Below are 57,671 nucleotides of genomic sequence, written 5' to 3'. Positions count from 1 at the left end.
ATAAAAGCACCATGACGACCGATGACTTCACTGCTACAGTAGCCAAAAATTGCTTCGGCAGCTTTGTCCCATTGGACAACTTCAAAATTTAGGTTCCACTCAATTACAGCTAAGGGATTTTGTTGTATAGAGTTGAGATATTGGATTTGGGGCAGTGGTTGGGTCTGATTAAAGTTTTGGGGAGTACAACTTACTATCCAGTTATCAGTGTTGTCAGTTTTTTTTACAGGGATAGCTTGTTCCAAAAACGAATTGTAACTACCATCGACTGCTTGGAGACGATAGATAATTTGATAGAACTGATTTTGAGTAAGAGCTTGTCGCCTAGTTGCTAAGAGGCGATCGCGATCTTCTGGGTGTATGCTGCGTTCAACCCCCCAACTTAATAACTCTAATTCACTAAGCTCGTTGAAGTCCATAAGAAAAATGTATTATGCCGAGTAAATTTGAACAACTTTTGTGCCATCTGTTTGCTGCTATTTTGGCGCAGTGACGAGATCCCCTAAACTTGATAATCTAGTAGACGTGATATCCTCGTAAAAGCTATAGGAAATTATAATTTTTTGTATTATTAAAATACTAATAAGATTAATGCCAATAGGTTGGATCGCTGCTACAGAAGATAGATTTCCTCTAGCCCTTCTATAAATTCAATTGTTTTAAAGTAAAGCACAGTAAACGGCGGACGTTGACAATGACTAAGATTCGCGTTGCATTAATTGAAGACCACGATCTCACCCGTGTAGGGATTAGAACCGCGCTGCAACAGCGTCAAGAGATTGAAGTGGTAGGCGAAGCAGCTAATGCTAGTGACGGGCTAAAACTGCTAGAAGCAGAACATCCAGATATTGCCATTGTTGACATTGGCTTACCCGATAAAGATGGAATTGAGCTAACACGGCAATTAAAAGCCAGCCAAGATCCCGCAGACGAATCAAGAACTAAGGTTTTGATTTTGACACTCCGAGACAACAAAGAAGCCGTACTAGCAGCTTTTGCTGCCGGAGCAGACTCTTACTGCATGAAGGACATTAGTTTTGATAATTTGCTAGAAGCCTTGCGCGTCACCCATGGCGGCAATGCGTGGATAGATCCGGCGATCGCCCGGATTGTTCTGCAACAAGCCCAGCAAACCCCAGAAGGAAGTACGGAAAACGTGGTAGTTGACAGCAAAACTGTATCTATTAATGCCGCCGATGCGGAATATGACCAAATGATTGCTGCTTACCCGCTAACAGAACGGGAATTAGAGGTTTTGCAGTTAATTGTTGAAGGTTGTAGCAATGCCATAATTGCTGAAAAATTGTATATTACCGTCGGTACAGTCAAAACTCATGTTAGGAACATCCTAAATAAATTGTGTGCTGATGACCGCACCCAGGCGGCGGTAAGGGCTTTGCGTTCGGGCTTGGTAGGTTAATTTAAGTAGAGACGTTCTGCCGCAACGTCTCTACCTATCGTCGGAGACTAAGAAGTTCTTGGGGAGACGCGAGTAGCTTTACTGTGACAGAAACAATTTTTTGCTGAGCATTGAGGTTAAATAGCCAAGATACATTTACGCCAAATAAAGGCATTTGAACTTTGCCATTGACGCGGATTTGAACTAAGTCATTTTCTTGGCTTTCGACAATTCCTTGAGCAGGTTCGGCTGTTAGTCCTAGGGCTTCTTGCTGGAGGTAAGATGAAATCGCCTCAGCGCCGACAATACCCGACTCGAAAGGTGCGTACATCACGCCATCGGCGGCAAATAAAGCAGCCGTAGAAGTAAAATCACCAGCATTTAACGAGCTAAAGTAGGTTGAGATTGTCGCATTGTCGATACCAGTAATAGATTGTGTAACTGTATTCTTTTGCATAAAATTTTCTCTAGGAACACAAAAACGGATAGATAGGCTTTAGGTTATCTATAAATAAGGTTAAGACCTAGTTCCTAAAGAGAGATCCTTAGACTACCTATGACTTCAAACCCTCACCCTCTTACCAGTACGCAAATAAAGCTCAAAGCCTTAGAAATCGGCTTCCACAAAGTAGGAATTGCCAAGGTAGACGATACTGATTTAGAGGTACAGCACTTAAAATCGTGGCTCAATCTAGGTTATCAAGCTGATATGGTATGGATGGATAACCCCAAGCGCCAAGATGTTCGTTTAGTCATGCCCCAAGTGCGGAGTATTATTTGCGTAGCATTGAACTACTACACTCCCCACCAACGCCCAGATAGCCCTGATTATGCCAAGATTTCTCGCTATGGGTGGGGACGAGACTATCATAAAGTAATGGATAAAAAGCTAAAAGCTTTAAATAACTGGTTGCAAACCTACCCCGATGTGCGATCACATTATGCCGCAGATACTGCACCCATTCAAGATAAAGTTTGGGCGCAAAAAGCTGGAATTGGCTGGATTGCCAAAAATGGCAATGTAATCTCTAGAGACTATGGATCTTGGATATTTTTGGGAGAAATTCTCACAAACCTAGACTTAACTACCGATATCCCCCATACTGAACACTGTGGTAGTTGTACTCGTTGCCTTGATGCTTGTCCCACTGGTGCGATCGCGCAGCCTTTTGTTGTTGATGCCAATCGCTGCATTGCCTATCATACAATTGAAAACCGCGAGGAAAATTTGCCAGAGGCAATCTCTACTCATCTTCAAGGTTGGGTTGCGGGCTGCGATATCTGCCAAGATGTTTGTCCGTGGAATCAGCGTTTTGCGAAGGAGACAGATATAGCCGAGTTTCAACCTTATCCAGAAAATACTGCCCCAAAGTTGAGTCAGTTAGCAGAAATTTCTAACGAGGAATGGAGCAAGCGTTTTACGGCTTCAGCGTTGCGACGAATTAAACCAGAAATGTTACGACGAAATGCTAAAGCAAACTTATCCACCGCGACTCAAAAGAATGACTAACACCTTTTTCAACAACCATGAATCCAAAAGTAATTATTTTTGATTTTGATGGTACTATTGCCGACTCACTAAAGGTGCTAGTTGATATTAGCAATCGTTTAGCTGTGCAATTTGGCTACAAACAAACAAGTCTTGCCGAACTTACTCAAATTCAGAACTTAACTTCGAGAGAAATTATTAAGCAGTCAGGGATTTCTATTTTTAAAGTCCCGTTTTTAGTTAAAAAGGTTAAAGCTGAATTGAGCTTAGAAATTAAAACTTTAAACTTCTTCCCTGGGATGAGAGAAGCTTTAATTGAACTCTATCAGTCAGGTAATAAGTTAGTAATTATTAGTTCTAATTCAAAAAGTAATATTTTAGCATTTTTAGAACACAATAACTTTGCAGATAAGTTTTATTATATTTATTCTGGTTCTACTATTTTCGGGAAAGATAAAGTAATTAATAGATTTATCCGGCAAGAAAATATTGATATTAACGATGTTATTTACGTAGGCGACGAGACTAGAGATATAGAGTCGGCAAAAAAAAGTAAAGTAATTGCGATCGCAGTTAGTTGGGGTTTTAATACTAAAGAAGTATTAATGAAACAAAATCCAGATTTTTTGATCGAGCAACCAAGCGAACTAATAGATATTCTTAAAAAGCAAGAATTGACTATCAAGTAATAATTGCGCTTATTTAATCCAATTTCAAGCGCAATTATTTACTAGCAAGTTTACTTACCAGGTTGACCTTTTTCTAAAGCTTTTTGCATCAGATCGTCATCAACATTACTCGCCGCACCAGTCGAAGCGTCAACATCTTTTGCCATACCCATATAATCGCTAGGATCGCCAGTGGACACAGCTTCTGATTTATCTTCCGATTGGGTTGTAGTCGCAAACTGATTGGCGGTTGCCTTATCCGCAGCTTCAGCACCTTCGGAAGTGCGATCGATATCACTAACGCTAAATTGTTGAGCGGCGGCGTAGTCGGCATCAACATCGACGGAAGGCTTTTTTTCTGTACCTTCAGTCATACTTTCGGCGGCAAGTTGAGCATCTTGAGTTGAAGCTTGCTTAGGATCGGGTTTTACTGAGTCTGCCATAGTATCAAATCCTAGAACGATTTTTTATTTGTGAAGTCATCCTATCAAAGCGATCCCCTATTCCGATAACCCCATTAAGATAGATTTTTCGATTAGTTGCAAAGTAAGTAGCTAATTAGCAAAAATCTCTCTCTTGGAGGGCGATTTAAAGTATTAATCTCTGTTAAGCCTAAGCAACGGTCAATTTAATTCAAAGTAGAGATAAATTATGGCTTCAAGTCATGCAGCAAATCAGCCTCAAGCACTTACAAGCGAAACCCAAGATGCGGTTAAAGCTTTTCAAAGCTTGGATACCGATCCTAAATTAGCTGTGTTTTATTACATTTATGAAAAGATGGGCGATTCGATAACCCCGGCAGCACCAGCAGCAACGGAACCTGAATTAGCGCCGAGATTGTTGGGTGATTATTACAACTTATCAAAAGACGAGCAGTTGGCAATTATGCGGCAAATTGTCAACTGTGAAGATACAGATTATTCTCGTGCTTATGGAGCTTTAAAAGAAAACAATCAATTAATGGTTTGGTATGCTTGGGCGCAAGGGATGGGGGATTCGGTAGTAGGGATGCCGCAAAATTACGAGAAAACGCAAGCTATTACTGGTGTGTTGTCTCAAATAGAAACACTAAGTTTTGATGACCAAATTTCCATATTGCGAACAATTGCGGGCAACATGGGTTGTAGCGATGTTAAGCCAATTGAAACTCAAGCGCAGACCGGGAAAACTTCGAGTCTTTAGGTAAGGAGAATGGGAAATTAGTCAGTGAAACTATTACCCATTACTCATATTTTAGGATGCGGCAACTTGTCCAATCTCTGCGGGGGTAAGGTGGGAGTGGACAACTTGCCCATCACGAAACCAAACTATGCGCCTTGTTTGACGGGCGACATCAGATTCGTGCGTAACCATAACGATAGTAATTCCGGTAGCATTGAGTTCGCTAAAAATGTCCATGACTTCTTGAGTAGTACGAGAATCGAGAGCGCCCGTAGGTTCATCAGCAAGAAGTAGCACTGGACGATTGACGATCGCTCTTGCAATGGCAACTCGTTGTTGTTGTCCGCCAGACAATTGATTGGGGCGATTATTGAGGCGATTATCTAAGCCGACACGCTGGAGAGCTATTGTAGCGCGATCGCGTCTTTCCTTAGCACTAATACCCGCATAAACCATAGGCAGCATGACATTTTCCAGAGCGCTAAGTTGGGATAACAGGTGAAATTGCTGAAAAACGAAGCCAATTTTAAGATTGCGAATACTTGCCAAATCGCCATCATCTAAAGCAGCGACATCCACCGTATCGAGGTAGTAGTGTCCGCTAGTCGGGCGATCGAGACAGCCAATCACATTCATAGCGGTAGACTTACCCGAACCCGAAGCGCCCATAATGGCGCAATATTCGCCAGATTCCACAACCAAATTAACATCAACTAGCGCCCGTACTTCCGTTTCGCCAGCACCATAAATTTTAGAAATATTTTCAAGGCGAATAATCGCCGAAGTAGAAGTAATTGGTATTGTTTGAGATATAAGTTTGTTGTCTAACATTTCATAGAATTTATTGAATCAATATCTTTATTTTGCAAATTAAAGATACTTTTGACACACGGGATGGAGAAGTCATGGCGTTGGTTGAATGTTAAAGTGCGAAGTTATTGGCGATCAAATTACCCTAACCAAGATTCCAAATCTGCAACAGTTGTAAAATCCAACAAAGCCTCGCCCAAAGCCTCCAATTCCTCAAGACTTAGAGCGCTCACTTTTGCCGTTGCTTCCGATGATAGACTACCCAACTTCCGGGTAAGTTGCTTGAGAACTAATGCTCTACCTTCAACGGTACGACCTTGGATTAAACCCTGTTCCAGTCCTTCAGCCCGACCTTCGCGTAAAATAAATTGATACATTGTAGACTCGCGCATCACTGGACTCCTCATTAATTGTCGGATCGTCTGTTCCTCTAATTCTAACCCCGCTAAAATACTGGTCGCGGCTACTAAATTACTCTGTTCTCTAGGGTCAGCGATCTGCTCTAACTCCCTCGCTACTTGCGCTAACACGCTTTCCTTATCTGCTGCCTGGCTTAATACGGCGTAAGGTACCAGTCCCGATGTACTCAAAAATACCTCTACTGGTTCTTCCCATAAGCGAATGACGCGAAACTGGTGAGTCATTACGGGAGTTTGATATCGTTCTTGTCTAACTAAGTTCGAATTCGTTTTTTTCAGGTAGATGACTACTTGTTGAATATTTCTTTGTGGAAACTTGCGTTTTAAACGCAGATAATAGTCCGCCATCCGAAAGGGTATTGTGTCATCACCAACGGTTTGAAACTCTGTGTGGAGAATCATATCGGTTGATTGTAGCAACATCACGCTGTCGGCTCTAATTGGTTCTACATTCAGTTCGGTAGGATTAACGGTAGTCAGAGGGAGGGATTGACCTAGTAACCACGCTGCAAAATCAGCAGAATACTGTTCGATGAGAAATTTGGAGATGTTGTCAATCACTGTCGGAGCATTATTGAGGAGACAACCATTACTACTCTGTATACACCGAAAGGCATTGCTAGGGTCTGGTTAAACAAAATAATTGAAGATATAAGCCCCAACGTTAAGCACTTCGTAAAGCCACAATCGGGTCTAGTTGTGCCGCACGACGAGCAGGAATAACACCAAAAAACAAGCCAATTCCACCAGAAACACCCACAGCAAGAGCGATCGCTACTGAGGAAATTCCGGCTTCCAAGGGAGATAGCGCCCCAACTAATAATATGCCGCCAACACCCAAAGCCGTACCCAGCAGACCCCCAGCAGCAGAAAGAATTACAGCTTCAATAATAAACTGCACCAAAATATCTTGCTGAGTAGCGCCAATAGCCTTACGCAGCCCAATTTCTTGAGTGCGCTCCGTTACAGAAACCAGCATAATGTTCATGATGCCAATCCCGCCTACAAACAGCGAAATAGATGCGATCGCACCAAGCATAATTGTTAAAGCGCCAGTGACTTTACCGACTGTTTCTAGCGCATCTTTTTGGGAACGAATTGTAAAATCATCTTCGCCATTCAGCTTGTGGCGCAGACGGAGTAAATTGCGTAGTTGAAATTCCGCCGCTTCCACGCTTTCGGTATTTTTAGCTGAAGCAACTAGATATGTTAACGGAATACCATAGGGAGAAGTTCGCCCCACAATGCGATTTGCCATCGTCGTAATTGGCACAAAAGCCGCATCATCGTAGTCTGTACCAAAGCCCGATCCTTTAGATTCTAGTACCCCTACTACTTGATAAGTAGCATTTTTAATTCGTACCTGTTGACCAATAGGCGACGTATTTGCAAACAGTCTAGTTGCCAAGTCCGAACCTAATACAGCGACTTGATTGCTGCGCTTGGTGTCGATTGGAGTTAAAAATCGCCCCAACCGAGTTTCAAAATCGCGCACGGTGAGAAAACTGGGCGTAGTACCAATTACGCTAATATCGGTATTTTTATTGCGATAGGTAACTACGGCTCTACTATTAACTTCTGGGGCTACTCCTGCAATCGTAGGGACTTGACTTGCGATCGCTTCCGCGTCAGCTAGTACCAAAGTTTTTGGTAAGTCGAAAGTAATACGCTGAGTTTCGCGATTGCCAGGAATAACAAATAAAACATTGGGACCTAACGATTCTAATTCCCCAGCAATATACTTTTGCGCTCCTTCGCCAATCCCAATCATGGCAATTACCGAAGCATTGCCGATAATAATACCTAGCATAGTCAGAGTGCTACGCAGCTTGTTGGCGAGGAGAGTAGTCACCGCCATTTTGACGCTTTCTACAGGATTCATTTATTTTTCCGTACTGTCTAGTTTGTAGTTAGGAGGAGGAGAGAGAAAAATACGATCGCCATTTTCGACTCCCGACACAATTTGTGTTTTGTCTTGAATCGCCGAACCAATTTCTACTGGGCGAAACTGAGCTTGTTTTTTTTCATCGGGAATTAGTACCCCAGTTTGTCCTTGCTTATTAGTAACAATTGCGGCGGTGGGGACGACCAAAGCATCTTGTACGGCTGCGCCCACAATAGTTAGATCGACATTCATGCCCGATTTTAGTTGTTCTTGTCCAGTAGTTAGAGCAATCCGCACTTGAAAGGAAGTTACATTTTGCTCTACTACCGCCTCTGGAGAAATTAGCCGGACTTGACCTTTAAATACTTGATTTGGGTAGGCATCGGCAACAATTTCCACCATTCTTCCTTGCTTAACTTGCCCGATATCGACTTCAGGGACTTGAGCGAGAACTTCTAAGCCGCGAGACACTGCCACAATGGAGGTAGAAGTTGCCGAAGCTGTACTAGAGGCGGAAGTTGTTGGGGTCACAAACGCGCCTTCAGTTGCGTATTTTTGCGTGACTATGCCAGAAAATGGAGCGCGGATAATGGTGTCATTTAGCTGGACTTGCACGGCTTTGAGTTCGCTTTGGGCAGCGGCGACCGATGCCTCAAATTGGTCGATTTGTTCGGGACGAGAACCATTTTGAAGTTGCTGCAAAGCTTGCTCTGCTTCGGTTACGGCAGCTTGCCTTTGGTCGATTTCTTCGGTGCGGCTGCCGCTTTTTAAGTCTGCAAGCCGTCTTTGGGCTTCAAGCAAGTTGGCTCTAGCAGTGCGATCGTCAGCAATTACTTCATCTAGAGCATCTTGGGCGATCGCACCAGAGGCGGCTAAATTGCGGTTGCGTTGGACGCGGCTAGAAGTTAAATTTACTCGCGCTCTAGCAGCTTCTACCTGGGCTTGTGCCTGGGCAATTTCTTCTGGGCGATTGCCTGTACGAGCTTGGTTTAGTTGCGCGCGAACTTGATTTAGACGCGCTCTAGATTGGGCAATTTCTTCCGGGCGACTTCCGGCGCGAGCTTCGGCTAGTTGGGCTTGGGCTTGGGCGAGGTTGGCGCGAGCTTTGCTTAGTTGCGCTTGCAAGTTGGAGTCGTCCATACGAGCAATAATTTGCCCTTGCTCTACGCTGTCTCCTTGCTCTACAAGCAATTGTGCCAAAAGCCCGGAGTTTTTGGGGCTGAGGTTAACGGTTTGTACGGGTACGACTTTGCCACTAGCGTTGATGCGGAGGGTGACATCGGCGGAAACTACAGGGACGGTTAAAGCTGCAATATCTATTTTGGGCGAGGCTTGCCTATTTATTACCCAGTAGGTTGACGAGCTAACTATAATACCAGCACTTAATAGCCCTATAAACCACCTGGAAGGATGTTTGACTTTGCCAATTAGAGGAATTTGGATCGGGGTGGTCATGCAATAACTCACTAAAAAATGAGCAAGCAGTAAGGAAATGGATAATTATTTATGGCTCTTAAGAGCAAAACTTAAGTTGTATTCTAATTTTAGCAATTTGTGAAGCCCTGCGTGCGCGATTGCGCTATCGCCCCATGCAGGTAGAGATCGCTCTACCTTAAAATCTCTAGAGTTAGAATAGAAAAAATAGTAGTGCAAACAAAACGTGACTATTTCCGAGCATTGGCAACAACGAGTTGGTTCGCAAAGAGATTGGGTATGGCGCGGTTGGCAAACTCGTTATACTTATGTCCGTTCTCCCCAAAAGGCAAGTACGCCGATAATTTTGTTGCACGGGTTTGGAACTTCCATTGGACACTGGCGCAAAAATTTAACAGTGTTGGGCGAGTCTCATACTGTTTATGCTTTAGATATGCTGGGTTTTGGCGCTTCCGAAAAACCCGTAATTAATTATAATGTTGAGCTTTGGGTAGAGCAAGTTTACGATTTTTGGCAGACTTTTATCGGCACTCCGGTCGTATTAGTTGGTAATTCTACAGGTTCGCTAGTGACTTTGGCACTGGCACAGGCTCATCCAGAGATGGTAGAAGGTATAGCGATGTTGAGTTTGCCGGATTTGTCCGTGCGGGAGGAGACTATACCTAAATTACTGCGCCCGACGATCGCCTCTATTGAAAGTTTGGTTGCTTCAAAGCTATTACTTAAAACTATATTTCGTGCGGTAAACCGACCGGGAATAGTGAAGAAATGGGCAGCTATGGCTTATTCCAACCCGGAAGCGGTGACGGATGAATTAGTAGATATTTTATTAGGTCCAGCACAAGATCGAGGTAGTGCAAATGCTTTTGCTGGAATTTTAAAAGCGATGATTGGTTCGGGTTTTGCTCCGAGGGTAAAAAATGTATTGCCGAACTTAAAAGTACCAATATTGTTAATTTGGGGACAGCAAGATCGCATGGTTCCTTATAGCTTTGCGCGACAATTTGCCGATTACAATCCCCAATACGCGCAGCTAGTTAGTCTAGAAAATGTCGGGCATTGTCCCCATGATGAATGTCCAGAGGTAGTTAATCAAGCGCTTTTAGACTGGATTAGTGGTTTTGGCGCTAAAAGTTACGTTCGCATTTTAGCGGAACGCTAAGAAAGTTTTTAGACGAAGCTGGGCGCAGATCTTTGGGCTTCGGCGACCTTTGCAGCCAGTAGAAGGCTGAGGCTATCGATAATATGGTTGCTTTCAGCTACAGCTTGGTTTGCTCCTTGGGCGAAGGTACTGCGAGTGGTTTCAAAGGCGCACTTTAAGGAGGTCCCGTCTTTGTTTTCTACTAATTGAGCGAGGCGGCTGTAAGTGTTTGCTAATCTAGAAATCGCTTGACGGCGTTCAACGTCAGTTAGCATGATATCGACATATAAAGCCGGATCTTGGGCAAATAAGCGGCTAACTATGTCAATTTCTAAGCGGTAAAGCGGGCTAGAAAAGTCTAGGCTGCGACTGATATCGATACCTTCTTCAGCTAAAAATACGCCCAAGCTAAAGGTTGTAAAGTGTCGGATTGCCTGAATTGCTACCATCATGCGATCGTGTTCTTCGGGCGTGCAAGCAATTAGTTTGCCGCCACTGCTTTCAATTAAGTCTAAAAGCCACTGAAAAACCTGCGCTTGGCGACCTGGGCAGACTACAACATTTTGCGATAGAAATGATTGTACCCCAGATCCAAACATTGGATGCAGGCTTAAAACTGGTCCCTGATGTTGTTTGAGTAGTTCTTGAACTATGGGGGTTTTAACGCTAGTAATATCTGCTAAGGCTGTATCTGCTTTGAGGTAGGGCGCGGCTTGTTGAATTACGGTTAAAGTGTGTTCGATAGGGACGCAAACTAATACTAACTGGGCTTCTCCTAATAGTCGTGGCGCTTCGTCCCAGTCATTATGTTCGAGGATGCTAACGTCATGCCCAGCATTAGATAGTTGTTGGCTAAAAAAGCACCCTAGTTTACCGTGACCACCAATTATAGTAACTTTTCGGGGTTTGACTGGGGCAGGAGGAGTAGAAAATGCGATTGCCGCAGCGCAGCTAATTGTAATACTTTTCCACACAAATTCTGGTACGCCAGCTTGGGCTAGGAGTTTAGTAATATCGCCCGATTCTGCTTGTACAGGTAGATTTGAATCGTTTAAAATCGCAATTCTTTTGCTAAGTAAGCTAATTATTTCCCGATCGATTTCTTTGAGAATCAAAGGCAACATGACTAAACTCCGGGAATACGATTGACCCAAAAGGGGAAATAAATCCCCTGACTATGCTATTTTTCGATGAAGCTACGGTTGTACAGCCAGATTTTTACTGCATAAACTTTACTAATTGCTCTAGTTTTGACCAGGCTGCACCACTGCGGAGGATGTCTTTGGCGATCGCAATACCTTTGATGTATTCTTCTGAGGAGATTGCCTTACCTACACAAAGCGCTAAGGCGGCGTTCAAAGCAACAACATTTTGTTGTACTTCTGTGCCTTTACCTTGCAGGACATTTTTGAGAATATGGGCGTTTTCAGCGACATCTCCGCCTTTAATTTCGGCGGTTGCGGCTTTTCTTAGACCAAGTTCTTCAGCGTTTAATGTCCTTAAGCGGACTTGATTGTTTTCTAATACCGCTAAGTCGTTAATGTCTGCTAACCCAGCTTCGTCTAGCTTCTCTCTACCATGAACGACGATCGCTCTTTCTGTTCCTAGTTGCGATAATGCACAGGCAATTGTCTCTACTAAGCTAGGATCGCAAACCCCAATGATTTGCCCGGTCGGTTGCATAGGGTTGACTAAGGGTCCTAGTAGATTAAAAACTGTACGCACTTTTAAGGTTTTGCGTAATGTTCCTACAGCCTTTAGTGCGGGATGCCACCCTGGTGCAAATAAAAAGGTGATGCCAATCTCCTCTACTGCGGCGGTTACTTTCTCAGGTTCTGAGTTGAGATTGATTCCTAGAGCTTCTAATACATCGGCGGAACCCGTTTTACTAGAAGCTGAACGATTGCCGTGCTTGGCAACTTTCACCCCGGCTGCTGCCGCAACAAACGCTACCGCCGTTGAAATATTAAATGTTGATGCTCCGTCTCCTCCGGTTCCGCAGGTATCAATCAATGGTGTGGAACTGGGGAGACTTTTAGGCATTGCTGACTGGGCGTGCAAAACTTGAGCCATACCTACCAATTCTTGGGCAGTTACGCCTTTGGCTTGGATGGCGGCGAGAATTGCTCCCGATAATACGGGCGGTATTGCCTCGGTTAACCATCCTTGCATCAAATCGGCGGCTGTGGGGATGCTAAGACTTTGCCTGTCTAGCAATTGTTGCAATAACAATGACCAGTCAATTTCGCTAGGTTTTGCCGTTATATTGTCAACGGTCGCTTGAGTTACAGCTATCATGGCGATTTTTTTAGTTATTTAGTTAACTGTCTTTGTGCAAAACTTTTGCTACTGTTTGTACGTCTTTGTCGCCACGTCCCGAACAATTGATCACAATTCTGGGGCTGCCTTTAAGCTGGGGGCAAAGGGTGTCTAAGTAAGCGATCGCATGGGCTGTTTCTAAGGCAGGAATAATTCCTTCTTGTTGCGATAGTAGTTGCAACGCATCTAGTGCCTGCTGGTCGGTGACGCTGTAGTATTCGGCGCGCCCTAGTTCTTTGAGGTAACTATGCTCTGGTCCTACTCCGGGATAGTCTAATCCGGCGCTAATTGAATGTGCTTCAACTACTTGCCCGTCGTCGTCTTGCAATAAGTAACTCATTGCCCCGTGCAGTACACCAACTCGCCCTTTTGTTAAGGTAGCGGCGTGTTTTTCTGTTTCTACGCCTTCTCCGGCGGCTTCTACACCAATCATTCTGACATTGGGTTCGCGGACAAATTCGTGAAATAGTCCCATGGCATTAGAACCGCCACCTACGCAAGCAAGCAGAATATCCGGCAATCCGCCCCATTTTTCCTCAGCTTGCCAGCGAGTTTCTTGTCCGATTACAGCATGGAAGTCTCGCACTAGCATCGGGTAGGGATGAGGACCTGCTACAGAACCTAAGATGTAGTGAGTATTTTCTACATTTGTTACCCAGTCGCGAATCGCCTCGGAAGTCGCGTCTTTAAGCGTTCCCGTTCCGGCGGATACGGGGCGGACTTCGGCTCCCATTAAGCGCATCCGAAAAACGTTGAGGGCTTGGCGTTCCATGTCTTGAACGCCCATATAGATTACGCAATCAAAGCCAAACCGAGCGCATACGGTGGCAGTAGCAACTCCATGTTGTCCGGCTCCAGTTTCAGCGATAATCCGCTTTTTACCCATCCGCTTTGCTAGTAATACTTGCGCTAAAGCGTTATTAATTTTGTGCGCGCCTGTATGGTTTAAGTCTTCGCGTTTGAGGTAAATTAGCGGGCTGCTATTTGCTGTTGCGTAGTGGGCGGTGAGGCGTTCGGCAAAATACAAAGGTGTAGGACGACCAACATAATCTTTGAGCAGTCCTTGCAATTCTTCTTGAAACCCCAACTCGTTGCAATACTTGTCAAAAGATGCTTCTAGTTCCTCCAAAGCAGGCATGAGGGTTTCCGGCACGTACTTACCACCAAACTTACCAAACCGACCGAGGGCATCGGGTCTTTTGGGGTCGGAGGCTGTGATGTCATAGATTTCTTGAATGCTGACCATTATGAAAATCCTTTATATTTAGCTAAATTATTTGACTTAAGCTGAGACTACTGGTTGTTTGACAGTTGCGATCGCATTTTTTAATTCTTGACACAGTTTTTCCACCGCTTGCAATCCTTCGGTTGGCGTTCCGGTTTCTAAGGCTCTGACAAAGGCGCTACCGACAATTACCGCGTCTGCACCCCATTCCATTACTTGCTTGGCTTGTTCGGGCTTGGCGATCCCAAAACCAACGCCAATCGGCTTATCGGTGAGTTGGCGCATTTCCACAAGTAAATCTTTGACTCTACTTTGAATTTGACTCCGCATTCCCGTTACACCCGTAACACTAACTAAATAAATAAATCCTTGCGACTTAGCAGAGATTGCTTTTATTCTAGTTTCAGAACTTGTAGGCGCAACTAATAAAATTAGCTCAATTCCCAAACTAGCCGCCGTTTCCAGCAACTCGTCTGCTTCTTCTAAAGGTAAATCTGGTACTACTAAGCCTTTGACACCAACACGAGCTATTTGCTCTAAAAATGGTCTAATTCCCCGATTTAAAATTGGGTTGTAGTAAGTAAATAAAATTATTGGTGCTTGAATTTCGGGGCTAACTTTTTCGACTATTTCTAGCACTTGCTCTAATTTTGTACCTTTTTGCAAAGCGCGAGTAGCCGCCGCTTGAATTACCGGACCATCAGCTAAGGGATCGGAATAGGGAACGCCAAGTTCAATTAAGTCTGCGCCATTACGATCTAGCACCTTTATCGCTTCGGCGGTAGTTTCTAAATCTGGATCTCCCGCAGTAATAAAGGGAATTAAAGCGCATTGTTTGGCTTGGCGTAAAGAGTTGAGGCGTTGAGAAATAGCATTCATTGTCATAATTTACCTAAAAAGTAAGCACCAATTGGCAATTAGTAGTTAGCTTGTTTTATTGTCCAACAAACTCCGCACCGCTTGTTCAACATCGGGTTGTTTAACTAAAGATTCGCCTACTAATACACTGCGAACCCCGGCTCCAGCAACAATAGACAAATCTGTAGACGAGTACAAACCAGATTCGCTGACAACAGTTATGCCCAAACTTGTCAAATGTTGCGATTTTGCTTGCATTAGTTGGCTAGTTGTTGCCAAATCAACGTTGAAAGTTTCCAAATTCCGGTTATTGATTCCGACTAAACGTAAGTCACAAAGGGTTAAAACGCGATCAAGTTCAGCTAGAGCGTGTACTTCTATTAAAGCGTTCATACCCAAAGAATGAATTAAGTACAAAAATTCTTGCAGCTTTTGATCGGGTAAAATAGCCGCAATCAAAAGTACCGCATCCGCACCCGCCACTCGTGCCTTATAAATTTGGTAAGTATCGATAACAAATTCTTTGCATAATAAGGGAACTTCTACCATAGGGCGGATTTTTTGCAAATTTTCAAAGCTACCTTGAAAAAATTTGCTGTCCGTCAATACAGACAAACAAGATGCGCCACCACGAACGTAAGCAGTGGCAATTTCTACCGGATCGAAGTCTTGGCGAATTATTCCCTTACTTGGAGATGCTTTTTTGACTTCAGCAATTAGGCTGGGGTAGTGCAGGCTATTTTGCAAAGCGTTGAGAAAGTCTCGCACCGCCGGAGCAGATTGTAACTGACGCTGCAAATCTCCTAACGGTAACTGCTGGCGCATTTGGGCTATTTCTTGCTCTTTGTGCTGGACAATTTGGGCGAGAATAGGTTGCGGACTTATCTGCGTAGCAGTCACTTTATAACTCCTGTTTGATTATCGAATAAATAAAAATAGGCAACTAGGCGCAGTCGGAGTACCGCTACGAATTGGAAAACACTACACCATTTAATACTTGGCTTGGCTGAGGTCTGTCTTTGGCAAAGGTACAAACAACGTTGGCAATTATTGCTAACCCAACTTCTCCAGCTAAACTCATAATTGATTCTGGATGAAACTGTACCGCCGCAATAGGTAGAGTTTGATGTTCAATGCCCATAATTACATCGTCATGAGAAACTGCCGTTACTTTTAATTCTGGAGGCAGTTTTTGCGGTAAGGCAAACAAAGAATGATACCTACCCACCTCAAAAGATTCCGGTAAACCCTGAAAAGTCCCAGAATTTTCATCGGTAACTAGAATCCGCGATGATTTGCCGTGCTGAGGATAACTTAAAACTCCAAGTTCTCCGCCAAAAGCTTCCACAATACCTTGTAAGCCCAAGCAAACTCCAAATATTGGCAATTGGCGACGAACGCAAGCTTTTACTGTATCTGGTACACCAAAATCCTGCGGTCTACCAGGTCCAGGAGATAATACAACTAAGTCAGGGTCTTCTTCGTCCAAAACTGATTCAGCAAAGCCGTGACGTAAGGTAGTTACTGTTGCCCCAGTTTGGCGGATGTAATTGGCTAAGGTGTGAACAAAAGAGTCTTCGTAGTCGATGAGGAGAACGCGCACTCTACGTCCCTTAACCGCATCTTCACCAATACTTGCATATTCGCTATGTTTTACCTTGCTAGGTAAACTGTTGTTAGTAATTTTTGCGCGGCTAATTGTCTCAAATAGAGCGGCGGCTTTGGTTCTGGTTTCTTGTTCCTCAGCTTCGGCAATTGAGTCATAAAGCACCGTAGCGCCTGCTCTAACTTCAGCGATGGAGTCTTTGAGTCGAATCGTCCGTAAAATCAAACCTGTATTTAAGTCGCCGTTAAACGTCAAACAACCTACGGCTCCACCATACCAACGCCGGACGCTATGCTCGTGCTGTTCTAAAAACTGCATTGCTGCTCGTTTTGGTGCGCCCGTAACGGTCACTGCCCAAGTATGGGTCAAAAAAGCATCTAAAGCATCAAATTCCGGTCTTAATAAGCCTTCTACGTGGTCTACTGTATGAATTAGGTGGCTGTACAGTTCAATTTGTCTGCGACCAATTACTCTTACAGAACCTGGTTCGCAAATTCTTGATTTGTCATTGCGATCTACGTCCGTACACATGGTTAATTCGGCTTCGTCTTTGCCCGAATTGAGCAATTGCAGGATTTGATCGGCATCATCAATTGCATTTTGTCCCCGGCTAATTGTGCCGCTAATGGGGCAAGTTTCAATTCGCTTACCTTCTACTCTGACAAACATTTCTGGCGAAGCGCCAATTAGATACTCTCCGCCCAAGTTAAATATGAATCCATAGGGGCTAGGATTGATTTGCTGCAAAGTTTGAAATAACTTACTTGGTGCTTCTTCACAAGCGGCATAGAAGTTTTGACTGGGGACAACTTCAAATAAATCACCCCGACGGAAGTATTCTAAAGCTGTATGTACTTTGCTTGCATACTCACCTGGGGCATGATCGACGCTGCGCTCGACAACGGCGCGATCGCCTCGATAATCAATTGCTTCGCCTATTCTGGGCAATCCTACTGTACTTCCGTGCTGAGTTTCAAACTCGTACTGCAGCAGAAAAGCACTCTGCAAATAGTAGTCAACTATAACTAATTCGTCGGGCAAGTATAAGACTAAATCGCGCTGATCTTCTGGTCTAATCTGGGTTTTGGGGACAGATTCAAACTGATAAACCAAGTCATAACCAAACGCCCCGTACAGTCCTAAATGCTCATCTTCGTTGCTATAAAAAGCATGGAGAATTTCGCGGACAATGCTAAAAGCGGAAGGTTGTCTGCTGCGTTCTTCCTCGGCAAACAGGCGATCGCTTTGAATAATCGAACCTGCAATAAAGTTTGTTTCTACTTCGATTTTTTCAATTTGGGACTTTTTGGTTAACCGCTCGGCTAAAAAGGGAATTAGGATCGTACCGCGTTTATTTAGGGCTTTGATTGTAAAATTGCGATCGCACGTACTTAGTTCCAGAGGTGGATTCACAAACCCCATCGCCCATCTTTTGTATCTTCCTGGGTATTCGTAACTACTGCCTAATAAACCTCCTCGTTGAGAATTGAGGCTCCATAAAATATCCTCTAAGGCTGTTTCTATGGGTACTTCCGTAACAGTACGAGACACAACAATGCCGCTTTTGGTCGTATAGCAGTGGGAGTCAAACATCATGGAACTTTTCTCACGGATTTATTGCTTGAGGTATTGGCGATTACTTTTTTCACAAAGTAAAGATGACAAAAAACGCAACTTACGTAAAGGTTTCTACCGCAAATAGTAGCGATAAAATGTACTTAAACTTGCAAGTAATTAATCTTACTTTAATAAAATTATTTTGGACGGCATTAAACCTTTGTTATCGCTAGCCAACAATCTTTTTGACAAAGAGAGCATCTTAAAAAATGCTGCTCTCTTTGTCAGAGTAGTTGATATTAATAACTATGTACAATGAATTTTCTTTTGATTAACAAACCAATTCTTTTGATAGTTTAAAAATAGATTCTTTTTTGGAAATACCGTATTTAAATAAGTATTAGAAACAACTAAAAAGCTATTATTTATCCTTTCCGCATCTCTCTTTAGGGAGATTTTAATTATTGATAAAAGTTTTTGGAGTATTGACTTACAGCCTTATTTACAAACTATTTGTTCTAAATTATACAGGTACTTTCAAGTTAAGTCCCTTACTTTGGTAGCGGTAACTTAAATAGCAATAGTAATCGCCAATTATTGAAGATGCTGAAGAATTAATTGACAAACATCAGTTGCGGCAATAGTATCTACATTTAGTAAGTTAGAGTTTTGAGTAATAAATACTGGTTCCTCCTGAGGGGAAACATTAATCGCCCCATGAGAGCCGCGTACTAAACTAGCATCCATCGGTATAACATCCATTAAGTAGCGAAATCCTAACTTTTTCTGCAATAGTTTCAACCCTACTTTAAGTGAAGGAAATTTGATTTGCGGATCGATAAATAGTTCCACCGGATCGTAGCCAGGCTTGCAGTGAATATCGACAGTAGAAGCAAAATCAGGAGCAAAGTTGTCGTCTAACCAATAATAATAAGTAAACCAACTATCTGGTTCCGCCACAGCTACCAATTCTCCAGAGCGTGGATGATTGAGATGATAAGATGTTTTTTCATCTTCTAGCACCTGCGCCACACCTGGGGTTGATTCCAAGATATCTCGCACTTTAGGTATATAACTGCGATCGCTTATATATATGTGAGCAACTTGGTGATCGGCAACTGCAAAAGCCTTGCTTGCACCAGGATCGAGCAACTCGCGCCCCAATTCTTCCCGCACGGCTAATAAACCATTTTCTCGCAACACGCGATTTAAGTGGACTGGGCGCGAAACATCGGTAATACCATACTCCGATAGAACAATTAGTTCAGCATTTCGAGCTTCGTAGTAAGCAATCAAATCGCCACAAATAGAGTCAATTTCCCGCAAATCTTTGTGTATTTGGCTATTTTTAGTCCCAAGGCGCTGCAAACAGTAATCTAAGTGAGGTAAATATACCAAAGTCAGCGTCGGATTGTAGCGTTCCTCCGTCCACTTAGCGCTATCAGCAATCCACTGACTAGAAGTTATGTTTGTATTAGGTCCCCAAAAATTGAATAAGGGAAATTGACCTAAATCCTTGGTAAGATGCGATCGCATTTCCCCAGGTTGAGTATAAATATCGGGAATTTTCCGCCCATCGGCAGGGTACATAGGGCGCGGCGTAACCGCGTAGTCTACCGAGGAGTGCATATTGTACCACCAGAACAAATTAGCACAAGTAAAAGTCGGATCGAGTGATCGCGCCATATCCCATACTTTAGGAGCTTGCACCAATTTATTTGACTGTCGCCAAAATTTGACTTCACACTCATCGCGGAAGTACCACCCATTACCAACAATGCCATGTTCGTCAGGTAATTTGCCCGTTAAGTAGGTAGCTTGCGCCGAACAAGTTACCGCCGGAAGTACGGGTTTAATATTAGCGATTTGACCATTTTTTGCCCAACGCGATAAATGAGGGGTATGTTCTCCTAATAAGCTGGGAGTTAAACCAACTACATTTAAAACAACTGTTTTTTTCATAGGATTTAATTTATAAGAGCTAATTTGGGGAGGGGGGGTAAGTTGCGAAGCGGTAAAATCCCCCCTTAAAAAGAGGGGGAAATATCTTTTTTAGAGGAGACATGAAAGATTGCAAGTATTAGCTATTAATCCCTAGACTTTCCTGTTAGGCTGCGAAAGTAGGCTGGGGTTGGATTGCTAAACCTTTTTGCAATACCCACTCATACTCTCTTTGGATAGATGCAAGCAAGTCAATTTTCATTCCTAGGGGCAAAACGTCCCAGGTATAGGTTTCAATTTCTAGATGCTGACAAACAGGGTTCTTTTGAAGTAATTGCAAAACCGCAACAATATCATCTTGAGTGGACTGCAACACTTGATAATCGTGGATAAAGATGGGGACGTGAAAGTGAGTGCGCCATTCTTGAGCATTTGACTGTTCTAAGTGCGGTAAAGCTGTAACCAAATCGGGGTAAGGATGCAATGAGCCATCGGGACAACGTTCAATTACTTGGTGCAAGTAAGTAGACTCAGCAAAAGGACGCAAACGGGCTAGTAAAACATCTCTATTTGCAGTTAAAGCGACTTTAATAGCTGCACTTAGTTGAATTTTGCCGATTTTGATGCCTGCGTTTTGAAAAGAAGCAAAAACGGTAGCCGGATCTTCGTATTCCACTGCAAAATGACAAGTATCGTAGCAAATGCGGATATGTTCGAGCAATTGCGCTTCAGCTAATTCTATAGAGATACCCAAAAATTGGGCTAGATTTGCGCCACTAACTGGTAGCAACCAATTGGTAAAAAAATCGACTACTTCCGCCGTATTTTCAAGCAATCCATCCGGTTCAGGTTCAATATCTAGATGTATTAGTTTCCCAGTTTGCTGGCGAATTTTGATTAGTTCGGCAGTGAGTGAAGCAAGATTATGACAACTAGACTTAAAAATGTTGCTTTCAGCAGCGCGATCGCATTTCCACCAAGGTTTATAAGATAAAGGTAGAGTAGAAATTCCTCCATCCATACCTTGGGGCAATAAAGCTGCGAGAATTTTAGCTAAATTTATTGTGTAGTCTAGGCGTTCTTGTTTAGACCAATCGGGAGCATAGACTCCATCTTTGACAACCTGGTGATGAAATCCACCATAAGGAAAGCCATTGAGAGTAAAAACATACAAGTCTTGAGCAGTTAACCACGATTGAAATTGAGCTAAATTATCTCCCTGTAATAGTTCCTCAGCAGCAATATTAGCTAAACGCAGTCCAATTCCGAAGGGTTTTTCTGGCGATAAGCGTGACTTAAGAACGGGGATATACTGCTTCAAATTAGCAAAAACTTCCTTCCAACTTTCACCAGGATGAATATTAGTGCAGTAAGTTAGATGAATATTATCAGTACCAATTTTCATAATCTTTGCTTGTATCGTAAACAAGTCAGTTAAAACGCTGAGATTTTCCTTTTCCTTAACCCATAGTTCTTTAACCCTCACCTAAATACTGCTGAACGCACAGAGCTTGGCTACTCACAGATATGACATTGTTTGCAGGGGGTTTGGGCGGCATCTTTTCGGGGGAAGAATTCCTCCGAAAAATGCCTTGGGAGGCAACTCGTCCCCCAATGGGGGGTTTGGGGGGCAGACCCCCCATATTCTGGTTTTTCTTAAGTAAACATTATCCTAGCCCGCCTAGGGTTAAAACCCACTTGCTTATAGCTAAAGTCGGCCGGTGCCGACTAACAAATCTTTTGCACATAGAGGTCTATTCACAACTTTAAACCGCCAACAATTCCCTAATAGCTTCCCAATATATAGATACATCAACCTCATGCACCTCCAACCCTTGACCAATACCTTGCAACAACATAAGGGTCAGTTCCCCCCCTAAGTGTTCTCTAAACTCCGTCAACCCCGCCAGCAAACACCGCGAAGAAGGAGGAGAATTTAGTTGCTCGGCAAGTTCTGGCACAGATAAAGTAAAACCAACAGCTAACAGCATATTTATAATATGTTGCCACTCAGTGCGCGATAGTAGCCCAGACAAGTAAGAATAAGTGCTATCTAGAGCAATCCCAATTGCTACCGCTTCCCCATGCCGCAATCTAAAATCAGTTAATTGCTCTAACTTATGAGCCGCCCAGTGACCAAAGTCCAAAGGACGAGAAGAACCCAATTCAAAAGCATCACCACTATTTGCAATATGTTCTAAATGCAACTGAGCGCAACGATAAACTAACTGCTCCATCACATCCATGTCTCGCTGCGCTAATTGTTTAGCATTAGACATGATAAATTCAAAAAAGTCTGCATCCTTAATTAAAGCTACCTTAATTGCTTCTGCTATGCCTGATCGCCAATCGCGATCGCTCAACGTAGTTAAAAAGTCAAAATCATTTAAAACAGCGTAGGGAGTAGCAAAACTGCCTAAAAAATTCTTCTTCCCAAAAGCATTAATCCCATTTTTTACACCCACACCAGAATCATTTTGCGCCAATGCAGTAGTAGGAATGCGAATTAGCCGTACGCCCCGATGAGCAGTAGCGGCGGCGTATCCCACCATATCTAATACCGCACCACCACCAATTGCTAAAACGTAGGAATGGCGACACAAACCGACTTGATTAATAACTTGGTGAATTTGGTCTAATAATTGCGGGTCATTTTTGGCAGCTTCTCCACCAGGAACTACAATCGGTTCAGTAGCTAAAATCAGTACCTCACCATAGAAGTTGATGTAGTCAGTTATTTGTGCCAGCAAACCTGGATGATGCTCTATTAAACCAGAATCTACAACTGCGATCGCCCTTTTTATTTCCCCACCATCCGCAACGATTGTTTGGGCAAGTAGGGGGTTTCCGACCTGAAATAGCCCTTGAGTAAACAAAACCTTGTAGCGGAAACTAACTGGAACGCATTGCTCAATTGATTGGACGTTGTAGCTAATTTTAGATTTAGTATTAATTGTCATAGTTATTAAATAATTGCTATAAAGGAGCGGAAAATTCCGGCTGCATTGCTTGGATAAATACTTCTACCGACTGCGAACCACTGACGCTAACTTTGTTATTGATGACAAAAAACGGCACGCTGCTAATACCTCGATTTCTTGCCGCTTTAGCATCTGTCATCACTTCAGCTAACGCCGCATCGCCACTTAATTGCTGCTTTAACTTACTTTCATCAAAGCCAAAATCTTTACCCAGACGAGCTAGGGTGTCAACATCGCCAATATTCAGTCCATCTTCAAAGTAAGCTTTGTAGACTGCTTCGACAATGACGTTTTTATAGTCTTTTGGTGTAAGCGCAATTAGCCGATGAGAAAGTGTTGTATTGACAGCCAAAGATACATTGTCAAAATCTAGCTTTACTCCAGCTTTTGCACCCGATTGAGTGGCGTAGCTAAATAGCTCTGCTAATTGTTGCGCTCCTATACCTTTGCGCGTCTTCATAAACGAGCGAAACTCTACACCTTGAGGAGGAATAGTGTCATCGAGTAAAAAAGGATGCCAGCGTATATCTATTGTCTCGTGTCCTATTAATGCGATCGCATCAAAGAGATGTTTTTTACCAATGCGACACCAAGGACAAGCAGTATCGTGAAAAATGTCAATTAACATAATTTAAGTAACAGCAAAAACTTTTGCCAAAGTTATAGAAACAAATAACAATGTCAGCACAATTAAGCCGTAGCTCCAGCCAGCAAAACCTGCCGCCATACTCGCATCTAAAATGATTAGCGATAAAACCCCGGCTTTTACGGCTTTACGGATAATATCCGCACTGGGATTGTAAGTAGCAGCAATAAAAGGCGGAAAAACTTGCCAAGCTAATAAAGCTAAAAATGGTAAAGCTGCCAAAATAAAGTAGTTTGGCAGTAATCCTAAGCCCAAAACTCCACCAAGGGCGATCGCAAGTAACAATAAAGCTAGTTTTCCTGTACTACTTTTACCGCCATGCACTTCCCCGCGACTAATGGCTGTAACTGCGGCGATATAAAAAATGGGAATGAGTGCCAAAAACCACAATTGTGAAACCATTGTAGAGGTTGCACTCACGCCCAAAAGTAAATTACCACCACGGCAAAGACCCATATTTATGGGACTTAGTATGGCATTGTGTTTGTTCCAGGCATCGTAAATTATTGCCCCCACTGCCACAAATGCCGCAATTACCGCGCTAAGTAAGGAAACTTGCGCCGCCGCTACTACGCCTATAGTCAATAGCACAATCCCTAAGATAGTTGCGCCAAATCGAGAAGCTTTGCCTGTAGGAATTGGTCTTTCGGGGCGCTCTACGGCATCTAATTCGGCATCAAAAACATCGTTAAATACCACACCGCCGCCATAAAGTCCTGTTGTTGCAAGTAGCAGCCAAGCTAAGGGAGTATCTAAAACTGCACCAGAAGCAGCGAACCCTGTAAGAATATCTGCCCAAGCCGTAACAATATTTGCTGGACGCATTAGTTGCAAATATGCCCAAACACGAGTATTTAAGCTGTATTGCTTTAATAAAGTAGTCAATTTGTACCTCTACTCAATTAAGGCGTAATTACTGGTCAAAGTTTCTATTAATGGCTCTTGTCCGCGCAGTACGGAATTATCATTAAATGACTGACGCTGATCGATGGGTCGGGGATTTAGCCAGTCAGATTCTTTCATCTGACCGCTTTGGCTGTAAGCTGCTAGAGCATTTTGGTAGCAAACAGTGCGGACATAATCAGGAGAAATGCCTCGATCTAACATTAATTGTGCTGTTTTTGGCACTGCTAGAGGGTCGCTAATCCCCCAATCGGCGCTGCTATCAACAATGATGCGATCGCATCCATATTCGCGCACAATCTCTACCATCCGCGCATTACCCATTTTTGTGTGCGGGTAAATTGTAAAAGCTGCCCAAAAACCCCGGTCTAATACTTCTTTTACCGTTTCCTCGTTATTGTGGTCGATAATTACTTTAGTTGGATCTACCCCATGCTCAATACAGACATCCATACTCCGGCTTGTCCCGGCTTTTTTGTTGCGATGAGGAGTGTGAATTAGCACCACCATATCTAATTCTTTGGCAAGTTCTAGCTGCGCTCGAAAGCATTTATCTTCAGCTTCGGTCATGTCATCGTAGCCAATTTCGCCGATTGCAACTACACCTTCTTTACAAGCAAATAAGGGTAATAATTCCATTACTTGGGCTGCCAATGCTTCGTTATTTGCTTCTTTGGGATTTAAGCCAATAGTGCAGTAGTGTTGAATGCCAAATTGAGCCGAGCGAAAGCGCTCCCACCCTACTAAGCTACTAAAGTAATCTTGAAACGAGCCTGCGTTAGTCCGGGGTTGTCCTAGCCAAAAAGCAGGCTCAATTACAGCAACAATGCCTGATTCGCGCATAATCAGATAATCGTAGGTTGTCCGCGCGGTCATGTGGATATGAGGATCGATAAACATATTATTTTAAAATTTAAAGTTTTATTTACACTGCTCTACTAATTGCCAAAGTTCCGGTGATACAGAGCGATTGGCTGCCAAGCGTTCGTTGGCATAGTCAGTCAGCATTTGAGCCAAAGTTGGATTAGCGCGATCGCTTAATCCTTGAATTTGCCGCAAAGGACTACCCACAAACAGCGCTTTGAGTACCATTTGGTTCCACGCCAATTCGTCAAAATATTCTTGCGGATAGGGATTGTGGAGAGCGATCGCATTAAATACGGGAATCATATTACTACGCACTCCCTCCGCCGCCCGGAGGCGATACTGTTCACCGTAGGGTAATAGTGGCAAAGCTTGATACAGAGCAACCAATTCCCCCATATCGGCGGTAGTAAAAAGTTGCTCCAAAATTTTTAAATATTCTGCCGCACTATTGTGAGGCAGCGCAAGTAGTAGTAAAGTTCGCGCCGCCCCATCGCTCGTCCAAACTTGGGGATGCCAATGCGATCGCAACTCTTGGGCGGCTTGCAATTGCTCTAAAGTTAGCGATAATTTTTCTTTACCTATATAGCGGGGTACAGCACTAAAAGACGTAAAAAATACTCGCAAAGCTGCACCATCAGCAACTTGTTGGCATTTGTCATTTAGCCAAGAAAAACCTTCTATGGTTGTATGCTGAGAAACCCAGCAACGTAGTAAATCGCACTTGTCAGCTATAGCGGTCTTCATGTGAAAAACTTCCTAAATTGCTAGTTTTTCCTTCTTAAGCTTGCCTTTTGCCTTAAACTTTTTCGCCCATACAAAATAGATTAATCCCATTCCTAACAGCGACAGCGCCGAACTAGGTTCTGGGACAGGTTCGCTAGGGACACCGCTTCCACACCCAAAAAAGCAACTAGGATCGCCCATTGTTCCGTCCGCACCTGACATCCCACTTATGGAAGCAAAAAGTTGGGTTAAATCGCTTTCAGAAAAATTGCTGATATCCGATCCATTACCTTTAGAAAGGATGAGTTGCTCAAAAGTTTGGCTGCTTGCAGCATCAAAATCGCCAGTTAATACATTAAATTCTGCGCCAAAGTTGCCCATTAACGAACTAATTAGGCTGTCAACCTCAGACTTTAATTGTGGGAATGATGTTTCTAAGGTTGCAAGATTTTGACTTGCACCACTAGCGGTAGAATCGTCACTTAGAAACCAATTGCCGTTGCCGATGATTACATTGTTATCGCTAAATAGCCAATTGCCGTTGCCGATAATTACATTATTTTTACCAAAGTTCCAATTACCATTGCCAATAGTGGAATTTTCACTACCAAAACTCCAATTGCCGTTACCGAGGGTAGAATTTTCGCTGCTGGAGTTCCAGTACCAATTACCATTCCCAAGAGTAGAGTTATCACTTGACTCATCTCGAAGCCAGTTGCCATTGCCAATAGTAGCGTTGTTGGTTGCCGAGTCTATATTCCAATTCCCATTGCCAATAGTAGCGTTGTTGCTACTCAAGTTCCAGTTGCCAGTACCGATAGTAGCGTTATTGCTGCCTGAATCTTGGTTTGCCGTAAAAGGGCTTTCGCCACCAGCAAAAGGATTTCCGCCACCAGCAAAGAGACTTGAAATATCCCCACCAGCAAAAGGGTTTTCGCCATCAGCAAAAAGCTCAGAAATATCTCCACCAGCAAAAGGACCGTCACCAGCAAAGAGACTTGAAATATCACCGCTAGCAAAAGGGTTTTCGCCATCAGCAAAAAGCTCGGAAATACTGCCAGTAGTTAAAGGACTACCGCCCCCAGCGAAGGGGTTACTGCTACCGCCGCCGTTGGTATAAGGATTATTGCTACCGTTACCAATATAAAAATTGCTACTGCTGGAATCATTATCTGCCATGAGTAATAGTCCTGCTGTTTTATATTTTCTAAACCAAGATTGAAAGCACAAAAGATGGATGTGGGAACTTATTATTTGCCTTTCAATCTTGAATGCGAGTACTTTTATTTGTTAAAAACTCTTGCTGTTTTTCGTTGGTGTTGTCTAAACTTAGTAGCAGCGATTCCTATACCTATTACCGCTAAACCCAACACAGAGGAAGGTTCGGGAACTGGGGTAGTAGAGCCACTTCCTGGCAATCCTACAGGGCTGTCGCCACCACCAAAAGCGGGTATATTGCTACTAGAAAATTCTTCAGGATTTACGCCGCCACCAAAAATCTCCCAAAAGCTGTCGTCATTAGCAAAAGGATTGACTGGAGTACCATTACTACCACCAGTAGGCATTCCACCACCGCCTGAAGGCGCACCAGGCATCCCGCCACCCGAAGGCGCACCAGACATCCCGCCACCCGAAGGCGCACCAGGCATCCCACCGCCCGAAGGATTGCTGCCTGTAGTGTTAGAAGGATTTACCCCACCAGCAAACAAGTTCCAGAAATTGTCACCCGCAAAAGGATTGCCACCGTAGGGCGAATTTTCATCAAGACCAGCGCCACCCGCAAAAGCATTGCCACCACCGGGCGCACCAAGATTACCAAAAATATCCTGTACTGTGAGCCTCTCACCGCCAACCCCTTCAATATCCAACAATGGACCAAAGGGTGATTGACGTAACAGTTCATTTAGGTCTTGAGTATTGCTTCCAGTGGTTGTATCATCAGCCATTTGTCTTACTCCTTATTGGGTTGAGTGCAAAAATTTGTGTAGACAGCCAATTTGAGCGCAGTTATTATCTGCTCTTGTTTGTAGGAGGAGCAAAGAAATTCAAGCTATCTTGGCTATGCTCCTCTTTTTATATGGCGCTTAAGCCTTCACTGCTTTTTGTTTTTGACGTTGCTTTAATTTGCCTGCGATCGCACCACCACCCAAAACAGCTAAGCCAAGCATAGAAGAAGGCTCAGGTACAGGTTCTGCGCCTCTATTTACATTCAATACTTGAACGCGACCTTGGAAGAAGTCGCCTACATAGAGCTTGTCATCTTTTAGGTCTGAACCTGCCGTCCAATTAAACTTACCTGGTTCGAGGTCTAGGGGATCGCCATAGGGAGAGGGTGCGCCCAACGCTAAAGGTGGTACGACATTTCCTTCTGCATCACGGGCAGGTTCGCCAAATGCACTCAGAAAGTTACCATTTTTATCGAATACCTGGACGCGGCTATTGATAGAATCCGTCACGTAGATGTTGCCTTTCTCGTCCACTTCAGCATCAATCGGCTGATTGAACTCTCCCTCTCCAGTGCCTTGTTTGCCGAAAGTTTGAAGCGCATTGCCTTCTTGGTCGATCACTTGAATGCGGTTGTTGAACTGGTCAGTCACAACTAAATTCCCCTCTGGCGTAGTTGCTATGCCTGATGGACCTTGAAATTGTCCTGGCGCAGTGCCGTTGCTGCCAATAGAACCAGTTATTTCGCCATCTGAATTAAATTTCAGGATGCGATCGCTACTATAGTCACCCACGAATCCATTGCCGTTATTGTCAAATACAATCCCCGATGGACCGAAGAAAGGTCTACCTTCAATTAGTCCGCTAAATTGACCTTGAGCAATGGATTTGAGATAGTTACCTTGGGGATCGAATACGTTAATCCGGTTGTTGTTGACATCACCCGCATAGAAATTTCCAGTATTCGGTTCAAATGCGATCGCTGATTGCCCGTCAAATTGCCCAGGCCCGCTACCCGTACCGCCAAAGGCTTGAAGAAAATTACCCTCAGAATTGAACACCTGGATTTGATCGGTTACGTCATTAGCCACGAAGACGTTCCCTGTTTCTTCCTGTACCGCAATGCCTTGGGGAATGGCAATCGTACCTGGAGTAAACGGAGTTTCTCCTGCGGCGAAGTTAGCTGGTCTGCCGATGGAACTATCGTAGCTGAGACTAACTGCTTGGGCTTCAGTTGTTACCGCTAGCATCAAGCCACTTGTTGCAACGACTAATGACAAATTTTTGATGAATCCCATGATCTGTAACTCCTGATGGTGTATAGTTTGTACGCGCTAGGCAAAGCGATCGCCCTAACGCCAGTAAGGTGCGATCGCCCTTATTAATTAAGCTTTAACTTTTTGAGTTAGCTGTTTGAACTTACCTTTAAACTTAGAACCAACCCCCGCAGCACTCAAAGCTAATATTCCTAATACAGAAGTAGGTTCAGGTACAGGTTCTGCGCCTCTACCTACTCGTACAACACTGCCGTTTTCTGGACCAACACCGCGTGTAGTAACGTAGATTTGGTTATCTGGACCAATGGTAAGACCATCAGCCGACTCTAGCCCTTCACCCGCAGCAACTAAAGTTGTGCGCGTTCCATCAGGAGCCAGTTGAATTAAAGATCCTGGCAAGCTTGTGATATCTGGGCTTGTCAACTGTGAAGTATCACTAAATTGCAAAACTAGCAAATTGCCTTCTTTGTCAAAGGTTAGTTCAGTAATCGCATTAAACCCTTCAGCAAAAACTGTTGGTACGCCGTCTTCCCCAATGCGGAAGATCCGCGCTTTATCTTGTGGATAAGGAAAGCCAGAATATTCACCAACATACAAAGCACCATCGGGACCAATTGTCCCCCCTGTAGGTACTGATTGAATTGATATGCGAGTGTTGCCGTTCTCATCTGGAGGCAAGAAATTAATTAGTCCTGGTGGCAACTCTGCTCCTGGTGGCAATTCTGGAAGTTGTGGGTTGGTAATAACGTTTAGAGGCAGTGCTGTTGCTTCTACCTCACTGCCATCGAGCTTGACGTTGTAGGCTACGTTGCCACCACCGTCAATAACGTAAGCTGTATCGCCACTAATAGTTAAGTCATAGGGATTGGTAACTACATCTTGACCATCAGGATTATTGACAATCTCATATTTGCCAAAGTCAAAAATCTCTGTTAGTTCTCCGGTGTTCAAGTCAGCTTTAAACAGTTTTGCTAAGTCCGAGGTATTCAAAACTGAATCTGGAGTGGATGGCGGAAAAGTAGCTAGTTGCGTCTCTGGGATTGGATACTGCGAACCCAAAGCCAGAGTTTCAGTATCGCGGTTTCCTGGATAACCAGCATATCCTGTAAGTAAGTAAGCATTACCATAGGAATCAAACTGCAAGTCTGAAGGACCCGCGCCTTGGTTGCCCGAAGGTTGCTCTGCTAAAGACTGAAAGTTTTGGAATATGCGATCGGTTTGACCATCAGTTTTAACTCTGACAACAGAACCTGTATTACCCGCGCAAATTGGCTGAAATAGGGTGCTTGGAGAAGGTTGGCAATTACCATCGCCACCCACACCTGGCTCTGCTACGTAGAGCGTACCATCAGGACCAAAGCTCACACCCCGCGCGTTGCTAACTCCAGAAACAATTGTAGTTAGCGATGCTGCTTGGGCGGCAGGTATTCCAGCAACTGTAGCTAAACAAAAAGAGAAAATAGTAAGAGCAGATAACTTGAATTTCATATTTTTCGACAATTTACTGGTAGCGTTTTGTGGAATCTGAGCGATTGGGAAGTGGCACGCAACAAGCTCTGTAAAGAGCTACATTCGTTCTTAACGATTGAAAAGTCGCTTGCGCCACTTTTTGATTCCCAAACCGCCAAAGGCTAAAATGCCAAGCATAGAAGTAGGTTCGGGGACGGGCTTTGCATTACCAATTCTTAGAACTTGACTTGCACCAGGGCGATCGCTTTGATTGGTGACATAGACTTCACCCTCTGGGCTAACTGCCAAACTAGAAGGCGATACTAGCCCATTTCCGCTTAGGAGAGTTGTCTGCGTCCCGTCGGGGGCAATTTGAATTACCGAGCCATCAAAATTCCCCTTCCAGGCTGACTCGTTGGCGTACTGCAAGGCATACAAGTTGCCTTGGGCATCAAACTCCAAGTCTGTCAGTTGCGTAAATCCGTCAGCGTAGATACTGGTTTCCCCGTCAGGATCGATGCGAAAGATCCTGGCTCCACCTTCTGGAAACGGAAAACCAGTAAATTGACTGACATAGTAAGCGCCATCAGCACCTTTAGCTACTCCTGTGGGTGTAGCTTGGATGGCAAACTCGGCAGTGGGCGCTTCGTCCGGTGATGGGACTTGAGTGGGGTCAAAAGGTGCAGAATCAGAAGGTGGAAAGACTGGATTATTTAAGATTTCTTGAGGAAAAGTGGCGATCGCCTTTAGGTTGCTGCCATCGATGCCAACACTTAGTAAAGCATTGGCTCCAGCATCAACTGCGATCGCTTTGTCACCATTGAGAATAAAAGCTGTAGGATTGCTACCGATATCTGCATTGTCGGGGTTATTAGCTAGTTCGTAGTTAGAGAAATCAGCGACTTCTTGCCACGAATTGGTAGTAAAGTCTGCCAGAACTAGCTTGCCAAGATCCGGACTATTTAGGGTAGTATCTCTTAACGCCGGATCGGCAGCATAGCCAATCAATACGTAAGGATTGCTTGCATTATCAAACTTGATATCTTGAGCGCCAAAGGAGCTAGTACCATCAGCTAAAGCTATTGAAGGCAAATTTGTGAGGACGCGCTCTTGAGTGCCATTGGCAATTTTCGTTACCGCGCCGCTAGTGCCGTAGCACAAGTTGCCCCCCGTTGGCGAGGGAACGCAAGCCCCCGTACCGCCCGATCCAGCTTCAGTAACGTAAAGAGTGCCATCAGGAGCAAAGCTCAACCCTCTAGCATTGTCTAAACCCTCTGCAACTAGCGAGAAGGTTGCTGCTAGTACAGCTTGCGGAGATAAAGCGATGCACCCTGTAAAAATAGCTAAAATAACTAGCTTCAGTCTCATAACGCTATTTCGCACCTACCAAGGAGCGGGGAATATAGCTCATTCCACGGGCAAAGGTTTCAGTGTTGCCAGCTTTGGCTTCTAGGGTGCGCTTGATGTTCATGCTCTCAGCGCCGTAGTCTTCAATTTGCAGCTTGCCATGGGGCAGATCTTCGCCCACTTTCCAAAAACTAATCCGGTGCTGAATAAATCCTGATGCTGATGGATCGTTAAAAGCATAAGCACAAGGAATCAAAACTGCGGGAGAGCGTTGGTAATAGTTATAGTCAGGATAAAAATATTCCTGCTCAAGCAAGTAATACTTACTCAAACTATTGAGGCGGAAAGTAGCTATGACTTTTTGTCCGTACTCATCTGTAAATTCACCGCTTTCAGGGGAAATATCGCCTTGGGGATGCAATAAGTGCGCCCATTCATCTAGATTGCGGACATCTTTTAAATACTCAACACCCATTTCGACTGGTGCATCAATGTACATGGTATCTACATCAAGGTAGTAGCGTCCTTTGGCTGCTTGGGTAAGCCCAGCTTTGCGCTCCAAATTGCCCTTTAAAGAACGACACTCAGAACTATGTACCGTATGAATACCCTCCATAATCATCGGCGGGCGGCGAATAGGATCGACAAAGCTCAACCAGTGGAAATAAACCCCTTGTTCGTCAGTTCCCGGTTCTATATAGTCGGGAGGAAACAATAGCACGGGATAAACTTTAAAGTATTGGTTGTATTCAACTCCGCAATGCCACTCTATGCCGTAAAAAAGCGGGTGTTGCAGCTTTTTGATGTGATAGTACAAATTGTTTTGATAACCAGAAGCCGTACCCAGCCAGGTATCTTCATCAATTTGTTCGATCATGCGGCTAAATAGCGTCCACTCGTCTAGATTTTGTAACTTGCAGAGATAGTCAAAAGCTGTCTCTGGGGAAGTGGCAATAAAAGCCGAGGTAGCAAATGTATTTTTTTCCACTGATTACTCCTTTAAACCTTTGTTTTTGAGACTTTTAGCTTTGCTAATTCGCTCCTCAGCCAAAAGCCGAGAAGCTTCATAGGTAGTAATTTCTGCTTTTTGAGCGATCACAAAAATCTCTGACAAAGTGTCGTAAATATTGTTTAGTTGTTGAAATGCTTTGGTTTCGTCATAACCAATCATTTCGTTATAAACGTTGATAAGTCCGCCGCCATTGATGACATAATCGGGGCAATATAAAATTCCCTTCGACTTCAAGGCTTGGCTATGCAGTTGCTCGTTTTCTAGCTGGTTATTTGCTGCCCCGGCGACTATAGGTGCTTTAATTTGCGCGATTGTCTCGCTATTTAAAATTCCACCCAAAGCACAAGGCGCAAATACATCAACGTCCTGACCATAAATTTCATCAGGGGGGACAACTTTGGCTCCGTACAACGAAGCTATTTGCTCGGTTTTTTCACGGCTAACATCGGTGACGTATAGTTCAACACCATGTTCGCTTAGGTACTTGCAAAGATTTCCGCCAACATTTCCCAAGCCTTGAATGGCAACTTTTAAGCCCTCAAGTCCTCTATTTTGTAAGCGGAAATTGACGGCGGCTTTAATGCCCAGAACCACGCCTCTAGCAGTAATCGGCGCAGGTCCTCCAGATTTTTCTGAAGTCCCAACTACGTAGCTAGTTTGGCGGCGGATGGTGCAGACATCTTGAGGTGTGATATTGACATCTTGTCCGGTAATAAAGCGCCCTTTCAAGCTTTCAATAAACTGCCCATAAGCCTCAAATAGCCCGTCTGATTTATTTTCAGGATTGGCAATAATTACTGCTTTGCCGCCGCCTACAGGAATATTGGCGCAAGCAGCTTTGTAAGTCATCCCACGACTAAGCCGCAACACATCTTTTAAAGCTGCTGCTTCGTCAACGTAAGGAAGCATCCGGGTTGCTCCCATCGCCGGACCCAAGCCTGTATCGTGGATGGCAATAATTGCTTTAATCGCTGGATTTCGTCCGTGGCAAAAGAGAACTTGCTCGTGACCCATTTCTTCTATAGTTTCAAAAAGCTTCACGGTAGCTCTCCAATTAAAAGCAGTTAGCTGTAGAACGATTAAACCAAAGGAAAGGAGACTTGTTTCGCTGTGTTAGTAGCCTTGACTCCTTGCGCCGCCAAGCCTTGATTGCGCCCTTTAGAAGGTGCGGGGCGGCTAGGATCGATGACTACATCGATCACAAAAGGTTTATTAAAGGCGATCGCTTTTTCTAGTGCTGCATTTAAGTCTGATTCGGTGGTGACGCGCACGCCGTCGGCTCCCATCCCACGCGCTATGGTGACAAAATCTGTTTCAGGAATCAACGCATCTGCGCCTGTTAGTCCTAATAACTTCATTCCCTGGAAGCACATATTGTATCGAGCATCGTTTAGCACGATCCAAATTGCTGGAACCTTGTATTTTACGGCGGTACTAATTTCGTTATTCATCAGCATCGCCCCATCACCAACAATCGCTACTGCTAAACCCTTGCGGGCAATCGCCGCGCCGACAACGCCTGTGACTGTATGACCCATTGCCCCTACTCCCGTACTAACCCTGTAACGCCCAGCGCGATCAAATCGCAGCAAGTTAGTTGACCAAGTAAAGGAGTTGCCCGATTCTGCCATCACTACCGCGTCGCTGCCTTCAACTATGACTTTTTGAATCGCTGCCATCAGCACTTCAGGGCGGACTAAATTGTCTGTACCCGGTGGGATTGCCTCGACTTCGGGATTAGGCAGAGATAAGTTTTTTGCCTTTGTTGCTGGCATTTGCGCCAATAACTCTTGCACAAATACTTCTATATCTGCCTGTACGGGCAAGGTTTCTGCGTTAGGATAAGCAACTCCTGGAACTTGAGGATCGATATCTACGTGAATAAATCCACCTCTTGGAACCATTGCTTGACTCCAAAAGGAAGTTGGTTCACCCAAGCGCGTCCCTAATACCAATATCCGTAAAGGTGCTTGTTCCTGCATATACGTCATTACTGACGAATGCCCGCCTAAACCAGTCACCCCAACAAATTGCGGGTGATTTTCCGGAAAAATACCTTTCGCACGAGGCGAACACATAACGGCAGCGCCCGTTGTTTCGGCGAGGGTACGAATCTCCTCGGCGGCTCCCCTAGCACCAAAGCCTACCCAAATCGCAAAGCGTCCTTCTGTAAGCAAGCTTACGCACTTGGAAATTGTGTCTCTGCTGGGAATTGCGCGATCGCATTCTAAGTCCAATCTCGGCAATTCTTGCTCTACTAGGCTCGTTTGCACGGCGGTAGGTATGCTCAAATGCGCGACAAAGCCTCCTGGTTGCGACAACCCCAAAGCAAGCCTACGAAAAATCTGCGGTAGTTGGGCGGCACACTCTACCGTAGTTGCATAGTTGAACAATGCCCCAGATGTAAATATCCCCTCAGTCGGTAGGGTATAAGCTGTAGTTTCTTGAATTGCCCACTTACCTCGCTGTGGCGCAGAGGTGCAGGCAGATAAAAATATCACTTTAGCGCCTTCACCACGAGCCGCAAATAGTCCCGTAAGAGCATTGGTAATTCCGGGTCCGGCGGTAGTAAAAACTACTGTAGGGCGATTTGTCGCGAAGTAAGCTTCTACGGCAGCAAAGGCTGCGCCCCCCTCATGGCGAAAGTTCGATACTTGCATGAGGCTGTTCGACAAAGAACCCCAAAGCGTTGCCATCGCACCCCCAGCAACCCCAAACGCGCAGCCTACGCCCAATTTTTCTAGCATCGCAACTACTGCCGCCGCTACAGTAGGAGCGGCAACTTGCTCTGCATCAAGCTGGGGTTCAATATCTGCATTAGCGCCTACTTCTGTAGGTTGGAGGTAAGCGTAAGTAGGATCGGATTGTGCTTCTAATAGAGTGTTGGGTTCCAATTGTTTGTAAGATCCATTGCCGATTGGCGTTGCGCGAGTATAGTTTTCGGTCATTGCTTTATAATTACTCGTAAAATTTGCAGCCGGACTCAGGGCAGATGCTAGTAGCACTTGACTAGCGGCGAGAATAAGTAATATCAAATACTCGGTTTAAGGTGAAAATGGTCGAGTAGTTCTGCTTTAGCTCAGGTGACTAAACAAATCTCAACAATTTTGACTCAATGATTTTTACGATAGATGCAAACCTAACGTGGTGCTTCAAGCAACAAATGTACGAGATTGTTGCATGGGGCTGCAATGAATATTTTTTTGATTGCTATGTCAATTCTTTTGATTCTCTGAGGCTGAAAACCTTGCCTTTACTCAAGTCTAAAATTTATTCCCTTTGATAGTTACTTGAAAAGAGCAATAACTTCAATGCAAATAAATTGTATTTTTTGTTACATAAGACGAAATTGCTAAGATTTGCTAGGCAATCTGCGTAACTTAAGTTGCCTTGCTGGCTAATGTGCTTTTAGACACCTGACTGCTTATCAGGTTTTGTGCCTTTCGAGCGAGGATACAGCTATTTAAAGAAGATTATGTTACAAGAAAAACCACTAAAAAAGCTTAAATTGCTTGTTGTCCAAACTCGTATTGAGTAAAAATGCAGAAATCATTATTAAGTAAAGTTGCTTGGTATAGACAGTACACTAATGTTGAGAAAGGCATAATAATAAAACGTGAAAATTGCTGTCAATAAAGTGATCGCACTTACCCTAGCTGAGGTTTTACTCGATAACCTAATTAATAAGTAGATTGACAAACTGCTTTGACTTTGCTGCAAGTAGGTTTCCTTAACGCAGATTAAAATTTTTCTTAAATTGTACATATCTTAGACATATTGCATACTAATAAGATGCAGCATTACTGTAAAGCTTTGTTAAGCTGTTTCAAGAGTCATGCAACTATCAGATTGGCAAAAATGACCTAAAAAGCACCGCTCGTTGGTTGAAAAAACAGAAAGGAGGGCATTCGGGGGTGAGCAATCACTGTATTTCAGTTCAATCCAACTCAAAAGAAACTTCAAGACAAATAGAGTTAAACCCATTGCAACTGACAAAAGCACTTGTAGATCGAGTGCTAGATGCAACTTTGTGTGTAGGAGCGGACGGAAAAATTCTCTATGTAAACAATGCAACTTGCAATCTGACAAAATATTCTCGCCAAGAATTGTTGTCAAAAAAATTGGCAGACATTGAACCAGATTGGGCGACCGCCAAATGGTTAAAGTATTGGCAGAAGTCACAGCAAGAAGGCAGTCTAAATTCAACATCTTACTATAGAACAAAAAACGGGCAAATAGTTCCTGTAGAGGTTGTCATTAACTATGCAGAGGAACGCAATAGAGAATTTTGTTACCTATTTGTCAAAGAAAAAGTTGACGAAACTATAGCCATAAAGGTACAAGAAGGCGCGGCAAAACTAATTAAAACAAACCAACATTTGCGCCAGGAAGTTTGGCAGCTAAAGCAGACAGAAACTCAATTAAAAACCTCGCTTTCTTTGCTGCAATCAACTCTAGAATCTACAGCAAACGGCATTGTCGCCCTCAGCTATGCAGGAGAAATCCTTAGCTACAATCAAAAATTTGTAGATATGTGGCAAGTTCCCCAAGGAGTAGTACTTTCTAAAAAATGCCCCCATAGCCAAAGCTTTTTTGAAAACCAAGTCAAAGACCCAGAAGCGTTTCGTAAAGCTGTGTGGGAAGCACCAATTGAGTCGGACAATGAAACTTACGACATCTTAGAATTAATCGATGGTCGAACTTTTGCCCACCATTCTAAACCGCAACTAATAGCCGGAAAAATTATCGGTAGAGTTTGGAGTATCTGGGATATTAGTGAATTTAACTTATTAACTAAAGAAGCATTAAGAGATAATAAAAATGGGCTTGGCGCATTAGCAGAGACAACGCAAGCAATTATTTTTATAGTTAGAGACTCGCGCCTATATTACGTCAATTCGGCAATGGCAGCGATCGCAGGTTATCCAAAAGAGGAACTACTAAGTGACAAATTCAAATTATCTCAGCTAATAATTCAACAAACACCCAAGACAAAGCAAAGCAATAAACCGCAGTACCAGGAAATTAAATTAGTAAACAAAAATGGTGAATGGCGCTGGTTGGCTTGTTCCGTAGGAATACTCGAATTTGGTGGCTTACCTGCGGAACTGATTACAGCCATTGATATTACTAAACAAAAAAATGCCGAAGCAGAAGTACGCCAAGCACTAGAGCAAGCAAAACAACTAAGCGAACTAAAAGAGCATTTTGTATCAATGTTGTGCCACCAATTTCGCACACCGTTAAATATTGTTTCCTTCTCCGCAGACTTACTCAAGCGCCACGTCCATCAATGGACTGAAGACAAACAACTACCGTATCTAGCGCACATTCAACTCGCTGTAGAACAAATAGGGCAGTTATTAGACGAGATATTGTTTTTCGGCAAGATTGAAGCTGCGAAATTAAGTTTTGAGCCAAAAGAGCTAGATTTAGACCAATTTTGCCGCGATTTAGTTAGACAAATGCAGTTAACGACTAGCAACCAAAAACAGATTGCTTTGATAAATAATTGCGATCACCAAGTTTACTTAGACAAGAAATTGTTGGAGCCAATTTTATCCAATTTGCTATCCAATGCAATCAAGTATGCGCCCGCCGATAGCACGATCGAATTTGCGATCGCGGAGGCGGAGACAGGTATAAGTTTTCAAGTTAACGATACCGGAATTGGGATTCCAGAGCGCGATCGCCTAAACCTATTTGAGCCATTTCAACGGGGCAGCAATGTAGGTGAAATCCCAGGTACGGGGCTAGGACTATCAATGGTGAAAATGCTCGTAGAAGTTCATGGCGGGAGCATTTCTGTAGTTAGTGAAGTGGGTAAGGGCAGTACATTTACTGTCGTACTACCCTCAGAAACAACAAAAAATAACCTGAGTAATTAAAAATGAGCCAACTATCACCAGCAAAAATTTTAGTAATTGAAGATGATGCACGAACCCGCAACATCTTTATGGATTGCTTAGACTCAGAAGGTTTTAGCACTATAGGTGCAGAAGATGGCTTAGATGGGGTTGCTAAAGTTCAAAAGCACTTACCCGATTTAGTTGTTTGCGATGTTGCTATGCCAAAACTTGATGGCTATAGCGTGCTTACCGCTTTGCGTCAAAATCCGCTTACAAAAATCACTTCCTTTATTTTTCTAACAGCTAGTGTCAGTAAAGCCGATCTACGCAAGGGAATGGAATTAGGCGCTGATGATTATTTAACTAAGCCAACTACGGTTGAAGAACTATTAAAAGCGATCGCTGCTCGATTAGAAAAACAGGCAAGTCTGCGTTCGTGGTATGCAAACAAGTCGGCGCTACCAGCAACGGAAAAGGCAAAAGAAGCGATCGTCAATCAGTCAATTTTTCCCACCGCCCCCGAACTGCAAGAAGTATTCAAATTTATTGAAGCCAATTACCACCAACCGATTACATTGTGCGATGTTGCTCAGGCAGTTGGTTATTCCCCAGCGTACCTCACCAACCGAGTAGGTAGCCAGACTGGACATACTGTAAATCGGTGGATTGTCGAGCGTCGCATGGTGGCAGCCCGTTCTTTACTACAAAGTACCGACCAATCTGTAGAACAAATTGCTAACGCTTTGGGTTATCAAAATACTTGTCATTTTTCCCGCCAATTTCGCCAGCATCACGGCGCGCCACCCCAAGCATGGCGGAAGGTGCAGCAAAATCTTTCCACACCAGCAATGAGCATGGCATGAGTAGTTGTGTTAGTAGCGGTTAGCTAACCGCTACTTATGCTTTAGCCAATGTCTACTTGGTCGCTATTTACTTGGGTTGCACCATTAACTCTTTGAGCTACAGAAACCATCTTATTGAGGACTTGTTGACTCGGAGCTTTGCCCTTCAAAACAACAACGCTACCAGTTTGAGCAACATATATTGTCTCAATATCATCTAAATCTGGCTCCTCATCAAATTCCAAAGCTACCCGCTTGGCTAGTCCGCTTTGGTCGTATTCACCACTAAGTCCCATACGTTCGGGAGGAATAGACTCGGTAGCCGCCGCTTGCGCTTGAGGAGCAGCTTGCTGTGCTGGGGTGTAGGAAGGCGCATTTTGAGGTTTTTCCATTCCAAACAGGCGTTTTAACCAACCCATAATTATCTTTCTCTTTTTACATAGACATAACTTTAAATAAGCATAATTTATTCTCTCCCCACATCCATCTACAAAGAGAAAAGCTTTATTTTTTTTATGCTCAATTCTTGTGACGCAATCGAGCTAGAATAAAGTGCTAAAACGGTGCTGCGAGAAATTGAAGCTAATCGCTTTGCTGGCGGTACGCGATCGCATAAAATCAAGCCCTAATAGCCGTGAAACATACATTGTCCGTTCTAGTCGAAGATGAAGCAGGGGTTCTTTCCCGAATTGCTGGTTTATTTGCCCGTCGCGGCTTCAATATTGAAAGCCTAGCCGTAGGAGCCGCCGAACAAGGGGGAATGTCTCGAATTACTATGGTTGTACCTGGGGATGAACGGATCATCGAGCAGTTGACGAAGCAACTATACAAGCTTGTCAACGTACTAAAAGTTCAAGATATTACCGAGATTCCTTGTGTAGAGCGAGAATTGATGCTGTTGAAGGTAAACGCAAGTAGCACCAACCGTTCGGAAATTGTCGGACTCGCGCAAATATTTCGAGCGCGAGTAGTAGATGTAGCGGAAGATTCGCTGACATTGGAAGTAGTAGGCGATCCCGGTAAGATGGTAGCGATCGTGCAAGTATTAGAAAAGTTTGGGCTGCGAGAAATTGCCCGTACTGGCAAAATTGCCCTTACCCGCGAATCGGGAGTCAATACCGAGTTACTTAAATCTTTGCAAGCGAAAGTTTAGGGATTGTACTGGGGAATTAAAGGTATGGTTTTTAGCGGGCAGATCCCCCCTTTTAAAGGGGGGAAACTCTGAGCGTCCCTTTAAATAGGAGATATAAGCGATCGCCTACCACCTAAAGAACTTTTAAGACATCCTCTCAGATTCCCCAAGGTTTCCTTCAAATAATGAACTTTTATACTACTATTTTCCCCCCTTTTTTAAGGGGGGTTAGGGGGGATCGCTACGTGTGGCAACTTACAGACTAACTTAGCAACTTTATCTTTCGGTTCAGACATTATCAGTGCGGAGGCTGCCATCAGGCATAATAGTATTGCAAAAGATAACTTCCTCCATGTAAGCATCCTCAAGATCGGCTCCAGTCAAATTAGCACCAGTAAAGTCAGTAAGAAACATATCAGCCGAGCCGAGATAGGCACCAATCAACTTAGCGTTGGTAAAATTAGTTCCAATCAGGCTAGAAAAACTAAGGCTACCTCCGGTCAAATCGGCTCCACTGAGGTTAGCATTATTGAGACAGGATAGCCCAAAAATAGTACCACGGACGTTTGGCTCCGCTCAAATTAATTCCCACCATATACATTTGCCCGAAACTGCTGTTACTTAGATCGATCCCACTCAAGTCAACATTAGCCATCTCCACATCGTCCATGTGAGTCCCAGCGAAATTTCTCTCCCCGTAGCATACCGTCTGAGCAATTCTTCAACTTCTCTTTTCACAACTCATTTCCTGCCTCTAGCTACAAAATGACTTTTGCATCAACCTACTTAAGATAAATCAGCAGATTCAACCCTGGAATCGTGCGCGATAAAGTCCATAACAGCAAAGTTAAATAAAGCAAACCAATCACCCACTGATACCAAGCAAGAGTAGTGACAATTCCTGGTAAATGTTCATCCCGCAGCCGGATGTCATTAAAACCCAATTTCAGCAAGTTATTTAGACTAAAATCGTAGTAATTTAGCCAATTCCAGCGATTTGACCACAATACTGGCATATAACGCTCTCGAAATAACGGAAATCGCGGCATAACGGGCAATCTACCAATCAATAATCTCAATTGCCGCATACTGCCATCTTCCACAAAATAGCTGCTATTCATCAAATCGTGATAGCGCCCTTTTTGGTACAGCCTAGCAACTAAAACTAAGGGAATTGGTAAAACGATCGCTTCTACGCAACCTAAAGTCAAAAATGGCTGAGTTGAAGTGCGAAAAATTGCAATTAAACCAAACAGCACCAACAAGCAAAAACTACTGAGTACGCAGCTAGTTTCGTAAACTGTGGGTAAAATCTTTTGGGGGTGCAGCCGTCGCCAACGGTCAATTAGCCAAAATATTAACCCAAAATGCGCGATCGCAATTGTCCCTACTCCAAACACTAACCAAAAACTCGTACCGTAACGACTAAGTAGCAACAACAAACCTAAAGCCAACCATTGCCATGCTAGTAATACCGATTCTGTATAGGAGATGGGAGAAGTTGCTACCAGGCGATCGCGGACTTTGATATAAGTATTGAGATCGATTTGGTCTAAGCTCAAAACCTCGCTGAGATTACGAAAAGGTTGACTGAAACGATAGTTTGCGATCGCTTCAACTTGAACAGGCGAAAATCCTAGTTTTAGTAAAGTTTCAGAACTTGCAGTATTAATATTGATCCCCAACAATCTCTGGCGCAACTCATCGCGGCGCAGCTTTTGGGTAGTGTAATCTAACTGATTGGCATCGCTTATTTGCTGCAATTGCCTAAAGTTTTGAATTAGATTTCGCAATACATTTTCATTACCTTGCAATATTGGTACTTGAATCGCGCTGCCAATTTGTCCCGGATTGCCAAGAATTTTAGCTGCTTCCGCATCAAAACCAAGATCGGATACGTTCAAATAAGCCGAAGAATTAGCAAAAGCTGCATCGCTAAAATCTGCCTGATTAAGAATACTCGCGCCGCGCAAATTTACCGGGCGATCGAATTGCGTTTCTCGAAACGAGACAGCTTGATTAAAAGTTGCTTCGGTAAGAAACAAAGATTTATAGAAGCGATTTTTAGTAAATAAGGCTCGATTTGCAAAGCGTACTTGAGAAAAATCGGCATTTCCCCGCCACTGCACCCGGTTAAATCTCGCTTGTTCGTAAAAACTTGCTTGATTGAAGTTGCCTGTATCTTCAAACGTAGCGCCGCTAAAAGTAGCAGTTTCTTGAAATTGAGCTTGATTAAACCCCGCCGTAGTAAAGAAAATACTACCTCGAAATATCCCTTGTTTGCGAAAACTCGCCCCCGCAAAGCTGACATTACGACTAAATCGCGTTTCCGTCCAATTGGCGTTTTGGGCAAATATCGCCCCCGAAGCATCTACAGGCTGAAGAAAAAATGTATTAGTAAAATTTACTTCACCGCTAAAACGAGTCTGCACCAACTTCAAACCACCGCGAAATACCGTAATTTGGGCAGGGGTAGCGCTTTGAGAACCCAGCAGCGACATTGATAGTTGGCTCAATTGAGCATAGCGACGGCGATCGCGTTGTAGTTGTGCCTGCTCTGTAGGCGTAAATATTGGTGCTAAAGCTTGCCCGTATATAGGCGATCTTAGTCCCAAATTATTCCCTACAAAATCCCCTTGAATAAGCGAATAACTCAAATCTAAACCCAAAGGACTAGATCCTGCTCTTTGCAACCCTGTTTGTAAAATTTGGTCAAAATTGGCGCGAAAACCAGGATTTTCTGGGCGTAAATCAATAATAAAGTGTTGCAAATCGATTATTTGGACACCGCCGCTTAGTTTAGGCGTTTTTACTCTTGCTTGCAGCAATTCTAAAGTTAAAACTGTCCGCTCTGGTTGCGCTAAAGCTGCCCAGGCGCTTTGAGGTAGCAACAGTATTAGGATTAGAGAAAGTGCGATCGCCCATTGCCAAAAACAAAATACCCAATCACTCCTTTTTAATCCCATTGCCAGACTATCCCGGTAATTGATCCCATTTCAACGGTTATGGGCGAAATAAATGGTTGTGTTCAGGATGGTACAAACGCGATCGCACTTCACCCATTTCTTGCAATGCTGGACTAATTACATACAATGTTGTCCGAATAAGGTTTTCTTTTTGGGTGACTTCTGCCATCTTGTTAAGAGGAACTACTAAAATCTTTTCATCTACCCAACCTAAGCGAAAGCATATAGCTACCGGAGTTTCTGGTGCGTAGTGTTCTAATAATTGTTCTTGAGCATTTTCTATATGACGAGCGCTCAAATATAGGCACAAACTAGCTTTATGGGCAGCTAAAGAAGATAATTCTTCGGTGGCGGGTACTTGGGTGCGTCCACTAATGCGACTGAGGATAATTGTCTGTACCACTCCCGGAACAGTTAATTCTATTTTGAGTTTAGCGGCGGCGGCTTGAAAAGCACTAATTCCGGGGATAACTTCAAAAGGAATATCGGCGGCGGCGAGTGCTTGCATTTGTTCGTGAATGGCGCTGTAAAGGCTCGGATCTCCCGATTGCAGGCGAATTACTGATTTATGCGATCGCACTTTTTCCACCATCAAAGGTAAAATCTCCTCCAAGGTTTTATTTGCCGTACGAATAATCTCCGCATCTGGGCGACATAACTCTAATATTTGCTTGGGTACTAAGGAATCAGCAAATAAAATTACATCAGCTTGGCTTAGAAGTTTTTGCGCCTTGACAGTAAGCAAGTCGGGATCGCCAGGACCCGCGCCTACAAGGTAAACGGCTGGTGCTAGGGGTATAATTGGTGTTGATTGGAGAAGCTCGGACTGGGACATAAAAAAGTTTTACTAATTATTTATTTTTTTGCGGAAACGATTCATCCACCTATGAAGTAATAAGTGGTAGATGCACCCTGGTTAAGCTCTAGAATTTGACTCTAGAGCTTTTTTTTGGAAATTTTTATCTTTGGGACAACTCCCGCTCTCGATTTTTTACTGACACAACATCCGGTAAAGAGCGCTTGTAAATATATAGCCAAGCTAGTCCCGCTAATCCTAAACTAATACTGGCTAAACTCACAACTTGAGCCATCCGCAACCATCCCAGCATCAAGCTATCAGTACGCAAGCCTTCAATCCACAACCGCCCCAAGCTATAAGCAACCAAATAAACCAAAAATAGTGTACCTGTTTTGAGTTGCTTTCCTTTCCATCCCCGAAAAAATAGCGTCATTAGCAAGCCAAATACCATCAAATTCCACAGAGACTCGTATAAAAATGTCGGGTGAAAGTAAGCAACATCAGCAAATTGAGCGGGGCGATATTGGGGTTGGATGTACAGCTTCCAAGGCAAGTTAGTCGGGCTTCCAAAAGCCTCGGAGTTGAAAAAGTTGCCCCAGCGCCCGATCGCTTGCCCTAGTATTAGTGAAGGTGCTACTAAATCGGCTAACTGCCAAAAAGAAATATTTTTGACTTTAGCAAAAATTAATGCCGCGATCGCACCGCCAATAATTGCACCATGAATTGCGATCCCACCTTCCCAAATTCTAATAATTGTCTCTGGATTTTGGGAGTATTTCGACCACTCAAAAATAACGTAATACAACCGCGCGGCGGGAATTGCGCCAATAACTAGCCAAATAATCAAGTCTCCCAGCAAGTCAGGATCGACATGGCGGCGTTTGGCTAAATACTGAGAAAGATTTATCCCAATTAATACAGCAGAAGCGATGAGTAAACCGTACCAGCGAATAGTTATCGGTCCAATTTCCCTTAAAACCGGACCTGGAGAAGTAAATTGCATCGCTAAAGGTAATTGGCTAATATCCGGCAACATATAATAATTCCTCAGAAATATTTATTATCCCCTGAAGAAGTCGGGTCAAGATTATTTGTCCCATCCGCGCCAATAAGTTAAGGTCGTAATATATCTACTTTTATATACAAAATTACTTTTATGGGTAGCAAAGACCAAACCCAACTTAAACAGACTGCCACTATCGAGCCAGAACAGACTAACTCAACGCTATTAGGTTTAAATTTACAAGAACTTACAGACTGGGTAATCTCTCAAGGACAACCTGCCTATCGTGGCAAACAATTGCACGATTGGATTTACCATAAAGGGGCGCAAAGTCTTGACGATATCTCAGTTTTCTCCAAACAATGGCGTTCTACCGTTTCTCATGTCCCAATTGGACGCTCGAAAGTACACGTGCGTTCTCAATCACCCGACAAAACTGTCAAATATTTGCTACAACTAGCCGATAATCAGGTTGTGGAAACAGTGGGTATTCCTACAGAAAAACGTCTAACTGTCTGCGTTTCCAGTCAAGTCGGCTGCGCGATGGCTTGCGATTTCTGCGCTACCGGAAAAGGCGGTTTTACTCGCAATTTATCTTCTGGCGAAATTGTCGATCAAGTTTTGACAGTCCAAGAAGATTTTAAACGGCGCGTCAGCCATATTGTATTTATGGGTATGGGCGAACCGCTATTAAATACCGATAATGTTTTAAAAGCAATTGAATTGCTCAATCGAGATGTGGGTATCGGACAGCGCTGCATAACTCTTTCTACCGTTGGCATTCGTTCGCGCATTCGCAAACTCGCCCAGCACGAATTACAAGTTACCTTGGCAGTTAGCCTCCACGCCTCTAATCAAAATCTCCGCGCCGAACTTATCCCCAGCGCTAACAATTATTCTCTTAACGATTTGATTACTGAATGTAAGGAATACGTGCAAGTTACAGGGCGGCGTATTAGTTTTGAATATGTCCTACTGGCGGGAGTAAATGATTCACCAAGGCAAGCTACAGAACTTGCTCAACTACTTCGCGGCTTTCAATGTCATGTAAACTTGATTCCTTACAACCCAATTGCGGACGCGGACTACGAACGTCCTAGCCCTCGTGCCATTCAAGCTTTTGTTAATGCCTTACAACAGCAGCAAATCGCTGTTAGCGTGAGGTACTCGCGGGGACTGGAAGCCAACGCTGCTTGCGGACAACTTCGTGCTACTACGCAAGTTTAAACGGCAGCTATCAATTCCTGGTGCATAGGCTTCGATTACTTTGCCAGTGTCGGAACAAGTAACCATTAAGTAGTCGCAAGTCGGGCATTGCGTGCGAATTAGCTTGCTTTCGGCAATATAGTGGCGTTCTCCTTCACTACCGCAGTTAGGACAGCGAATTTTTTGAATTACTTGCATTTTTGTACCTGTTTGAGCAAACTTTGAAAAAAATAAATTAAAACAAAAATCTACAAAACTTAATCAATATACCCTTATTGCCTAGCTCTTAAACGAACATCAATTGCAATATTTGTAACTTTCTAGCTTTATTGTGTAAGCCCATACAGGTGATTGTCCTGTAACTTTAGGTAGAGTATTAAAACTTTTTCTTGTACCCTTTACCTTTAAGTTTGATGATCCCCACTGCTAAGCTCTCTTATTCTAGCGTTTATACATAGATTGCCCATAAACTTAATCAAAAATTAAACCTTGGGAAATTACTTATTAACTAAGTAAGCGCGATCGCATATATCTATATTTTTCTAAGTATTTGCTTAAGTTTTGCATTGCCATCAATTAGAGAGGAACATAAACTTATACAGCTTTGCTTGTTGCAATTTCGTAATATATCGAGGTGAAAAAATGACTAGCTCCTTAACTAGGGAAGTTTTTTATCAACCCCCATACAAACCAAATCAAATAATTTGCGGTACAGGTCAAACAGTAGTTGCAACCGGGTGGACGGTAAAGGAAAGCGTTGCTAAACACTTACAAAAACACGAATACGCAGGTATAGGCGCACTCTACAGCCCAACTAGAGGTATTTCGCTATTGATTCGCAATTTATTGGCAAATCCCTTTGTACGATACTTAGTTGTAATTAACGCTACCAAAGAAGACCGTAACGCCGGAGCGAGTAAGTGTTTAATTGACTTTTTCTGTAACGGTTTTGAGTTGGGGGTTACAGACACGGGTAAACAGTCTTGGATAATTCGCTCTACCGTAGTGGGGTATATAGATATAGAAGTCCCCGCGCCTGTATTAGAACAATTACGCCAATCAATAGAATGGGTAGAAGCCAAAACAATTGCTGATGCTGTAAGCAAAGTAAAAGCTTACACGCACTGGCAGCCTCTAGAGCCTTGGAGTTCGCCCCAAACCTATCCCCTAGACACTGTAGAACCCACAGTATTACCAGGGACGCGCTACGGACACCGCATCGAAGGGCGGACAATTGCCGAAACCTGGGTAAAAATTGTTCACCGCATCAAAACTACAGGAACAATCAGACCAACGGGTTACGATGGACAATGGCAAGAATTAATCGATTTAGTGGCAATTGTCACCGATGAACCAGAGGAATTTTACTTTCCCGAACCCAATTATCTCCCATGCGATCGCGCTTTTATCAATGAGTACGTCTCGCAAATATTAGACGATGCGCCTACGGTAGAAGGGGTTAAGTATACTTATGGGCAAAGATTGCGATCGCATTTTGGATTAGATCAAGTAGAGCAAGTAATTGGTAAACTAATTGCCGATATTGATTCTGCTAGAGCGGTAATGTCTTTATGGGATGTACAAGACGGCGAAGGGAATAATAGTCCTCCTTGTCTCAATCATATTTGGGTAAGAGTTGTAGATAACGAGCTATCTTTAACCGCTACTTTTCGCAGCAACGATATGTTTTCTGCTTGGGTGGCGAATGCAATGGGGTTACGAGCATTGCAAAAACATATTTTAGATCGAGTGTGCGAAGTCTCTAACTATAGATTGCAAATGGGAGCCTTAATTACTATTAGCCAAAGCGCCCATATTTACGATGATTGTTGGGAAAATGCCGATAATTTAATTCAAAATCAGTATAAAAAACTTGTAGCGCAAAAAGACTACGCCGACCCTTCAGGTAGTTTTGTAATTAACGTCCAAGCTGACACAATTGTTGTTGAACACATGACCCCTGGAACAGGAGAAGTTGTTAACTGTTATTTTGGTAAATCTGCAACTGGGCTTTGCAGACAAATCGCCGCCGATTGTCCCGCTTTGCAAATTGGACACGCAATGTATTTAGGAAGTGAATTGCAAAAAGCAGAATTAGCGTTAATAAATCAATTTTTATACACTCAAGATCGAGCTTTAAAATCAAACTTTAGCTAAAGTCACAACTTCAGCTTGGTCTTGATACTTACCTTTGCGATCCTCGTAACTTGTGGCGCAGGGTTCCCCTTCTAAAAATAGCAGTTGTACTACACCTTCATTAGCGTAAATGCGACAATCTGCACTAGAAGAATTAGAAAATTCTAAAGTTAAATGACCTCTCCATGCAGCCTCGGCGGGAGTTAAATTTGCTATTATTCCACATCTTGCATACGAGCTTTTTCCAATACATATAACTGTAATATTTGCTGGAACTTCTAGTTTTTCTAGAGCCACACCTAAACCGTAGGAATGAGCAGGCAAAATAAAATAATTACCACTACTATCTGTATGCAGTTGGGTTTGTTCTAAGTTTTCAGGATTAAAGTTTTTAGGATCTACTACTGTTCCAGGAATATGACGAAAGATCCGAAATTCTGCGCTTGAAAGCCGGATATCATATCCATAAGAAGAAAGTCCATAGCTAATTACTGGCTGTAATACTGAGTCTTGCTGATGTTTTCTAATTAGCTTTGACTCAAAAGGTGCAATCATGCCTTCAGTCGCCATTTTAGTAATCCAGATGTCGTTTTTAATCACAAGTTTCAAAGGGTAGATAAACGATCGGGGATTACTAAGATACCTTGAAATGTAGCGTAAGGGCGCAATGCCTTGCGAAGGCATCTTTTGGGGAGAAGAATTCTTCCCAAAAATGCCGCCCCTTACGGTTGGTGACTGCGGCGAATTTCAGTGATTTGGTCGGCTAATTCGAGGATTTCTTGGGGCATTTCTGTACCTGTCAGTACAATGTCTACATGAGCGGGACGTTTTTTAATAAATTCCAATACGTCATCTAGCGGAATTAACCCAAAAGAAATCGCTAAACTTAATTCGTCAAGCACTACAAAAGTATATTTCCCCTCAGATACAACTTTTTGTGTATGCTGCCACAATGCGAGTAATGACTTTGTTTCTGCTTCGTCTAGTTGGGGAGTATCGATATAACGAGGTAAGTCGCAGCGAATCCAATCTAAATTTTGCCCTAACTGTACCGGATGCTCAAACCCTTGCCCTATCCCGCCTTTAAGAAACTGAACTATCAATACAGGCGTACCTTGTCCAGCAATTGTTAAGGCTTGCGCCATCACACTTGTAAAAAAGCAGCGCGGCGAACAGGTAAATACTTGGACAAGCCCCGCGATCGCATAAGGTAGGCTATTAGGAGTTGTTAATGCGGGAGTTTCTAGCTGGGCAACCATAGGACAACATTTAACCGTTGAGGAAAAATAATACGGATATATAGCGTATTTATTAGCTAAGTCTTTTGATTTAACACTAGATATAAGTAGAGGTCAACAGCTAGAAGATAGTTGATTTTCCCGAAAAACTATGAGTAGCTTGGCAACGAGGAGTGCGAGATGCGATCGCAAAATGTCATAAACTTGGCTAAGTTCTGATAACTAAACGAGCAATAGTCATGTCTTGGCAACGTCCCGATGGTAGACAAAGCGAACAGTTGCGTCCGATTAGCTTTGAGCTTGGTTTTACGCGCTTTGCAGCTAGTTCCGTTTTAACTAGATGTGGTGATACGCAAGTTCTTTGTACGGTAACGATTACTGATGGAGTACCCAAGTTTTTAGTCGGTTCGGGAAAAGGCTGGTTAACGGCGGAATATCGAATGTTACCCGGTGCAACCCCCCAGCGCCAACCACGAGAATTATTAAAACTATCAGGACGCACACAAGAAATTCAACGCTTGATTGGGCGCAGTTTGCGCGCAGCCATTGATTTAGAGGCACTAGGGGAACGCACAATTACTATTGATGCTGACGTACTCCAAGCTGATGCCGGAACTCGTACAACCTCTATTACTGGGGGCTTTGTGGCGCTATCTGATGCGATCGCATCCCTGATAAAACAAGGAGTTCTAGAACGCTCTCCGATTCGCCACCAAGTAGCGGCGGTTTCTGTAGGAATACTCCAAGGCGAACCTTATCTAGACTTAAACTACCCAGAAGATGTAGCGGCAGAAGTAGATTTAAACGTAGTCATGAACAGTAACTTAGGCATTATAGAAATTCAAGGAACCGCCGAAGAAGGCAGTTTTAGCCGGGTTCAAACCAATCAAATGCTCGATATTGCCGAAAAAGGTATTAAGGAACTGTTCGCCGCGCAGCAGCAAGCATTGCATAAATAACTCCAGCACTTATCTTTTTGTTGCAAAAATTGTAAGTAACTGCACTAGCACCCAATATCTCTGGGACAATCGGAAACTACAAGACTAATAATAACTATTCCAAGCTATATAAATTAGGGAGCATTGCAAGGATATGAAATTGGCTTACTGGATGTATGCAGGACCCGCCCATATTGGAACTTTGCGAGTTTCTAGCTCTTTTAAAAACGTCCATGCCATCATGCACGCACCAATTGGCGATGACTACTTTAATGTCATGCGTTCCATGCTAGAGCGCGATCGCAATTTTACTCCAGTTACCATTAGTTCGGTAGACCGCAACGTATTGGCGCGGGGTTCTCAAGAAAAGGTCGTTGACAATATTACTCGCAAAGACACCGAAGAACACCCTGACTTAATTGTGCTTACTCCTACTTGCACCTCTAGCATTTTGCAAGAAGACTTAGAAAACTTTGTCGAACGTGCTTCCATCGATACAAAGTGCGATGTAATGCTGGCAGATGTCAACCACTACCGCGTCAACGAATTGCAAGCGGCGGATATTACCCTGCGGCAAATTGTTCAGCTATACACCGAAAAAGCCCGAAAAAAAGGCGAATTACCTACAGGTAAAACTGAAAAGCCTTCAGTCAATATCTTTGGTATTTCTAGTCTTGGCTTCCACAATCACCACGATTGCACCGAATTAAAGCGCCTGATGACGGATTTGGGCATTGAAATTAATGAGGTAATTCCTGAAGCAGCGTCAGTTCTTAACCTCAAAAGACTTTCCCAAGCTTGGTTTAACTTAGTACCTTATCGGGAACTAGGGGTAATGTCGGCGAAGTACCTAGAACAAGAGTTTGGGATGCCTTATGTAGATATTACGCCGATGGGTGTAGTAGAAACAGCGCGTTGCATTCGCAAAATTCAGCAGATACTTAACGATCAAGGTGCAGATGTAAACTACGAAGACTTTATCAACGAGCAAACTTTGTATGTTTCTCAAGCTGCTTGGTTTTCGCGCTCGATTGACTGTCAAAATTTAACCGGAAAAAAAGCTGTAGTCTTTGGCGATAGCACCCACGCCGCCGCTATGACAAAAATATTAGCGCGGGAAATGGGCATTCACGTTGTTTGGGCGGGTACTTATTGCAAGTACGATGCGGAGTGGTTTAAGGAACAAGTCGGCGAATACTGCGATGAAGTAATCGTAACTGAAGATCACGGACAAATTGGCGATGCGATCGCTCGCGTTGAACCTTCAGCTATCTTTGGTACGCAAATGGAACGCCACGTAGGCAAGCGTTTAAACATCCCTTGTGGTGTAATTGCTGCGCCAGTACATATTCAGAACTTCCCCATTGGCTACAAGCCATTTTGCGGCTATGAAGGTACAAATCAAATCGCCGATTTGGTCTACAATTCCTTTACTTTGGGTATGGAAGACCACTTACTCGAAATCTTCGGCGGACACGATACCAAGGAAGTAATTACTAAAGGCATTTCTGCTGATTCCGATTTAGGTTGGAATAAAGAAGCACAGGCAGAATTAAACAAAGTGCCTGGATTTGTACGCGGTAAAGTTAAGCGCAATACTGAAAAATTTGCACGCGATCGCGGTTTTAGTGTAATTAGTCTTGAAGTAATGTACGCCGCTAAAGAATCTGTAGGCGCGTAGTTTCCTAAGCTTTACACTATAAGTTAATAAAGGAGTTTTCAATTGGGAACTCCTTTATTAATAGTTTTCTCTTAAATTTTGCACTGATCGAATGAATAATGCTAAAGAACATTACGATCGACACCTTGGGGCTATTTATAGCTGGATGGCTGGAGATGTAAATGTAGCCTTAGAGCGCAACCGCAGCTTATTTTATCAGCTAGGGCTTGATACTGCTCCAAAGGGTTTAGCCATTGATTTAGGCTGCGGTACAGGATTTCAGTCAATTCCACTAGCAGAACTTGGTTACTCAGTTCTTGCAATAGATTCTTGCGCTGTGTTGCTATCTTAGTTACAAGAAAATATTATCAACCTGCCTATTACAACAATTCAGGACGATCTACTAAACTTTAGTAAACATATCAGCAATCAAACACAGTTAGTAGTTTGTATGGGTGACACGCTAACCCATCTCGATTCCCTTGATGCTGTCCGCAATTTAATATCTGAGGTGAGTCAAAAACTTACTGAAGGCGGAATAATAGTTTTAACGGATTTCGCGGAATTCCCCTTCCTCGCCGCAGGCAGGGAGGGGATGGATAGCGGGAGACTCTTAGTCTTCAATTAGTCTTGACTTTCACTTCTAGGTATGAGATTATACATATACCCAAAGCTCTAGTTGGGAGAGAGGACGTAGCCGCAGTTGGCGAACCGCTTACAGAGCAGACAAAAAGACTAGAAACTGCACTGAACTTGAAAGGCGAATAACGTAACTTTTCATACATAAGTTCTAAACCAAAAAAACAAAATATTTTCGTCTCAGGAAGTGGGACGACTGCCTGTGGAGGTGGAGTAAGACCATCATCGGGTTTAGTCCCGAACTCAGAAATGAGTACCTAACGTGGCATCGGCTGTTGAAACGGGAAACTCCAAAGGCGAATAAGACCGCCCTTGCCAGTTGTGTTGGAAGCCCCAACTTCAGCGAAGCAAGTTGGGGTACTTCACCATTCCGCGATTATGTTTCAGTAGAACTTCTCGGACACCAGCGTTTTATTCCGGTACGAAGTGATGACAGCAGAATTTTGACTTGCTTTCTTGAATATCATCAAGAGTTTGTGGAAGTGCATGACTTGCTTCATTACAAGGATGGGACGCAATGGGCGTTTAAAGCTAGTTCTTATTGCAAGTTGCGACTAGATAAAAATTGGTTGATTAAACAAATGGGTGAGTTAGGTCTAGCTATTATTCAAGATACATTTAGTAGTGGAATGGTAAACATTGTCGCTAAGAAAACTGGCAGCGCCTAAATAGTAGATTTCAGTAATTTATACTCACTAAAAATAGAAGATGGTCTCGACAGAATTGCTTAATATGCTTCAAAGTCTCAACCGTGTTGATCAACTCTACGTCATCCAATTATTAGCATCAGAATTAGCTCAACAGGAAACCGACCTAATTAAACAAGAGCAGTCTTATCCCGTTTGGTCGCCCTATGATGCTTCTGAGGCTGCAACCATCATGTTAGAAGCGCTGCAAGCTGACAAAACCTAACTTTATCAAAATGGCGATTGCTATCTCTTTAAGTCTTTTTTGCTGAATTTCCAACGATCAAATTTACCAAGTTTTCCACTAAGCGATCGCGTTCCATTGGCACAATATCTTTACCATGTAACATCTCTTGCACAATTAGATAATGCACGAGCGTACCTACAAAAATTCGCGCCGTTGCTTCGGGATCGGATAAATTAAGCCCAGAACAAGACGTAAAGTATTGACGCAGTGTATTAAAAGCGGTTTGCTCGATATTACTAACAAAAGCGCGGGCTAACTTAGGAAATCGCCCGGATTCGCCCAGAATTACACGCATAAAATTGAGAAACTGCGGATCGTCCATCCCTGAATCTAAAAACCGATTGGCTAATGTTCGCAGAAAAATCTTTGGATCTGCTTGCACTATTTCATTGATAGGCGTGTCTAGTATTGAGCGAAATTTTCCCTTAACTAAGCGACTGATTAAAGCGTTAAATAAGCCTTCTTTATCCTGAAAATGGCTGTAAACCGTTGCTTTCGATACCCCTGCTGACTTTGCAACTCGATCCATACTCGTTGCTGCAAAGCCATGAGTCAAAAACTCTTGCATCCCCCCAGCTAAAATTGCTTCGGCTTTCTCTGGAGATAGTTGGCGTTCTGTATGGATGGGTGTCTCTGCCATTAGGCGATCGCTTCCTCTGAAATAATGCGTCAAACTTGACATTACTATACTAAGCGGTTTAGTTTGATGCTATATAAACTAAACTGTATAGTTTAGAAGGTAGGAAAGATGCAAAACGTAACCGTTCAAGAAAGTTTAGCTACCAAAGTTCGCAAGTCCCGGTGGACGACCATCGCTATAGCTTCACTTTGTATTGGTAGCGCGGCGGTGGGGTTCTGGCGCTTTGCGTTAACCTCGCCTCCACCACCGCCGGAGATTGTTAGCGAGGCAGCAATTAAAACTGTTACTGCCTTGGGGCGATTGCAGCCCAAGGGAGAAGTAATTAAACTATCTGCACCAACTTCTAATAGTGGCAACCGCGTCGATCGCTTATTGGTAAAAGAAGGAAGTCAAGTAAAAGCAGGACAAGCGATCGCAATTTTGGATAATCGCGACTTTCTCCAAGCAGCCTTAGAACAAGCCCAAAAAGATGTAACAGTTGCCCAAGCAAAACTTGCCATTACTCAAGCAGGGGCAAAACAAGGTGAGATCGCCTCGCAACAAGCAGAAATTGAACGTTTAGAAGCCCAGCGACAGGGCGATATAAGTTCCCAACAATCAAAAATTGCCCGATTAGCCGCCGAAGTTCGTAATGCTCAAACTGAGTATCAAAGGTATCAAGCGCTTTATCAAAATGGGGCAATCTCCGCCTCCGATCGCGACTCCAGGCGTTTAACACTAGAAACGGCACAAAAAAGCCTACAAGAAGCGCAAGCAGAACTCAATCGCACCCGATCGACTCTCCCTTCAGAAATCGCCGCAGCCAAAGCAACATTAAACAAAATTGCTGAAGTACGCCCGGTTGATATAGCTTACGATCGCGCTGAAGTTGATAAAGCGGTTTCTGCCAGAAATCAGGCAAAAGCAGAACTAGAACAGGCAGTTGTGCGATCGCCCGTTAATGGCGAAGTATTATACATTCACACCCGTCCGGGGGAAGTTATTTCTAGTGATGGCATTGTAGAACTAGGACAAACCCGGCAGATGGAAGTGAGCGCAGAAGTTTATCAGAGTGATGTAAATAAAGTCCGCAACGGGCAAAAGGTAAGAGTTTCGAGCGATTCGCTATCGGGTGAATTGTCTGGAAAAGTTACTCAAATTGGTTCCCAGGTGCGACGACAAAATACTATTAATACTGACCCCAGCACCAATATTGACGCGAGAGTAGTTGAAGTCCATGTAGCGTTAGATGCAGCCTCCAGCCAGAAAGCTGCAAAGTTTACCAACTTGCAAGTAAAGGTGGTGATTGAGCCATGATCCAAAAACTAAAACGGCGCACGCCTTTGGGATGGCTGCAACTGAGTCGTGAGAAAGGACGTTTATTAGTAGCACTATCTGGCATTGCCTTTGCAGACATTTTGATGTTTATGCAGCTAGGTTTTCAGAACGCTCTGTACGATAGCAATACTCGTCTCAATCGTTCCTTGCAAACTGACATTGTTTTAGTCAGTCCCAAAGCTCGGAATATGCAGAATTTGTCTACCTTTTCGCGGCGACGGCTGTATCAGGCGATGAATATTCCAGGAGTGAAAACCGCAGAGCCTTTTTACGCCAATACTATTGTCTGGAAGAACCCAAAGACGAGGAAGGAAGCTACAGTTCAATTAATTGGCTTTAATGCCGATCGCCCAGCGTTCAACTTGCCCGAAGTGAATCAGCAATTGGACAAACTAAAACTGCCTGATACGGTAGTCTTCGATCGCGGTAGTCGCGGCGATTATCAAGACACAATCTTGGCTATCGATAGCAATACTCAATCGGTAACAACTGAAGTAGAAGGGCGCACGATCGCAGTAGCAGGTTTATTTACTTTGGGTGCTTCCTTTGGCGCTGATGGTACGTTGATGACCAGCGATCAGAATTTTTTGTTGATGTTTCCAAGGCGAGAAGCTGCCAGTATTAGTTTGGGTTTAGTGTATTTGACTCCTGGTGCTGACGAACATCAGGTATTAGAAGCGATGCGATCGGATTTACCCAACGATGTGCAAATAATGACTCACGCAGAATTTATTAAGTTTGAAGAAAATTATTGGAAAAGTTCAAGCCCGATTGGCTTTATTTTTGGCTTGGGAACGGCAATGGCTTTTGTCGTTGGTATCGTAATTGTCTACCAAGTGCTATCTACCGATGTAAATGCTCATCTCAAAGAATATGCCACCTTTAAAGCGATGGGCTACAACAATGGGTATTTGCTGACGGTGGTATTTGAAGAAGCCATTATTCTGGCAGTTTTGGGCTTTATTCCTGGTGCTATGTTGCCTTTAGGACTTTATTCTCTAGCGGCTAAAGCGACGGCTTTACCAATTTATATGACCGCTTTACGAGCAATTCTCGTCTTATTTCTGACTTTAATTATGTGTGGAATGTCGGGAGCGATCGCTACCCGCAAACTTCAATCTGCCGATCCTGCTGATATGTTCTAGGTTTGTATTATGTCTCAACCTGCTATTGTCGTTCGCAACCTCGATTATTACTTTGGTCAAGGTGCATTGCAAAAACAAGTTCTCTATGACATCAACCTCGAAATTAATAGTGGCGAAATCGTCATTATGACTGGTCCTTCGGGTTCTGGCAAGACAACTTTGCTAAC

At 43.5% G+C, this 57,671-nt stretch carries 57 protein-coding genes (2 of these 57 cut by a window edge); 19 read left to right on the top strand and 38 right to left on the bottom strand.

The features are described from left to right. Positions 1 to 419: the beginning of a PAS domain-containing sensor histidine kinase gene (locus tag AC2VE5_RS00845; protein WP_486885886.1), read on the bottom strand. Its footprint begins 1,486 nt before the window's first position; 419 of the gene's 1,905 nt are visible here — the first part of the coding sequence; it begins with the start codon at positions 417 to 419; the stop codon falls past the left edge of the window. Positions 420 to 694: 275 nt separating this feature from the next. Between AC2VE5_RS00845 and AC2VE5_RS00840 the strand changes: the two genes are divergently transcribed. Further along, positions 695 to 1,420 carry a response regulator gene (locus AC2VE5_RS00840; RefSeq protein ID WP_486885885.1) on the top strand — a complete coding sequence of 242 codons (726 nt, stop codon included), beginning with the start codon at positions 695 to 697 and terminating at the stop codon, positions 1,418 to 1,420. A gap of 34 nt (positions 1,421 to 1,454) precedes the next feature. Here the strand turns inward: AC2VE5_RS00840 and AC2VE5_RS00835 are convergent, their stop codons facing one another. Further along, entirely contained in the window at positions 1,455 to 1,856 is a 402-nt protein-coding gene (locus AC2VE5_RS00835) for a ketosteroid isomerase family protein (RefSeq protein ID WP_486885884.1), read from the bottom strand. A gap of 99 nt (positions 1,857 to 1,955) precedes the next feature. Between AC2VE5_RS00835 and queG the strand changes: the two genes are divergently transcribed. Further along, positions 1,956 to 2,909 carry a tRNA epoxyqueuosine(34) reductase QueG gene (gene queG, locus AC2VE5_RS00830; RefSeq protein WP_486885883.1) on the top strand — a complete coding sequence of 318 codons (954 nt, stop codon included), beginning with the start codon at positions 1,956 to 1,958 and terminating at the stop codon, positions 2,907 to 2,909. Positions 2,910 to 2,926: 17 nt separating this feature from the next. Then, positions 2,927 to 3,577 (top strand): HAD-IA family hydrolase, encoded by a 651-nt coding sequence (locus AC2VE5_RS00825; RefSeq protein ID WP_486885882.1) that lies wholly within the window; start codon positions 2,927 to 2,929, stop codon positions 3,575 to 3,577. A 50-nt stretch (positions 3,578 to 3,627) separates the two neighbouring features. Here AC2VE5_RS00825 and AC2VE5_RS00820 read toward each other — a convergent pair whose 3' ends face one another. Continuing rightward, the gene (locus tag AC2VE5_RS00820; RefSeq protein WP_486885881.1) at positions 3,628 to 3,999 is read right to left on the bottom strand and encodes a hypothetical protein; all 372 of its coding nucleotides are present in this window, start codon (positions 3,997 to 3,999) and stop codon (positions 3,628 to 3,630) included. A 208-nt stretch (positions 4,000 to 4,207) separates the two neighbouring features. Here AC2VE5_RS00820 and AC2VE5_RS00815 point away from each other — a divergent pair, with 208 nt between their 5' ends. After that, positions 4,208 to 4,738 (top strand): orange carotenoid protein N-terminal domain-containing protein, encoded by a 531-nt coding sequence (locus AC2VE5_RS00815; RefSeq protein WP_486885880.1) that lies wholly within the window; start codon positions 4,208 to 4,210, stop codon positions 4,736 to 4,738. A 51-nt stretch (positions 4,739 to 4,789) separates the two neighbouring features. On the opposite strand, the gene AC2VE5_RS00810 is transcribed toward AC2VE5_RS00815, so the two are convergent. From AC2VE5_RS00810 to AC2VE5_RS00795, 4 genes are all read right to left on the bottom strand, one after another. Then, on the bottom strand, positions 4,790 to 5,548 hold the full coding sequence (locus AC2VE5_RS00810; protein ID WP_486885879.1) for an ABC transporter ATP-binding protein: 759 nt from the start codon (positions 5,546 to 5,548) through the stop codon (positions 4,790 to 4,792). 119 nt (positions 5,549 to 5,667) lie between these two features. Beyond that, positions 5,668 to 6,507, bottom strand: a complete 840-nt coding sequence (locus AC2VE5_RS00805) for an Rpn family recombination-promoting nuclease/putative transposase (protein WP_486885878.1) — start codon at positions 6,505 to 6,507, stop codon at positions 5,668 to 5,670. 103 nt (positions 6,508 to 6,610) lie between these two features. Then, positions 6,611 to 7,828, bottom strand: a complete 1,218-nt coding sequence (locus AC2VE5_RS00800; protein ID WP_486885877.1) for an ABC transporter permease — start codon at positions 7,826 to 7,828, stop codon at positions 6,611 to 6,613. Continuing rightward, positions 7,829 to 9,286 carry an efflux RND transporter periplasmic adaptor subunit gene (locus AC2VE5_RS00795; RefSeq protein WP_486885876.1) on the bottom strand — a complete coding sequence of 486 codons (1,458 nt, stop codon included), beginning with the start codon at positions 9,284 to 9,286 and terminating at the stop codon, positions 7,829 to 7,831. Positions 9,287 to 9,491: 205 nt separating this feature from the next. On the opposite strand from AC2VE5_RS00795, the gene AC2VE5_RS00790 reads away from it, so the two are divergent. Beyond that, entirely contained in the window at positions 9,492 to 10,427 is a 936-nt protein-coding gene (locus AC2VE5_RS00790) for an alpha/beta fold hydrolase (protein ID WP_486885875.1), read from the top strand. A gap of 8 nt (positions 10,428 to 10,435) precedes the next feature. Here the strand turns inward: AC2VE5_RS00790 and tyrA are convergent, their stop codons facing one another. The 22 genes from tyrA to scyA all read right to left on the bottom strand — a co-directional run bounded on the left by tyrA (position 10,436) and on the right by scyA (position 36,009). Beyond that, positions 10,436 to 11,560, bottom strand: a complete 1,125-nt coding sequence (gene tyrA, locus AC2VE5_RS00785; protein WP_486885874.1) for a bifunctional chorismate mutase/prephenate dehydrogenase — start codon at positions 11,558 to 11,560, stop codon at positions 10,436 to 10,438. 64 nt (positions 11,561 to 11,624) lie between these two features. Then, positions 11,625 to 12,704, bottom strand: coding sequence for an anthranilate phosphoribosyltransferase (gene trpD, locus AC2VE5_RS00780; protein ID WP_486885873.1), 1,080 nt, complete (start codon positions 12,702 to 12,704; stop codon positions 11,625 to 11,627). 22 nt (positions 12,705 to 12,726) lie between these two features. Next, complete coding sequence (gene trpB / locus AC2VE5_RS00775) at positions 12,727 to 13,971, bottom strand: tryptophan synthase subunit beta (protein WP_486885872.1); 1,245 nt, start codon at positions 13,969 to 13,971, stop codon at positions 12,727 to 12,729. Positions 13,972 to 14,007: 36 nt separating this feature from the next. Continuing rightward, on the bottom strand, positions 14,008 to 14,829 hold the full coding sequence (gene trpA / locus AC2VE5_RS00770) for a tryptophan synthase subunit alpha (RefSeq protein WP_486885902.1): 822 nt from the start codon (positions 14,827 to 14,829) through the stop codon (positions 14,008 to 14,010). A 45-nt stretch (positions 14,830 to 14,874) separates the two neighbouring features. After that, positions 14,875 to 15,708 (bottom strand): indole-3-glycerol phosphate synthase TrpC, encoded by an 834-nt coding sequence (trpC, locus tag AC2VE5_RS00765; protein ID WP_486885871.1) that lies wholly within the window; start codon positions 15,706 to 15,708, stop codon positions 14,875 to 14,877. A gap of 64 nt (positions 15,709 to 15,772) precedes the next feature. After that, positions 15,773 to 18,010, bottom strand: coding sequence for an anthranilate synthase (locus tag AC2VE5_RS00760; protein WP_486885870.1), 2,238 nt, complete (start codon positions 18,008 to 18,010; stop codon positions 15,773 to 15,775). A gap of 555 nt (positions 18,011 to 18,565) precedes the next feature. Then, positions 18,566 to 19,933: an alkaline phosphatase family protein gene (locus tag AC2VE5_RS00755; RefSeq protein ID WP_486885869.1), complete on the bottom strand. Its 1,368-nt coding sequence runs from the start codon at positions 19,931 to 19,933 to the stop codon at positions 18,566 to 18,568. A gap of 145 nt (positions 19,934 to 20,078) precedes the next feature. Then, positions 20,079 to 21,317, bottom strand: coding sequence for a metabolite traffic protein EboE (gene eboE / locus AC2VE5_RS00750; protein WP_486885868.1), 1,239 nt, complete (start codon positions 21,315 to 21,317; stop codon positions 20,079 to 20,081). Between the two features lie 70 nt (positions 21,318 to 21,387). Further along, positions 21,388 to 21,555, bottom strand: coding sequence for a hypothetical protein (locus AC2VE5_RS00745; protein ID WP_486885867.1), 168 nt, complete (start codon positions 21,553 to 21,555; stop codon positions 21,388 to 21,390). A gap of 123 nt (positions 21,556 to 21,678) precedes the next feature. Continuing rightward, the gene (locus AC2VE5_RS00740) at positions 21,679 to 22,872 is read right to left on the bottom strand and encodes a 3-dehydroquinate synthase (RefSeq protein WP_486885866.1); all 1,194 of its coding nucleotides are present in this window, start codon (positions 22,870 to 22,872) and stop codon (positions 21,679 to 21,681) included. A 16-nt stretch (positions 22,873 to 22,888) separates the two neighbouring features. Further along, positions 22,889 to 23,521 carry a DsbA family oxidoreductase gene (locus AC2VE5_RS00735; protein WP_486885865.1) on the bottom strand — a complete coding sequence of 211 codons (633 nt, stop codon included), beginning with the start codon at positions 23,519 to 23,521 and terminating at the stop codon, positions 22,889 to 22,891. A gap of 3 nt (positions 23,522 to 23,524) precedes the next feature. Further along, positions 23,525 to 24,424 carry a UbiA-like protein EboC gene (gene eboC / locus AC2VE5_RS00730; protein WP_486885864.1) on the bottom strand — a complete coding sequence of 300 codons (900 nt, stop codon included), beginning with the start codon at positions 24,422 to 24,424 and terminating at the stop codon, positions 23,525 to 23,527. A gap of 9 nt (positions 24,425 to 24,433) precedes the next feature. Further along, entirely contained in the window at positions 24,434 to 25,342 is a 909-nt protein-coding gene (locus tag AC2VE5_RS00725) for a TatD family hydrolase (protein WP_486885863.1), read from the bottom strand. A 21-nt stretch (positions 25,343 to 25,363) separates the two neighbouring features. Continuing rightward, positions 25,364 to 26,053, bottom strand: a complete 690-nt coding sequence (locus tag AC2VE5_RS00720) for an EboA family metabolite traffic protein (protein ID WP_486885862.1) — start codon at positions 26,051 to 26,053, stop codon at positions 25,364 to 25,366. 12 nt (positions 26,054 to 26,065) lie between these two features. After that, positions 26,066 to 27,211: a PEP-CTERM sorting domain-containing protein gene (locus AC2VE5_RS00715; protein WP_486885861.1), complete on the bottom strand. Its 1,146-nt coding sequence runs from the start codon at positions 27,209 to 27,211 to the stop codon at positions 26,066 to 26,068. A gap of 104 nt (positions 27,212 to 27,315) precedes the next feature. After that, positions 27,316 to 27,978, bottom strand: a complete 663-nt coding sequence (locus AC2VE5_RS00710) for a PEP-CTERM sorting domain-containing protein (RefSeq protein WP_486885860.1) — start codon at positions 27,976 to 27,978, stop codon at positions 27,316 to 27,318. Positions 27,979 to 28,116: 138 nt separating this feature from the next. Then, complete coding sequence (gene scyF / locus AC2VE5_RS00705) at positions 28,117 to 29,274, bottom strand: scytonemin biosynthesis PEP-CTERM protein ScyF (RefSeq protein WP_486885859.1); 1,158 nt, start codon at positions 29,272 to 29,274, stop codon at positions 28,117 to 28,119. Between the two features lie 87 nt (positions 29,275 to 29,361). Then, positions 29,362 to 30,741 carry a ScyD/ScyE family protein gene (locus AC2VE5_RS00700; protein WP_486885858.1) on the bottom strand — a complete coding sequence of 460 codons (1,380 nt, stop codon included), beginning with the start codon at positions 30,739 to 30,741 and terminating at the stop codon, positions 29,362 to 29,364. Between the two features lie 90 nt (positions 30,742 to 30,831). After that, positions 30,832 to 32,070: a ScyD/ScyE family protein gene (locus tag AC2VE5_RS00695; protein ID WP_486885857.1), complete on the bottom strand. Its 1,239-nt coding sequence runs from the start codon at positions 32,068 to 32,070 to the stop codon at positions 30,832 to 30,834. Between the two features lie 4 nt (positions 32,071 to 32,074). Continuing rightward, a complete protein-coding gene (scyC, locus tag AC2VE5_RS00690) occupies positions 32,075 to 33,037 on the bottom strand; it encodes a scytonemin biosynthesis cyclase/decarboxylase ScyC (RefSeq protein ID WP_486885856.1) in 963 nt (320 codons plus the stop codon). Positions 33,038 to 33,040: 3 nt separating this feature from the next. Further along, on the bottom strand, positions 33,041 to 34,102 hold the full coding sequence (gene scyB, locus AC2VE5_RS00685) for a tryptophan dehydrogenase ScyB (protein ID WP_486885855.1): 1,062 nt from the start codon (positions 34,100 to 34,102) through the stop codon (positions 33,041 to 33,043). A gap of 38 nt (positions 34,103 to 34,140) precedes the next feature. Then, a complete protein-coding gene (gene scyA / locus AC2VE5_RS00680) occupies positions 34,141 to 36,009 on the bottom strand; it encodes a scytonemin biosynthesis protein ScyA (protein ID WP_486885854.1) in 1,869 nt (622 codons plus the stop codon). 1,035 nt (positions 36,010 to 37,044) lie between these two features. Between scyA and AC2VE5_RS00675 the strand changes: the two genes are divergently transcribed. After that, positions 37,045 to 38,949, top strand: a complete 1,905-nt coding sequence (locus AC2VE5_RS00675; protein ID WP_486885853.1) for a scytonemin biosynthesis sensor histidine kinase — start codon at positions 37,045 to 37,047, stop codon at positions 38,947 to 38,949. Between the two features lie 2 nt (positions 38,950 to 38,951). Further along, positions 38,952 to 39,773 carry a response regulator transcription factor gene (locus AC2VE5_RS00670; protein ID WP_486885852.1) on the top strand — a complete coding sequence of 274 codons (822 nt, stop codon included), beginning with the start codon at positions 38,952 to 38,954 and terminating at the stop codon, positions 39,771 to 39,773. Between the two features lie 41 nt (positions 39,774 to 39,814). On the opposite strand, the gene AC2VE5_RS00665 is transcribed toward AC2VE5_RS00670, so the two are convergent. Further along, the gene (locus AC2VE5_RS00665; RefSeq protein ID WP_486885851.1) at positions 39,815 to 40,171 is read right to left on the bottom strand and encodes a BON domain-containing protein; all 357 of its coding nucleotides are present in this window, start codon (positions 40,169 to 40,171) and stop codon (positions 39,815 to 39,817) included. A gap of 215 nt (positions 40,172 to 40,386) precedes the next feature. Between AC2VE5_RS00665 and ilvN the strand changes: the two genes are divergently transcribed. Continuing rightward, entirely contained in the window at positions 40,387 to 40,905 is a 519-nt protein-coding gene (ilvN, locus tag AC2VE5_RS00660) for an acetolactate synthase small subunit (RefSeq protein ID WP_486885850.1), read from the top strand. A gap of 267 nt (positions 40,906 to 41,172) precedes the next feature. Here the strand turns inward: ilvN and AC2VE5_RS00655 are convergent, their stop codons facing one another. The 5 genes from AC2VE5_RS00655 to lgt all read right to left on the bottom strand — a co-directional run bounded on the left by AC2VE5_RS00655 (position 41,173) and on the right by lgt (position 45,685). Further along, positions 41,173 to 41,388, bottom strand: coding sequence for a pentapeptide repeat-containing protein (locus AC2VE5_RS00655; RefSeq protein WP_486885849.1), 216 nt, complete (start codon positions 41,386 to 41,388; stop codon positions 41,173 to 41,175). Between the two features lie 22 nt (positions 41,389 to 41,410). Beyond that, positions 41,411 to 41,539 carry a hypothetical protein gene (locus tag AC2VE5_RS00650; protein WP_486885848.1) on the bottom strand — a complete coding sequence of 43 codons (129 nt, stop codon included), beginning with the start codon at positions 41,537 to 41,539 and terminating at the stop codon, positions 41,411 to 41,413. A gap of 127 nt (positions 41,540 to 41,666) precedes the next feature. Beyond that, positions 41,667 to 43,850, bottom strand: coding sequence for a pentapeptide repeat-containing protein (locus tag AC2VE5_RS00645; protein ID WP_486885847.1), 2,184 nt, complete (start codon positions 43,848 to 43,850; stop codon positions 41,667 to 41,669). 37 nt (positions 43,851 to 43,887) lie between these two features. Further along, positions 43,888 to 44,685, bottom strand: a complete 798-nt coding sequence (cobM, locus tag AC2VE5_RS00640; protein WP_486885846.1) for a precorrin-4 C(11)-methyltransferase — start codon at positions 44,683 to 44,685, stop codon at positions 43,888 to 43,890. Positions 44,686 to 44,809: 124 nt separating this feature from the next. Then, positions 44,810 to 45,685: a prolipoprotein diacylglyceryl transferase gene (lgt, locus tag AC2VE5_RS00635; RefSeq protein ID WP_486885845.1), complete on the bottom strand. Its 876-nt coding sequence runs from the start codon at positions 45,683 to 45,685 to the stop codon at positions 44,810 to 44,812. A gap of 120 nt (positions 45,686 to 45,805) precedes the next feature. On the opposite strand from lgt, the gene rlmN reads away from it, so the two are divergent. Then, entirely contained in the window at positions 45,806 to 46,879 is a 1,074-nt protein-coding gene (rlmN, locus tag AC2VE5_RS00630; RefSeq protein WP_486885844.1) for a dual-specificity RNA methyltransferase RlmN, read from the top strand. A 621-nt stretch (positions 46,880 to 47,500) separates the two neighbouring features. Continuing rightward, entirely contained in the window at positions 47,501 to 49,015 is a 1,515-nt protein-coding gene (locus AC2VE5_RS00625) for a thymidylate synthase (protein ID WP_486885843.1), read from the top strand. Here AC2VE5_RS00625 and dcd read toward each other — a convergent pair. Next, positions 49,001 to 49,594 (bottom strand): dCTP deaminase, encoded by a 594-nt coding sequence (gene dcd, locus AC2VE5_RS00620; RefSeq protein ID WP_486885842.1) that lies wholly within the window; start codon positions 49,592 to 49,594, stop codon positions 49,001 to 49,003. The two genes, AC2VE5_RS00625 and dcd, sit on opposite strands and share 15 nt — an antisense overlap. 122 nt (positions 49,595 to 49,716) lie before the next feature. Then, on the bottom strand, positions 49,717 to 50,253 hold the full coding sequence (locus tag AC2VE5_RS00615) for a P-loop NTPase family protein (protein WP_486885841.1): 537 nt from the start codon (positions 50,251 to 50,253) through the stop codon (positions 49,717 to 49,719). A 218-nt stretch (positions 50,254 to 50,471) separates the two neighbouring features. Here AC2VE5_RS00615 and rph point away from each other — a divergent pair, with 218 nt between their 5' ends. The 6 genes from rph to AC2VE5_RS00585 all read left to right on the top strand — a co-directional run bounded on the left by rph (position 50,472) and on the right by AC2VE5_RS00585 (position 54,381). Continuing rightward, the gene (rph, locus tag AC2VE5_RS00610; RefSeq protein WP_486885840.1) at positions 50,472 to 51,191 is read left to right on the top strand and encodes a ribonuclease PH; all 720 of its coding nucleotides are present in this window, start codon (positions 50,472 to 50,474) and stop codon (positions 51,189 to 51,191) included. A 133-nt stretch (positions 51,192 to 51,324) separates the two neighbouring features. After that, entirely contained in the window at positions 51,325 to 52,851 is a 1,527-nt protein-coding gene (gene bchB, locus AC2VE5_RS00605) for a ferredoxin:protochlorophyllide reductase (ATP-dependent) subunit B (RefSeq protein ID WP_486885839.1), read from the top strand. A 91-nt stretch (positions 52,852 to 52,942) separates the two neighbouring features. Further along, positions 52,943 to 53,182, top strand: coding sequence for a hypothetical protein (locus tag AC2VE5_RS00600; protein ID WP_486885838.1), 240 nt, complete (start codon positions 52,943 to 52,945; stop codon positions 53,180 to 53,182). A 99-nt stretch (positions 53,183 to 53,281) separates the two neighbouring features. Beyond that, complete coding sequence (locus tag AC2VE5_RS00595; RefSeq protein WP_486885837.1) at positions 53,282 to 53,458, top strand: hypothetical protein; 177 nt, start codon at positions 53,282 to 53,284, stop codon at positions 53,456 to 53,458. Positions 53,459 to 53,744: 286 nt separating this feature from the next. After that, a complete protein-coding gene (locus AC2VE5_RS00590) occupies positions 53,745 to 54,137 on the top strand; it encodes a hypothetical protein (protein WP_486885836.1) in 393 nt (130 codons plus the stop codon). Positions 54,138 to 54,177: 40 nt separating this feature from the next. Beyond that, complete coding sequence (locus tag AC2VE5_RS00585) at positions 54,178 to 54,381, top strand: hypothetical protein (RefSeq protein WP_486885835.1); 204 nt, start codon at positions 54,178 to 54,180, stop codon at positions 54,379 to 54,381. A 28-nt stretch (positions 54,382 to 54,409) separates the two neighbouring features. Here the strand turns inward: AC2VE5_RS00585 and AC2VE5_RS00580 are convergent, their stop codons facing one another. Further along, complete coding sequence (locus AC2VE5_RS00580) at positions 54,410 to 55,084, bottom strand: TetR/AcrR family transcriptional regulator (protein WP_486885834.1); 675 nt, start codon at positions 55,082 to 55,084, stop codon at positions 54,410 to 54,412. 66 nt (positions 55,085 to 55,150) lie between these two features. Here AC2VE5_RS00580 and AC2VE5_RS00575 point away from each other — a divergent pair, with 66 nt between their 5' ends. The 3 genes in view from AC2VE5_RS00575 to AC2VE5_RS00565 are tightly spaced (at most 9 nt apart) and all read left to right on the top strand, a layout consistent with a single transcriptional unit that may run on beyond the window. Further along, positions 55,151 to 56,338, top strand: a complete 1,188-nt coding sequence (locus tag AC2VE5_RS00575) for an ABC exporter membrane fusion protein (RefSeq protein ID WP_486885833.1) — start codon at positions 55,151 to 55,153, stop codon at positions 56,336 to 56,338. Next, positions 56,335 to 57,504, top strand: a complete 1,170-nt coding sequence (gene devC, locus AC2VE5_RS00570; protein WP_486885832.1) for an ABC transporter permease DevC — start codon at positions 56,335 to 56,337, stop codon at positions 57,502 to 57,504. The genes AC2VE5_RS00575 and devC overlap by 4 nt, the downstream gene beginning before the upstream one ends. Positions 57,505 to 57,513: 9 nt before the next feature. After that, a protein-coding gene (locus AC2VE5_RS00565) for a DevA family ABC transporter ATP-binding protein (RefSeq protein ID WP_486885831.1) crosses the window boundary here: on the top strand, positions 57,514 to 57,671 show its beginning. Its footprint extends 547 nt past the window's final position; the window shows 158 of its 705 coding nt (coding positions 1–158); its start codon is at positions 57,514 to 57,516; the stop codon falls past the right edge of the window.

The sequence above is a fragment of the Aliterella sp. E5.1 genome, assembly GCF_057473825.1.
This window is presented reverse-complemented; position numbering and strand designations above follow the sequence as displayed.

Bases quoted from the DNA above. Each gene is read 5' to 3' on its own strand.
- AC2VE5_RS00745 (WP_486885867.1), bottom strand. From the start codon at position 21,555: ATGGGGGGTCTGCCCCCCAAACCCCCCATTGGGGGACGAGTTGCCTCC.
- AC2VE5_RS00595 (WP_486885837.1), top strand. From the start codon at position 53,282: ATGGGTGACACGCTAACCCATCTCGATTCCCTTGATGCTGTCCGCAAT.
- AC2VE5_RS00700 (WP_486885858.1), bottom strand. From the start codon at position 30,741: ATGAAATTCAAGTTATCTGCTCTTACTATTTTCTCTTTTTGTTTAGCT.
- AC2VE5_RS00735 (WP_486885865.1), bottom strand. From the start codon at position 23,521: ATGTTAATTGACATTTTTCACGATACTGCTTGTCCTTGGTGTCGCATT.
- AC2VE5_RS00615 (WP_486885841.1), bottom strand. From the start codon at position 50,253: ATGGTTGCCCAGCTAGAAACTCCCGCATTAACAACTCCTAATAGCCTA.
- AC2VE5_RS00810 (WP_486885879.1), bottom strand. From the start codon at position 5,548: ATGTTAGACAACAAACTTATATCTCAAACAATACCAATTACTTCTACT.
- AC2VE5_RS00720 (WP_486885862.1), bottom strand. From the start codon at position 26,053: ATGAAGACCGCTATAGCTGACAAGTGCGATTTACTACGTTGCTGGGTT.
- AC2VE5_RS00840 (WP_486885885.1), top strand. From the start codon at position 695: ATGACTAAGATTCGCGTTGCATTAATTGAAGACCACGATCTCACCCGT.
- rlmN (WP_486885844.1), top strand. From the start codon at position 45,806: ATGGGTAGCAAAGACCAAACCCAACTTAAACAGACTGCCACTATCGAG.
- AC2VE5_RS00715 (WP_486885861.1), bottom strand. From the start codon at position 27,211: ATGGCAGATAATGATTCCAGCAGTAGCAATTTTTATATTGGTAACGGT.
- AC2VE5_RS00650 (WP_486885848.1), bottom strand. From the start codon at position 41,539: ATGGCTAATGTTGACTTGAGTGGGATCGATCTAAGTAACAGCAGTTTC.
- AC2VE5_RS00760 (WP_486885870.1), bottom strand. From the start codon at position 18,010: ATGATGTTTGACTCCCACTGCTATACGACCAAAAGCGGCATTGTTGTG.
- trpA (WP_486885902.1), bottom strand. From the start codon at position 14,829: ATGAATGCTATTTCTCAACGCCTCAACTCTTTACGCCAAGCCAAACAA.
- scyA (WP_486885854.1), bottom strand. From the start codon at position 36,009: ATGACCGAAAACTATACTCGCGCAACGCCAATCGGCAATGGATCTTAC.
- AC2VE5_RS00710 (WP_486885860.1), bottom strand. From the start codon at position 27,978: ATGGCTGATGATACAACCACTGGAAGCAATACTCAAGACCTAAATGAA.
- AC2VE5_RS00625 (WP_486885843.1), top strand. From the start codon at position 47,501: ATGACTAGCTCCTTAACTAGGGAAGTTTTTTATCAACCCCCATACAAA.
- AC2VE5_RS00575 (WP_486885833.1), top strand. From the start codon at position 55,151: ATGCAAAACGTAACCGTTCAAGAAAGTTTAGCTACCAAAGTTCGCAAG.
- trpD (WP_486885873.1), bottom strand. From the start codon at position 12,704: ATGATAGCTGTAACTCAAGCGACCGTTGACAATATAACGGCAAAACCT.
- AC2VE5_RS00815 (WP_486885880.1), top strand. From the start codon at position 4,208: ATGGCTTCAAGTCATGCAGCAAATCAGCCTCAAGCACTTACAAGCGAA.
- cobM (WP_486885846.1), bottom strand. From the start codon at position 44,685: ATGTCCCAGTCCGAGCTTCTCCAATCAACACCAATTATACCCCTAGCA.
- AC2VE5_RS00670 (WP_486885852.1), top strand. From the start codon at position 38,952: ATGAGCCAACTATCACCAGCAAAAATTTTAGTAATTGAAGATGATGCA.
- bchB (WP_486885839.1), top strand. From the start codon at position 51,325: ATGAAATTGGCTTACTGGATGTATGCAGGACCCGCCCATATTGGAACT.
- AC2VE5_RS00820 (WP_486885881.1), bottom strand. From the start codon at position 3,999: ATGGCAGACTCAGTAAAACCCGATCCTAAGCAAGCTTCAACTCAAGAT.
- AC2VE5_RS00585 (WP_486885835.1), top strand. From the start codon at position 54,178: ATGGTCTCGACAGAATTGCTTAATATGCTTCAAAGTCTCAACCGTGTT.
- AC2VE5_RS00825 (WP_486885882.1), top strand. From the start codon at position 2,927: ATGAATCCAAAAGTAATTATTTTTGATTTTGATGGTACTATTGCCGAC.
- lgt (WP_486885845.1), bottom strand. From the start codon at position 45,685: ATGTTGCCGGATATTAGCCAATTACCTTTAGCGATGCAATTTACTTCT.
- rph (WP_486885840.1), top strand. From the start codon at position 50,472: ATGTCTTGGCAACGTCCCGATGGTAGACAAAGCGAACAGTTGCGTCCG.
- AC2VE5_RS00725 (WP_486885863.1), bottom strand. From the start codon at position 25,342: ATGTTTATCGATCCTCATATCCACATGACCGCGCGGACAACCTACGAT.
- AC2VE5_RS00695 (WP_486885857.1), bottom strand. From the start codon at position 32,070: ATGAGACTGAAGCTAGTTATTTTAGCTATTTTTACAGGGTGCATCGCT.
- AC2VE5_RS00795 (WP_486885876.1), bottom strand. From the start codon at position 9,286: ATGACCACCCCGATCCAAATTCCTCTAATTGGCAAAGTCAAACATCCT.
- AC2VE5_RS00600 (WP_486885838.1), top strand. From the start codon at position 52,943: ATGAATAATGCTAAAGAACATTACGATCGACACCTTGGGGCTATTTAT.
- AC2VE5_RS00665 (WP_486885851.1), bottom strand. From the start codon at position 40,171: ATGGGTTGGTTAAAACGCCTGTTTGGAATGGAAAAACCTCAAAATGCG.
- eboE (WP_486885868.1), bottom strand. From the start codon at position 21,317: ATGAAAATTGGTACTGATAATATTCATCTAACTTACTGCACTAATATT.
- queG (WP_486885883.1), top strand. From the start codon at position 1,956: ATGACTTCAAACCCTCACCCTCTTACCAGTACGCAAATAAAGCTCAAA.
- AC2VE5_RS00645 (WP_486885847.1), bottom strand. From the start codon at position 43,850: ATGGGATTAAAAAGGAGTGATTGGGTATTTTGTTTTTGGCAATGGGCG.
- trpB (WP_486885872.1), bottom strand. From the start codon at position 13,971: ATGGTCAGCATTCAAGAAATCTATGACATCACAGCCTCCGACCCCAAA.
- AC2VE5_RS00740 (WP_486885866.1), bottom strand. From the start codon at position 22,872: ATGACAATTAATACTAAATCTAAAATTAGCTACAACGTCCAATCAATT.
- devC (WP_486885832.1), top strand. From the start codon at position 56,335: ATGATCCAAAAACTAAAACGGCGCACGCCTTTGGGATGGCTGCAACTG.
- AC2VE5_RS00580 (WP_486885834.1), bottom strand. From the start codon at position 55,084: ATGTCAAGTTTGACGCATTATTTCAGAGGAAGCGATCGCCTAATGGCA.
- AC2VE5_RS00835 (WP_486885884.1), bottom strand. From the start codon at position 1,856: ATGCAAAAGAATACAGTTACACAATCTATTACTGGTATCGACAATGCG.
- scyF (WP_486885859.1), bottom strand. From the start codon at position 29,274: ATGGGATTCATCAAAAATTTGTCATTAGTCGTTGCAACAAGTGGCTTG.
- AC2VE5_RS00800 (WP_486885877.1), bottom strand. From the start codon at position 7,828: ATGAATCCTGTAGAAAGCGTCAAAATGGCGGTGACTACTCTCCTCGCC.
- AC2VE5_RS00755 (WP_486885869.1), bottom strand. From the start codon at position 19,933: ATGAAAAAAACAGTTGTTTTAAATGTAGTTGGTTTAACTCCCAGCTTA.